This window comes from Pseudomonas frederiksbergensis, from assembly GCF_900105495.1.
GTDB lineage: Bacteria > Pseudomonadota > Gammaproteobacteria > Pseudomonadales > Pseudomonadaceae > Aquipseudomonas > Aquipseudomonas frederiksbergensis.
The window spans coordinates 4371714-4424398 of record NZ_FNTF01000002.1 but is presented as its reverse complement, the minus strand read 5'-3'; the positions used below and the strand labels follow the sequence as shown (position 1 = coordinate 4424398).

Here is a 52685-nt window from a genome sequence, read left to right as displayed (position 1 = left end):
CCACCTTGCCGGGCCAGGTGGCTATCGGCGTGTCGCCGCAAATCGTGCTTGAGGGTGCGCCCGTGGCGATGCATCCAGCCGACCATTTGCACGATCAGCAAACTGGCCACCAACGCGAGTGCGGCCTGGAACCACTCGCTGGCTGAACCGCTCATTGCCTCACCGGCAAACAGAATCAACACTGCCAGCAGGCTCGAGAACAGCAATCCCAGCACGACGCCTGCCCACAAGTACTTCGCCAGTCGATCAGCCTGAGGCTGCTGGCTGACCCAGGCCTGGAGAATGCCGATCACCAGCAGCGCCTCGACGCTTTCGCGCCAGACAATGAACATAGATTGATTCATGAAATCTCCGTGTTGGAACGGGTTATTTCGCGAGGATGCCGCCCTCGGGCAATTGCGGATTGAACTCGTCGAAAAAGGGGTAGTGGCCGGGCCTCAGCGGGTGAATGACCACGAAAGTTGTCACGCCCGGCGACAGTACTTTTTCAACCCGCAAGGGCGTGCTCTCGAATTCGGCTGGGCCTTGGCCGATATTTTTCAGAACGATTTTGAAACGCTGACCGGCCGGAACCTCCAGCAAGGCAGGGGAGAAGTGGCCATCGCGCAGGCTCAGTTCATAGCTCGGTAATTCGGCATAGGCTGTGAACGGTGCAACTGCTCCGGCAAGCATCAGCCAGGCAATCAGCAAGCGCTTCATTCAATAGCCGCCTTTTTTACCGATACCGGCGTAGATGAACTCGTAATGCAATTCGCAGCGTTCAAACCAGGGGGCTACGCCGGTTTCCTTATCGGTATGGCGGCCAAGGGAACCATGACCGCCGGGTGGCAGGACGGTGAAGGTCAGTTGATATTTGCCGGGGCCGAGCAGCTTTACATTGTCGCCATAGTGCGGGCCGTCATTGGCGACCATGGCGTGGAAATCGCCTTTGAGTTCGTTCTCGCTGCCCTGTTTTTTCAGGTTGAACGAGACATTCAGATAAGGCACGAAACTGCCTTCCTGAAAGCCCTGTCGATTGTCCGCCGTGGCGCGAATGTCGGCTTCCAGGTGCACATCGGAATCCGCGGTGGCCCGCATCATTCCGGCAGGCGCCATCTCGATCGGCTGCAAATACACCGCCCCGACTTCCAGCCCCGGACACAGCTGCGGTTCCCCTATCGGGTATTCCTTGGCCTGAGCCAGCGGTGTTAGCAACAGCAGGGCGAGTGACAGCGAAAAGGTCGTACGCATGATGTCTTCCTGGGCACTGACGAGTGGGAGCCCGAGTGTAGGAAGCTTTCCTGCGAATAATAATGATTGTTATCAAGTTTGCAGTGATTAAGCCTGGGACGACGGGGAGCGCTTTCGAAATCGCTCGGCACGGTCGACGCAATCGTTCATCTGCGCAGCCGCGTGAATCGTCAGAGGATGCTGGGTGAAGCCGGGCCGGGGTGAAATGTAAGCGGCCATTTCGCGGGCGACGGCCAATTGTTGGTCCGAACCTTGTGTCAGTAACGCGATGACCAGGTTTTCCAGGGCAATCACCCGGACACGAAGGTGGACCAGTTCTGCATTGGTCAATTCGGGGGGAGAGGCAAATGCTTCTGCATCGAGTGATTTTTCCGTGACTTCATCATCCCAGGTCGACAATTGGACAGGGCTTTGGTCTTCGGCAGGAGTTTTTTTACCAGGCATAAGTAGCTTCTCCAGGTGTTTTTTTTGGCCGCCCAAGGGGGGAAAGCGGCTGATTCCCCAGCAGAGCAAAGCTTAGCCATACCTTGATCCGTATCAAGGTCGTTTTTGCGCGAGCGATATAGGTTGGGGGCACATCCTACAGGCAAGCCGGGGATCGACATGGCCAAGAATTTTCCCATCAGCCCCAAGCACCCCGAGCGCATTTGCTGGGGCTGCGACAGGTACTGTCCAGCAAACTCCCTGGCGTGCGGCAATGGCTCCGACAGGACAATGCATCCAGCCGAAATGATCGGAGACGATTGGTATCTGCATGGCGACTGGGGCATTGAACCGTTGATCGCGGTAGAAGACGTGACAGACGAACCCGGCCGGAAGGGTTGAGCACCCCTTTAAACATCGAAACCACCTGACGGAATTTTTTTTGAAATCAAGGGGTTGCCAGCCTCGGGAAATCAGTACATAATTCACGCCATCGAAAGCACTGACCGCTGAAAAAGCTCAATGTTTTCAAGGAGTTAGATCATGAATCTTACTCCAAGTTTGTACGCGTTTGATGTTGTGCTACATGACATCAGATGTTTGAGGCCGAGTAGCAAAATGGTTATGCAGTGGATTGCAAATCCACCTACGCCGGTTCGATTCCGACCTCGGCCTCCACTCTTAAAAGCCCCGTAGATCAATGATCTACGGGGTTTTTTATTGCCTGCTAAAAAGTCGGTGTTCCGCAATTTTTAATAAGTGTTCCGCAACAGTCTTGCTTTTATCATTGTTGATCAGGGGGAACGCCGCAGTGATCCCCCTTGTTTTTTGTTCCGGTCAGTCGGAGATGGTGAAGTTAACCTTCAATTTTCGATAGAGTTTTTCTGCGACATCGAAAGTGCCGGGAAGAAGCGTTGTACCCATATCATCGGATCTGATGGGGCATGGGTAGCGGCCTGCCCATGTTGCGGCTTCACTAAGATGTTGAAGAATATGGCGTCGCTTTTCGCTCAAGCCTAAGTCAATCAGGCCTGCGAGTTTGACTAGGTCGTGAGTCTTTACTTCTTTCGGAAACTTAGCTTCCGGCTGCCAACTGGATAAATGAGGTGCTCCGTGCTTGTTGAGAAACCAATGAGCTTTAAAAAGATTTTCAAGTGATAATCCGTAAAGCATTGAGCAAACATTCTCTAGGGCATTTTTTTCGGTGCGGTTGATGATTTTTTCAGATTGCTTTCTTGTTATTCGGGCGGTAGCGATTAGAGCCCTGCTGTGCTCAAACCATTCGACTGGATTGCTTATGAGTTGAGCATATCTGGCTTCATTCCAATCCCGTATGTCCTCCTCTGAATATTCGGGAAAGGGAATATCAAATCCTTCCGGAGGAGATTCGTGTGCTGTGGAGCTCATGCCGCGTCCTTTGCTTCATTCTGTAAAACAATTATCTTATGGTGGTGGGCCAGCATTTGGCTATCATTTTGTCGGTTTAACGATTTCTCCTACTCGACGGTAAACCTTCTTGGTCATTTCTTCTGTTGAGTGTCCAAGCAGGCGGCTTGCATCTTTTATGTCCTCGATTTCGCTACCGGCCTTTGGTCGGATGTCCCTGAACTGAAACTTCCGGATTGTGACGGCCAGCTCTGTATCTCCCCCGGTTGCTGCTTGCGTTGCAGCCTTGTCTCGGGCTTCGTCCCAGCGGTTGCGCAACATGTTGTAGCTCATGCGCAGGCCTGCTTGGTTTGTGATCAAAATTGAGGTCCTGGTGCCGGCTTGGACGCGGCGATCGAGCAGGCCGTTTATGAAGATGCAAAGGTCGGTCTCTTTGTCGCCGTCGTAGAGACGTATTCTCAGGCGTTTTTCCGTCTTGCCCTGGCCAACCATTAGGAGCCCATTGTTGAGGTCCGTGGCTGAAGCTTTGAGCACGTCGGCCGGACGTTGACCTGTCAAATATGCTAGATCCATCGCGTCCTTCAGTTCCTGCGGAGCTTGACCATAGACCGCGTTCCAAACGATATCGCCTGCGTAGTAGTCCCGAGGCGTTTCCTTGTTGCGGCGCAGGCCGAAGCAAGGGTTGGCCTTCTCGGTCAGGCCCCACTCGCGGGCGAAAGTGAACATGGTTGAAAGCAGCGCTATCTCACGGTTGGCGCGTACCTTGGCCGTGCGTGCGTCACGATACTGGGCGATTACCTGTGGTGTGATCGCGTCGATTGGGGCTGATTCGAATGCATTTCGAAGCTGTTTAAGGCCTTTGAGGTAGTCGCTTTGTGTGCCTGGCTTGAGAGTCGGGATTACCTTTTTCTCGTAGTCGTCAAAGAGCCGGCTCATTACGCGGGCCGGTTGGGGGGTGGCTGTGCGGTCAAGTCGCGCCCATTCGATTTTGGCTTCGTCGAGATCGCCGCCCAAGGGGATCTCGACGCGGTTGCCCTCGGCGTCCCTGCCGTTGTAGTAGTAGCCCACCCAGATCTGGCCGTTTTTCCTTTTTCGGGTACGACGGATCATCCGTGGTGGCAGGTCTCGGTTTGCTGGTTTCTTCTGGCGCATTGTTAGCTCACGCGTGATAGATCAAGGGACCAGGTTTCAGCGACAGCATTGGTTGCTGACGGCCTTACCCCGGCAAGCTTTAAACGGGCGTATACGCGGCCCACAACGGGGCGTTGCGCGCCGGTGAGTACGTGTTCCCAAGCGTTTCGGGTCAGCCATTGGCGCTGGAAGGATGGCGTCTTGTACCCAGTAATGGCTGCCAATTCATCTTCCGATAAGGTCTCGCTCGATATTTGGAGGGTGTTTCCACTATTCATGCTTCCTCCGGAGGGAGGTAGTCCCGCGCCTGTTGATGCTGTTGCTGGGCAGTCGCATTTAGCTGTGCTCTTAGGCAGGCGTTTGTTTGTTCCAGCTGCTGCAGCTGTCCGGCATGCTTCCACCCTCTGCGCTTCCATGCTGCAAAGCCCGCCCGGTAGGCGTAATGCTCACGAGCGAACGAGTCGGATGTCTTTGCGGCTGGCGCGGTGATGTACGTGTCGCGTTGAACGCAATACTGCAGGCCTTCGGGTACTGGGAACTCTTTTTCGAACTCGGTGCGCTCGTTGATCTGCACCTCGTTGACGGCTATTTGTGACGGACTTTCGGAGTCGAAGTCAGCGCGCGTATACCCCACAACAGGCTGCGCGGGCGGGCGATTCTGAGCGATTAGCGTTGCATCAGGTATGGCTGCCTCGCGCAGCTTTTCGTGGGGTATAAGCACCTCGGCAGTGGCACAGAGAGGGGCAATAATGCCTGCTGCTGCGCAGCAGAGACTGTTTGTTTCTGGTGTGTCGACGCCATTGGCGTTGTAGAGCAAAGCGGTCGATGTTTGGGTGGTGTGCTGGTCCATTTTCATGCCGCTTTGCTCCGGTGTTCGATAGCGAGTTGGTCCATCAAGTGCTGGTGAAGCGTGAGCCGTGTGGCGATGGTGGTTTGAAATCTGGCTCATGCTGCCTCCTTGACCAGGTCCGCCAGAAGCAGGGCGTTCTTGGTGTCTTTGTTCAGTTTGCGCAGGGCGTCTTTGCCGATCAGTGCGACAAGTTGCCGGTCGAACTCATTTCGAAAGCGCGTCAGTTCCAGCAACTCGGTGGTGGCTTTGATGCATTGCTGTTGCAAGGCGCCGGCTGTCTGTGGTGTCAGGCGCAACATTTGGGGGGCGCAATTCATGCCGCTTCCTTCTGCGTTGCTGGCTCTAGCAGGGCTGCCATGGAGAGCGCTTGATCGCGCAGGGCGAGTGAATCGCGTTCTAGTTTTTTGCCGGTGCGGAACGCGCTGAATGTCTCGGCGGCGATCCTGAGCTTGTCAGCGATGGCCAGTAGAGTTAGGCGCTCCTGCTCCCCCAGTTTTGAGGCCTCCAGTGCGCGCTCGTAGCGGGCGTACAGTTGCAGGCGCTCGGCACGAACTTGGTGTAGTGAGTGCTCCAGGCCGCGGATGGCTTCTGAATTGTCGGATTGTTGGATGGCTTTGCCTTCGTCGATTCCCTCGATGCGGCCATCGATCAGGCCGCCTCGGTAGCCGGTCCAGTAGAGCAGGGCGGCGCCGACGATGAGGCCGATCAATGCGCAGATTTGAATTGCAGTCATGTGGTGTGCTCCTGGTGTTGTCGTAGGCTGGTGGTGGCAGCCGTTGGGTCAGGTGTTTCACCCGGTTGAATCGTCCTGCGGTCGCAGCATCTCTTCATCTGCCTTGTAGGCGCGGATGTCGATGAGCGAAGCGACATGCCGGATGTGCGCGTACTTCGGTGCCTTGCGGCTGGTGTCCAGCGTGGTGATGGGGAGCTGGATTCGACCGCTGTTGATCTCGGCCACAAACGATTGCTCGTTGAGGTTGCGGAAGTACTGTTCGCGCACTTTTTCCAGTGGGATCAGTACGTCGCCGAAGGTGCGGTAAAGCAGCTCCACGGTGGCTGACTCGGGTGCGGGTCGCAGTCGTAGCGGTGTCTGGCTGGTGTTATGCATTGGTTTGCTGAGCCTCCTTGCGTTGGTTTCTTGTCGGGTGGTTCCAGGCATTCAGGCAGTGTGTTTTGGTCAGCTCGCGCAGGTGTTCCGGCACTTCGAGAAGCGCGGCATTGCGCTCCTCGCGTGTGCGCATGGCGACGATCTGGCGAGCGTATTCTCTAGGCCACGTCACGGTTATTTACCGGGATGGCGGGTAGATCCAGCCCCAATTGATCGGCCAGCCAGCGGATGCCGGGTTGTTTGACACGGGTTGACTGGCTGTACTGCATGCCAGCGGTTTCGTGGTACCAGTTGCTGTCCTTGATCCGTAGGTAATCGCGATCGCGGGTCGGGTAGGCGGGAAGGTTCCGGTTATTGAGCAGACCTTTTGCCCGCATAAGTTCGATCAGCTTGGGTCGAGTCATACCGAGGTGCTTCGCGGCTTGGGCAAGTGTGCGTTCCACGTCATCCCCCTCAAGCAGCGTGCGCGGCGGGTGTTGCTGCCGCGACCAGGTGGTTGATGGACTCGGCCACTTTGTCGTAGATCTCGACATCGTTGCCGTATACGGTGAAGCATTTGGTGCGCGGCCTTTTTTCGCCAATGCTCATGATGGTGGTAACACCAGAGCGGGTTTTAGTGCGATGCAAGGCGACGTGTAGGGGCACCTCAAAACCCATGTCGAGGCTCACCGCACCACCGGTACGCACAAGGTCGAGCACCTGTTGCTTATGCTCGATATCGAAGTGGGCGTATTTGCGGCTGGCGTGTGGGATGTTCATCAGGTCGGCTGTGTTGTTGGCATCAAAAGGGCCGTTGACGATCTCTTCAATGAAGTCGGCCAGCTTGAGGTGCATCTTCTTTTCATTCAGCAAGGTCAGCGTGTGGCGCTCGCTGCCCGGCTCAACGACGAAAAGGGTGTCCGATGCGTTGCGTTCTACCTTCAGGCGAAACGCCACGGCTTCGCGCTTAGGGGCTGACCTGAGTACGTGGTTGAAGGTGCCGCTTAGGTTGACTTGGGCGTTGAGCAATTGCAGTGGGCGATTGTCGAGTTTGAATTTGCTCATGCTGCAAACCCTCCGCCGTTCGGATCGAACGGAGTGGGAGTGCTGCGAGCTTTTTGCTTGGGTTTCGTGGGGATGAATGCGCAGCCGGATTCGCGGGCCAGTCGGCGAATCTCGAAGATGCGGTTGGGGTCGGCAGTGGCCGGATGGACGTGCAGGGTGGCTGTGGTGTGCATGATGTCGCCTCGCTCTGTGGTGGAGAGCAAGGCAAATATCAACCAACAATTGATATGTGTCAACGTCGATTGGTTTTGAATCTGCGAAATGGTCCTAGGAAAAGCCTTAAAACGATGGCACTCTGCGATCGCCTCGCCTCGCCTCGCCTCCGATTTTGGATAATTACAATGCCTGAATTCTATCCCCATACTTTTTTTGAAGCCGCTGGAGGGATCCTCTGCCTAGCTGCTTTGATTTTTGGAGCACTTTCATTAATTGAAGGGGTCAGAGCTCATAGTTTGAGAGTTCTAGCAATTTTTATTGTTGCAGCATTGGCGTTATTTGGTAACCACATTAGTGTATATTTTGCGGCGGTTTTTATTATTGCGACTGCGGTTACGGAGTTGGAATTTTTACAAACTCTTGCAGCGATAATTAGAGGTAATAAGGAATATTTTAGTTACAAAACTAGCACTATGAGCGCAGAAGAAAAATTACGATTAGTCAAGGCTGAGTTGGATGAGCTAGGAGGAGGAAAGGCGAGCAAAGCTGCAAATGAAAATTTAGATGAAGTAGTTGAATTACCTATTCCTGAATCCGCAAATGCATCAGCCGCTGGAGATGAGGGTGCTAAAAAAGACATCGCCGAGATAAACATTATAGAAAATTCTGTAGATTCTTCTACAAAAATTAGTATTGATAATCAATCTAATGTTCACGCTCAAAAGCCATCTATCGTCTCTAAGAAAAGAAACGTTTCTAGGTACGCCGCCATAGCGGAAGACGGTAGGGTTTTAGGGGTGTTTCAGCCTGGTGTGAATAAACGTTCCATGTTTACAAATAATAAGCTCCTTGAAAGAGTAGTTAGATTCGAATCACTGGCGCTTGATTATATTCAGGAGCTTTATGGCTATCCTATCCAGCGCGATGTGGTTTTAAAAGCTGGGGATCAGATACTAGCGGTCGATGGAGTGATGAAGTTTCCTGAGAAATCGAAACAGCCAGACGAGATTTTCGAGGTGAAATACTTATCTGATGCTAAAAACTTTCATCGCCTGTTAGATGCAATGTATAAACTACCTTCAAAGTTGGCTACATATGCCAGCATTACAAAAAGAGTGCCGACATGTCAGTTGGTTATTGTTTTGGATGGAATGCAAACACTTACAGATAAGCAGCTTGATCAACTCAGTCACGCCGTGCATGTAACAGGTTTAACCGGCTATCATGTTCTTAATAATGAAGACTTGGAAAGCTTTTGATTATTCGGGTATGAAGGATCCGACTACTTTTCCGCAAATATGCGTTTCTTCCGTAATGTCAATAATTGGATATTGCGGATTGATAGGTCTTAAAAATTGACGGCCAGCGTCCTCAACCAAAATTTTAAATGTCGCTTCATTGGTGCGTGGAACTCTAGCGATAACTCGATCACCAGTTTTAGTCTCAGCCTCTGGGTCCACAAAAATAATGCAACCTGCAGGATAGCTTCGGCCAGGCCCTGGGTTCGTCATTGAATCACCATGGACTTTTAGTGCGTAACCTTGGTTGCTGATCGGTACAGGGCAAGAAAGCCATGAATCGGCGTCGTAGGCCTCAATGTTAGAGATCGCCTCGCACCAAGCACCGGCCTGCACCCAGGAAATCAACGGGATCTTGCCGAAACGTTGGTTGATCTCGCTTACGTTGCTTTGGTCCCCGACAACTAATCGTATCTCCTGGCGTCCGCCGCTTTGTTCCTTCGGCAGCACGCCATACTCCAGCCATTCACGACGCACCTTCAGCCATGAACAAAGCGCAGCCATGCTGTCCGCTTCGGCCATAGCCTCGCCATTTAGCCACTTGCTGATGGCCTGAGTGGTCTTTTGAATCCCCAAGCTTTTCAACTGACGATGGATGTCTACGCCACGACCCCGACTGCGGACACCGGCGTCGTTGAGGGCTTCGTGTAGGCGCTCGCTGAAAGCTGCGCGGAGTATATTTTTATCAACCATAAGTTGAGAGTGTCACAAAGGTTGCGCAATAGTCAGTTGATCTATAACATCAACCGCAAGTTGATAAGTGGAGGTTGCCATGTTGGACCCCGTAGATTTTCCGAATGCCATTGCGTTCGCTTTTGAAGCCGTAGGCGGAATTGGGGCCGCTGCCAAGGTTTGCGACCGGAGCTATCAGGCGCTGAACAAGTGGCGCCAGGCAGCTTGCCTACCGCGAACCGATTACACGGGTGAAACCAAATACGCTGTGCTTTTAGCAGCAGCGGCAAAACAGAAGGGCAACGTATTCGAGGCCACTTGGCTTCTGAATGCATCCGCACCTCAAAGAGCTGCAGCCTAGTTAGAAAAAAGGCGACCAATTGGCCGCCCAGTTCCTCCCGGCACGCACCACCACAGCGCTGTCGGGTCGCGATAAAGGTAGGCGGGCACACCACATGCTAACCACCTCTCTTTACCGCGCTATCCAAGGCACGGATGCCTTGGTGTTGCTGCCTTTTCCACCACAGATTGGGCAGCTGTTGCGCCAGAGGTGAACGACGGATCGTTCGCCTCGGCACGGTGCCGGTTCGATCCTGAAGATCTAGCCGGCGTTTGGGCCCTTTCAAGCCACGCGGCAAATGTAACACCACTGCATGTCGCGCGGCACTGGCAACCTGTAAGGATTAATGCCATGAGCCGAATCGCTCTGAGTTCTGTAGAACGGGCGCAGCGGGAAATCCTGCCGCTCGATTTAGCGCTTTACCATGCTGCCCGGGACTATCCCGGCGGCGCTGCTGCAATTGCCGCCACCACCGGCAGAAACGCCACCACGCTGCAGCACAAGCTGTCTCCAACCCACCCCAGCCACACGGTGAACATTCAGGAATTCGGCGAGATCCTGGAGTTGACCAAGGACCGCCGCATTCTGGACGCGGTGCATGCGCTGGTCGGGGATACGACTTGGCAGGAGTTGGCTGAGGCGTACACCAACAACATGCCTGAAACCTTGACTACCGGCATTGCTGAGTATTTTCGGCAGGTCGCGGACTTGGCTGAGACATGGGCCAAGAGCATTGGCGACGGCGTGGTGACGGACCACGAGCTGGCCGCGATTCGCCTGCAGGTGTTTCGAGGAATTCAAGGGCTGTTGGGGATGTTCAACCGCGCCACCTACGTTAATCAAACAACGCGGGGTGTCGACCGTGGCTGATATCGCTGACTTTGCCAACGACTTGGTGCAGGAGCGTCTTGATCAGGCACTCGCTGCACGAAACGCCGCCAAGCCTGCTTCGGCGGCGCATTCATTCCTGTTCTGTGAAGGTTGCGATGATCCCATCCCTGAAGCTCGTCGACTCGCACTTCCGGGTTGCACTCAGTGCGTGATCTGCCAGTCCATCGACGAATCGCGGGAGGCCCGCCATGCTCGATGAGGTATTGGGTCAATTTGCAGACTACGGCCTCGAGCCGGACCAGCCGTTAATTTTTGGCAAGCTTAGCCGGTGCAAGACCACGCAGGACAAGGGCAAAGAAAAGAACGGTTGGTACGTGGTTCACGAACATCGCACCGAGAAGGGCGAGACGCTGATCTTTGGGAGCTTCGGTGACTGGCGTTCGGGGGAAACGCAGAAGATTAAAGTGAAGTCGGGGCGGATGTCGCCTGAAGAGCGTGAGGTTATGCGCGCTCGTCAAGAGGACGCCAAGCGTCGCGCAGCCGATATAGCGGCCAATGCTGCACGTCGAGCGGCGAACCGTGCGGCAGGGCTGTTCAAGCGCATGCCGGAGAAGGGGCGTAGCGACTACCTGGATCGAAAACAGATCGTCGGTTTTGGTGTTCGTTACGCGCCGCGCACTGGCGCGTTTTTGGTGCCTATGTGCAACGTGCGGGACCAGATCGTTGGCCTGCAGGTGGTCTTTCCGGCTAAGCAGGAAGATACCGGTCGGGATAAGTCTTACTGGCCTTATGGGATGTCGAAGGAGGGGGCTTTTCACCTGATCGGGCCTCACCCTGAACCGGGGGAACCGGTGCTGGTATGTGAGGGTTACGCCACGGGCGCCAGCCTGCATATGGCGACTTCGCTGACGGTGGCCATCGCGTTCGATGCGGGCAATTTGCTAGTGGTGTGCAAGGCCATGCGTGAGCGCTTTCCGGGTTGCCCGCTGATCGTTTGTCGGGATGATGACTGGAAGACGAAACGCGCGAATGGTGATGCCTGGAACCCCGGTGAAGAGAAGGCGAACAACGCCGCCTTGATCGTCGGTGGCCAGGTGGTTGCGCCGATCTTCTCCGGTGAACGGGAAGACAAGTGGACAGACTTCAACGACCTGCACGTTGCCGAAGGTTTGGAAGCAGTACGCCGCCAGGTGTTGGCGGTGGTCAAGCCACCGGCTGCTGGTGGCTGGAAAGACCAATTGGCTCGCACCGAAAGCGGCGCCCTGATTGCCCACATGCAGAACGTCGAGCTGATACTTGGGAATGACGAGCGCTGGGCCGGGGTCATCACTTACAGCGCCTTCAGTTCGAAGATCGTCAAGTTGCGCTCTGCCCCTTACGGCGGTGGTATGGGCGACTGGGCCGACATCGATGACGTGCGGGTGATGAAGTGGCTCGCGCAGCAATACAACCTGCGGGTGAAGTCGACGCAGGTGATCGAAGCGGTGAGTGTTGTCGCTCATGATCATGCGTTTCATCCGGTGCGGGAGTACCTGCACAAGCTCGAATGGGACCGGGTACCTCGGCTGGAAAGTTGGCTCACCGATGTCATGGGCGTTCAGGCCAGCGACTACTCGGCGAAGGTCGGTAAGCGCTGGCTGCTGTCGGCGGTAGGGAGGGTAATGAGGCCCGGTTGCAAGGCTGACTCGGTGATGATTCTGGAAGGCGCGCAGGGCGCTGGTAAGTCGACGGCAATGAGCATCCTCGGCGGCGAGTGGTTCATGGATACGCCTTTTGCCCTGGGCGACAAGGACGGTTTTCAGGCGATCCGTGGCAAATGGATTGTCGAGCTGGGGGAGCTGGACAGCTTCAACAAAGCGGAGAGCACCAAGGCCAAGCAGTTCTTTTCCGCGTCGACTGATACCTACCGCGAGAGCTACGGCCGTCGAACTAACGACGTGCCACGCCAGTGTGTGTTTGTGGGGACGACCAACCAAGACGAGTATCTCAAGGACGCCACCGGTAACCGGCGTTATTGGCCGGTGGCTTGTACCAAGGTCGACCTGGAGCTGCTGCGTGAGATCCGTGACCAGCTCTGGGCAGAAGCGATGTTTTGCTATGAGGCGGGCGATATCTGGTGGGTGACGCCTGATGAGGCTCCGACCTTTGCTGAAGCGCAGGAAGAGCGCTTTGTGGTGGATGAGTGGGAAGGGCCAATTCTGACCTGGTTGGAGGAATCGCAGATCGGTGAAACCACGTCTGGCAGTGAGGTGCTGACTAATGCGCTGAAGCTCGACTTCGGCCATTGGGGTAAGCCCGAGCAGATGCGTGTCGGGGCGATCATGCACCGGCTTGGATGGCGACGGACACGGATGCCGGCGTTGGCGAAAAGTGGGCAGCGTCCTTGGGCTTACAAGAAGCCGGCAGGTTGGGGTGGCGCTTCGGCGTTGCAGAGGGAAACGTTTGAGGAGCCGTGCTTTGATTAAGCGAATCGACGAGATGCTCAAGCTTTGGGCCGAGGAGCTGCACTCGCCGATAACCACCTGTTTCGGTGGAGCGAGCGGCGGCAACATGATCGCGATGCTGATGGAGTGCAAAGGGGAGTTGATTCGGGGGACTCGCGGCAGTCGCGTGCTGCTGGATGAATCGGCGGATATTGAGCTGATCGTGAATAAGCATCTTGCACCCGAGCTTGCCTTGGTAGTGATGGAGCACTACTGCAACCACGAAAGCTTTCTGTCGCAGAAGATGCTGCACTGCGGTTGCAGTGCGCCGACGTATTACCGTCGTTTGCACGATGCCCATGTGAACATCGAAGGCATGTTGATGGGGAAGGCTGCGTGACCCGAGGCATGACTCCGGCTGTTGATGTCCCACTGGCCCGCCTTGCCCCACTGCGTTTTGACGTGGTGGGACAAGCGCGGGCCTTGTCGTTGTTGGGCTGTCCCACTGTCCCGCCTGTCGGGGCTTCCCGCCCATGTGAGCGGAGCGGGCACCAGCACGCGCCCTTGGCGCGCACGCGTGTTATTCAATTTCTTCCTTTACACGAGAAAGTAGATAAAACAGTAGGACAGTGGGGCGAGGCCCCGAATTCAGGCGCTCTCAGGCGTCCCACTTCGATCCTGAAAGGTGGGACAAATGGGACAACGCAACAGCAACAGATTGCCGAGGTGGTGTATTCGCCGACGTTCGCTAGGCGTTCACCCTGCGTTACCCACATATTCACCGGGTGGCATTAAAGTGGGGTTGCTGCCATGAGAATCCACCTGTAAAAAGTAGTCATCTTCGATAGGTGCGACCGCAGAGAGCGGCGAAAGGAACCGGCCATATAGCCGGTTTTTTTGTGCGCGTCATTCACGATTGCTGATTGCGTTGAGCTTCATCCATCTTTCGCCAGATCACCGCAAGTCCTAAGCCGGTTGCGGCGAAGACGACTATGGACCAGCAGTCCAGTAGTAAGTGCAGGACGCTGGATCGAGTCAGAGGATCATCGGTTATGGCGAAAGCTACGATTCCCAAGCCGCCCCGTATGACAAGTACGAGAGTGCCCGCGTAAGTCAGGATACGAGTGATTTTTTCGGTGCAGATAGCCCTCAATTTTTTCCACTTCATTTTGTCTTCGTCAGATGCCTGAACCCACAAGAGCATGAACGTGGCAACGCCGATTGGAAAAAGAATGAGCGCTGCTACAGCGACCAAGACATTCAGAGTATTCATGACAACCCTCGAGAATAAACCGTCAGCTTATTCGACATCCGGGATCACCGAAACAGAGCAGTAGTGGTGGTGAGCATCCATTTTCACAGTGAGCGAGCAAATGACAAGCGAACAACAAGCACTGGCAGAGATGCCAATCTGGTTAGTGATCGTACTGGCGTTGGTTGGTGGCGTGTCCGGTGAGATGTGGCGGGCAGACAAGGATGGGGCGCGGGGCTGGGTGTTGTTGCGAAGGCTTGCGCTTCGGTCCGGTGCCTGCATTGTCTGTGGCGTGTCGGCGATGATGCTTATGATCGCCGCCGGCATGTCGATATGGACGGCGGGCGCATTGGGTTGCTTGACGGCGATGGCCGGTGCTGATGTTGCCATAGGCCTCTACGAACGCTGGGCCGCCAAGCGGCTGGGTGTCTGCGAAGCGCCACCCTCCGGCGGTGAACAGGGGTGATGCACCGGGCCGGGGCACCGAAAACCGCCGGGGACCCTGGGTTTATCCGAGGGGTACGGGGTCGGAAACCCGCGGGAAAGTGTTAGCGGGTAATTTTTCCACGTTGGTTGACAGAGGTTGACGGCGGTTGACACCCCTTGGTTGACAGGAGGTTTACATGACCATTTTGAGTCGAACAGAGTATGCGAGCAGCAAGGGCTGGTCCCGGCAATACGTTGGCAAATTAGTCCAGCGTGGCCGCCTGGTCCTGACCCTCGACGGCAAAGTGGACGTTGAAGCAAGCGAGCAATACCTGGCGATGACCAGCGATCCATCGCGCAGTAATTCCCTTGGCAAAGTTCCGCGGGTCCTCGGCCATCAAGAGTCAGAGCCTGCATTCCCGCATGCATCCCCGACCGCGCTTTCCACGGCTGCGCCGGACTACCAAAAAGCCAGAACCCGGCTTGCGCTGGCCCAAGCTGAAAAGGCTGAGACCGAAGTTCTCCAAGCGAGCGGTGAATTGGTGGAGCGAACAGTAGTGGATGAGGCTGCATTCGCCTCCGGGCGGATGGTGCGCGATCTGCTCTTGGCACTGCCGCCTCAACTCGCTCCCGAACTGTCAGCAATGAATGACCCTTGGGATATTGAAAAATATCTGATGAAAGAGCTTCGTAGCGCGCTTGAGGATGCCGAGCGCATTTCCAATGAAGACTTTATTCACGCTGTAACGACTACGAGTTAGACCTATGCCTGCTGAATATGCCAACGGTGCACAGGTGTACCGCGAGGCGTATTACCGTGGGCTGCGTCCCGAGCCAGCGCTTTGGGTTGATGAATGGGCCGACGAGTACATGCGTATCCCGCGTGACACGGGCGCTGCCGAGCCTGGTAAATACCGGACATCGCGAACACCTTATGCGCGCGAACCTATGCGGTGTTTATCACCGTCACATCGTTGTAAACGCGTGGTCACCATGGTGGCCTCGCAGTTGATGAAAACACAGATTGCCTTGAACTGGATTGGCGGCCTGATCCACATGGCACCGTCCAACATCCTGACACTGTTGCCGAGCCTTGGCCTCGCAAAGCGGGTGTCGTCGCGCATCGGCAAAACGATCAAAGCCACACCTGTGCTGCGAGAACGTGTAGCGTCCAGCCGATCGCGTGACTCGCGCAACACCATGGACACCAAGGAGTTTGAAGGTGGTTCGCTGTATGTCACGACCGCTGGCTCGGCAGCCAACCTGTCTGAGCTGTCAGCGCGTTACGTGTACGGCGACGAGATCGACCGCTGGGAAGTGGACATCGGCGAAGAGGGGGACCCCATCGAACTGGCGGAAACCCGGGGTAGTACCTTTGGCCGCAACGCTAAGTTTTACTTCTCCAGTTCGCCAACGATCAAGGGTGCCTCTCGGATCTCAGACCTGTTCGAAGGCAGCGACCAGCGTTACTACTACGTACCGTGCCCGAGCTGTGGTCACATGCAGACCTTGGAATGGGAGCGCCTGCACTACTCGAAAGATTACAGCGTCGTGCATTACCAGTGCGCGGGCTCTGATTGCGATGTGCTGATCGAGGAGTATCACAAGGGCGAAATGCTCGCCAACGGTGAATGGCGCGCCCATGCCGAGGGCGATGGTGAAACAGTAGGTTTCCACCTCAACGCACTGTATTCACCCCTCGGCTGGATGGACTGGAAGACCCTGGCTAAGCAATTCGAGAAGGCAAAAAAGGCCCAGGCCAAAGGTGACCTTGAACCAATGCAGGTGTTTTACAACACCCGTCTCGCCAAGGTATGGGATAGCGCGCAGGAGCAAACCAAGGCGGCCGTCCTCATTGCGCGTGCGCGGCTGGAGACCTACGGGCTCGGCTCGATGTCTTCGGGCGTGCTGATGCTGACTGCCTCAGTCGACGTCCAGGCCAACCGCCTGGAGTTGATGGTCATGGGGTTCGGCATCGGTATGGAGCGGTGGATCATCGACCACCAAATCATCTGGGGCGACCCAGCCAATGAAAGCACTTGGTCGGTGCTGGATGACAAGCTCAAGGTTCGCTATCGGCACCCTTGCGGTGTGGGATTGGCGATCCTCGCCACGGCGGTCGATTCCGGTGGTCACCACACCGACGAGGTTTATCAGTTCTGCCGCCTGCGTCGCTGGCGCAACGTGTTTGCAGTCAAGGGAGCGAGCAAGCCTGGTAGGAATGTCATTGCGCAGCGGCCATCCATGATGGATGTGACCTGGAAAGGTCAGACGGAGCGCAACGGCGTTGAACTGTGGTTCGTCGGTACCGACACCGCGAAGGATTGGATCTACAACCGCTATGCGTTCGAGTCAGGCCCCGGCGCGCTGCACTTTGCCAACGATCTGCCAGACGAGTTTTTCGAGCAATGCGTCGTCGAACGTAAGGTGACCCGCTACATCAAGGGCCACAAACGTATCGAATGGGTCAAGGGCAAGGCCGAGCGCAATGAAGCCCTCGACCTGATGGTGTACTGCCTGGCGATGGCCCATTACCTGGGTCTTAACCGCTACCACGAACACGACTGGGAGCGGGTTCGTCAGGCCATGGCGCAGTCGGGTCTGTTCGACGACGCCTTGGACATCAAACCGGTTCAAGGCGAACGCGTCACCGCTTCAACACCACCAACTGCTGCTCAACCGGCACCGCAATCCACTGTTGTGGTCGTCCAACCGCGACCGGCAGCACCACCCCCTCAACGCCGCAGCTCCACCAGCGGTTACCTGAAGAGACGCTGATATGTCCTTTACCCAAAAGCACCTCGACGCGGTTGAGGCGGCCATCGCTCGCGGTGAAAAAGTTGTGCGCTACACCGACCGCACCGTGGAATACCGAACCGTCGACGAACTGCTCAAGGCGCGCGAGGAAATTCGCACCTCGTTGATCAGTACAGCCGGGCCACGCTCTCGGGTGGTTCGGTTGTACCACGGAGGCAAAGGACTCTAATGGCCCGCTATCCGACGCTCACCCGTAACGGATTCGTGTTGCCGTCGAACATCAAGGCCAGTTACGAAGGCGCCGGGGAGGGCCGACGATCCACTGGCTGGGATGCTCCCGACAACGGAATCAACAGCATCAATACCCCGGCGCTGCGCAACTTGCGATCACGCTCCCGGGCAGCGGTTCGCAACGACCCGTATGCCTACAATGTAATCGACAAACGCGTCAGTAACCTGATTGGCACCGGTATTACGCCAAGGCCAAAATCCGACGACGAAGCCCTGCGCAAATTGCTGCAGGAACTTTGGGACGACTGGGTCGATGAGTCGGATGCCGATGAGCGCACCGACTTCAACGGCCAGCAAGCATTGGTCGCGCGCACGGTGGAAACCTCGGGCGAATGTTTTATCCGGCTGCGCCCGCGTGGCCTGGATGAAGGTCTCGCGGTGCCGTTGCAGTTGCAGATCCTGGCCCCCGAGTTTGTCCCTCACGACAAGTTCGAAACCACTCGCGACGGCAACTTCATCCGCGCCGGGATCGAGTTCACCCCGGGTGGCAAGCGCGTGGCGTACTGGATGTACCTCTCGCACCCGCGTGATGCTTCTTCGCTGAATGCCGGTTACAACCAACTGGTGCGCGTGCCGGCCGCTCAGGTGTTGCATATTTTCGAACCGGTCGAGCCAGGCCAGTTGCGTGGCGTGCCGCGTTTATCGCCAGTGTTGAAGCGCCTGCGCAGCCTCGACAACTACGACGATGCGGTGTTGTTTCGCCAGGAAGTCGCCAACCTGTTCGCCGGGTTTATCAGTCGTCCGGCGCCGGATAGCGTCCAGACGCCTAGAGACCCGGTCACCGGCCAACCGTTGAACCTGGACCGCGACGGCTTCACGCCGATGGTGGCGTTGGAGCCCGGCACCATGCAAGAGCTGGGGCCAGGTGAAGAGGTCGAGTTCTCCAAACCGCCAGATGCGGGCAACAACTATCCCGACTTCATGCGACAGCAACTGATGGCAGCTGCTGCCGGTACCGGCACACCGTACGAGATCCTCACCGGCGACATGCGCGAGGTCAACGACCGGGCGCTGCGGGTGGTGCTCAACGAGTTTCGGCGTCGATTGGAGCAACTGCAGTTCGGCGTCTACGTGCATCAGCTTTGCCGACCGGTCCGTGCGGCCTGGATGGACATGGCAGTGTTGTCGGGTGTTCTGGTGCTGGACGACTACACCCAACGGCGCCGTGAGTACTTGCGCACGCGTTGGGTCCCGCAAGGTTGGGCCTACATCCAGCCTGTGCAGGACGTGCAGGCCCGGCGGATGGAGGTGCAGGCCGGCTTCGCTTCACGTAGCGAGATGGTCCTGCGTACCGGTTACGACGCGGAAACGGTCGACGCGGAAAACGCCGCCGATCTGGTCCGGGCCACCACCCTCGGCCTCAATTACACCACCCTCGACGCTTTCGTCCCGATCGACGACAAGGAGCAACCATGAGCAAGAAAACGCGACCGCGCATTTACAACCGGGCGGGCAAGCGCGTGCCGGTGCAAGATAAAACCTGGTACGCGGTACACGCGAGCGGTGAAGCCACCGAGCGGGTGATCGAGGTCTTTGTTTACGGCGAGATCGGTGGCTGGGGTATCACCGCCAATCAGTTCGTGCAGGATCTGCGCGCCATGGACGATGGCGTCTCGCCGGTGATCGCCGCCTTCAACAGCATCGGCGGCGACCTGTTCGACGGCCTGGCCATGCACAACGCGTTGTCGCGTCTGGGTGAGCGTTGCACCGGCCGGGTGGATGCGCTGGCCGCCAGTGCTGCCAGCGTGGCGGTGTGCGGGGCACACCGGGTTGTGATCGCCTCCAACGCCATGCTGATGATTCACAACCCGTGGACATACGCGGCAGGGGATGCCGAAGACTTTCGCAAGGTGGCTGATGTCCTGGACCAAACCATGGAGGCGATCATCGCAGCATACAAGGCCAAAGCACCGGACATTGATGAGGTCGAATTGCGGCGCCTGGTTGCCAATGAAACCTGGCTCACCGCCAATGAGGCGGTGGCCTTGGGGCTGGCTGACGAAGTGGGTGACGGTGTCACGGTTAAGGCATGTGTCGGCCAAGGTGCCGTGCTGCAGCGTTATCAGCACGCACCGGCCGAGCTACTGGCCCAGCTCGACGAACCGCCAGAGTCTGATCCGGACTTGGAACCGGATGATCCGCCGTTGACGCCTCTCGTGGTCGACTCGGCGAAGTTGGCCCTGATGATCACCCAGCGTTGTGCCGAGTTGGGCATCAACAATTTGATTGAGCCACTGCTCAGCTCAACCAAACTCGAAAGCGAAGCCACCGTCCAGGCCGGTCTGACTCGGGCCAAAGCGGTGAACGATCTTTGCGTGGCTGCGCGGTTGCCCGAGTTCAGTGTCGAGTTCGTTGCCGCTGGCCTGGACGTCGCAGCGGTACGTGCGCGTCTGTTCGACAAGATCGTCGGCAGTGGCAAGGGTTTCGAAATCGACAACAGCTTGCCGCTGGACGATGACCCGGCCCTGAAGGTGCAGGCCAAAAAAATCGATCAACCTTCCATTTGGTCCGCCCGCCAAGCCGCGCAGACCGGTAAATCCCAACCTGCTTCAGGAGTAAGACGATGACTATTCAACGAGAGCCGATGCATGCGGGCGAATTTCTCCTGTCTGAAGCGGCCGGCACCATTTCCCGCGAAGCGATCAATGTCGCCGCTGGCCCTGCACTCGAGCCTGGACAGATCCTCGGTCTGGTCAGCCTGACCGGTGAGTTTGCTCCGTATAACCCAACGGCCGAAGACGGTAGCGAAAACGCGATCGCCATCCTTTACGGCCCGCTCGGCGAATCGGATGTGGTGCGGCGTGGTCGTGCCGTGGTGCGCCTGGCGGAAGTCAGCGAAGCCCACCTCACGGGCCTGGACCTCGCTGCCGAAAGGGCGCTAGCCACTCACTTCCTGATCGTCCGCTAAGGCGATCCCTGTTTTTCCAGCCCGCCGAGTGCGGGTTTTTCATTTTCTGGAGATTGCTTCATGGCTGATATTGAAATCTTTAACGATGACGCGTTTTCGGTCTCTTCGCTGACCGCCGCCATCAACGAACAGGAATACCTGCCGGGCCGCATCAGTAGCCTGGGTCTGTTCCAGGAAGAGGGCATCACCACCCTGACCGTGCAAATCGAAAAGGATGGCGACATCCTGGCTTTGGTGCCAGCCGGTGAGCGCGGTACATCTGGCCTGGTGGTCAGTGGCACGAAGCGCAACCTGATCCCGTTCAATACCGTGCACTTGCCGCAACGCTTTGCGATCAAGGCCGATGAGATTCAGGGTATCCGCGCCTTCGGAACGCGCTCCGAGTTGCAGGCGGTCCAGGACGTGGTGAATAAGCGCCTGGCGAAAGCGCGTCGACAGCTGGATGCCACTCACGAATTTCAACGCATGGGCGCGTTGAACGGGCAGATTCTCGATGCCGACGGGTCGACGGTGCTGTTGGACATTTACAAAACCTTCGGCGTGACCCGCAAGAAAATGTCCATGGGACTCGCCAATGCTGAGACCGAGCTGCGCGTAAAGTGCGGTGAAGCGTTGGACCTGCAGGAAGATGCGCTGGGTAGCATCACCAGCAGTGGCTCGCGCGCCCTGTGTGGCAAAAATTTCTGGAACAAGCTGATCGTTCACAAGTCGGTGAAAGAGACCTTCCTCAACAGTCAGCAAGCCGCCGCCTTGCGTGGCGATGCCCGCGAAAGCTTCGAATTCGGCGGCATTGTCTGGGAGCGTTATCGCGGCAAAATCGCCGGCGTGACCTTCATCCATGACGACAAAGCGCTGCTGATTCCCGAAGGCGTACCGGATCTGTACATCTCGGTCTTTGCCCCGGCCGACTACATGGAAACGGTCAACACCGAGGGCGTTCCGTACTACAGCAAGATCGAGCCGATGCCGTTCAACAAAGGCATGGCCGGTGAAGCGCAGTCCAACCCGCTGCACCTCTGCACCCGGCCTCTGGCGCAGATCCTGCTGGAGCTCTGATCATGGGCTTTCGCGACCTGATCGCCGACATTGACGCGGTGGTGTTCGAGACACTGGGCGACACCGCGCGCATCGAGGGCAGGGCAGAGCCGGTGCTGGGAATGTTCTCCGCACCCTGGCTGCAACCGAAGATCGGCAAACTCAACACCGGCCTGCGCGAGCCACGGTTTGAGATTCGCGTCAGCGATTCGCAGGGGCTGGAGCAGGGCATGTTGGTCAGCGTCGATCTGCCAGCGCTGGACGGCGGTGGCGACTACGACCTGCTGCAGCTGGAGCCGAGCGGTGACGGTCTGGTCGCCTTGATCCTGAGGATGCGCGCATGAGTAACGGCAGCTTCTACAAAACCTCAGCCGACGGCGGGATGATCTCCATCCAGGCGTCGACCGCGGATCTGCAAGCCTTCGAAGACTTCGGCAAGTTGGTCCCCAAAGCCGCGGCTGCGGCTCAGCGTCGAGCCATCAATAAAACGTTGGGCTGGCTGCGCACGCACATTGCCCGGGCCGTCAGTCGCCAGGAGCGGATAGCCGTGGCGGCAGTGCGGCAGCGCCTGCGGGCCTACCCGGTCGCCGGTGGCGCAACGAGCGGCAAGTTGTGGTTCGGCCTCAATGCCATCGAGTCCAGCCGGATCGGCCGGGCTCGCCAATCCCGTAGCGGTGTGTCGGTGGCGGGGCGGCGCTACCAGGGGGCCTTTCTCAAGCAGGTTTACGGCAACAAACCGGACATCTGGATTCGCACGGCAAGCAAGCATTTCAACGCGGACGACTATCCCGATAGCACGGTGTCGGGTGGCGGGGGTGCGAGTTCGGGCTGGGTCGCGGAAAACGGCAATCGCTTTCCGCTGGCCAAGGCCAAGGTATCGCTGGAGCAAGCCCGCCCGCACTTCGACGCCTGGGTCAAACGGGCCAACACGCGCTTGCTGGAAATCCTGCAGCAGGAATTCAACTTTGAGCTGCAGAAGTATCTGAAGGGGACGGCCAATGTCTGATGAGCCTTTTAATCTCGACCAGCTCTACCGTGCGATCGAGCAGCATCTGATGGTCGGCCTGCCCGGCATCAAAGCGGCGACCGCCTGGCCGAGTATCAAGGATCGAATTGCGTTGCCGGTCGTGTTCATTGAGATGGCCGAAATGGAGCCAGGCCGCGACATCGGCACCGGCGAAACCACCCTGATTTGCCGTTTCGAAGCACGGATCATCGTTGATCCGATACGTCCCCAACATTGCCAGCAAGCTGTGCAATTGGCGGCGCAGTTAGCCGTGTTGCTGCGCTCGCAAACGTGGGGGCTCGCCGTCGAGCCAGCCGAGTTCGTTCAGGCCCTGCAGGACTGGACCAAACCAGAGCTCGATGGGTACACCGTCTGGCTGGTGGAATGGACCCACCAGATTTACCTGGGCATTGAGGAATGGCCTTGGCCCGATGAACCGCCAGGCTCTCTGCTGTTGGACATTACCCCCGGCGATGGTCCGATGAGACCAGAGGACCTATGAGTTACGCCAGTGCGGAACACGACCGCATGATTGCCGCCATGCTGATGCCGTGCGTGGTGGTCGGTGTGGATCTGGCGTCGGCCACGGTTCGGGTGTCCAACGGTGCATGGACCAGCGCCTGGGTGCGCTGGCACAGCCTCGCTGCCGGCAAGGCGCGGCACTGGCGGGTGCCGAGCCTGAACGAGCAGGGGGTGTTGTTCAACCCCAGTGGCCAGGCGGGGATGGGCACCTTTATTCCGGGGCTGTATGGCAACGCCGGTGCCCAGCCGGACAACCGCGACCATGTGGAAGTCTGGCGCTTCGATGATGGTGGTTCGCTGGTCTACGACTGGCAGGCCAATAGCTACAGCATCACGTTGCCGACTGGAACGGTCACCATCAAGGTCGGCAGCACCGAAGTGGTCGTAACGGATGACGCCGTCAGAGCGAAGGTGGGTGGCACCGAGGCGCAGCTCCTGCCCGAAGCGGCGACGGTCAAATCAGCGGCAATCAAGTTGGTCGGCGCAGTGGTGGTCGACGGGCCGTTGCACGTGACGCAAACCATCACCAGCGCCGCCAATATCCTTGCCACCGGATCCAGCGACAACCATCACACGCATTAATCAGTCGTTTATTCAGCCCGCCGAGTGCGGGCTTTTCATACCTGGAGAAACACATGGCCAAGCCCACTGAGTTGTCCGCCGACGAACAATCGCCGGCAGTCGATCTGCTGCTGACCTTTCGCGACAAGGTCTTTACCTCGCGCACGCTGATCATCCCCAAAAGCAAACGCACTCTGGCGGTAGCCAAGGGGCGTGTCGCGGTATCGGCGTCCGATGAGCAAGCGGTCAGCTACCTGAAAATTAACCCTGAGTTCGAACCCCTGAAGGAGTGAGGTCGATGATCGGAATGGATCGCCACACCGGCCAACCCATTTCCGGTATCGAGCATCTGCGCCAATCCATGGCTGACGTTCTCAGCACGTCGCTGGGCAGTCGCCGGCAGCGGCCGGACTACGGCAGCAAGTTGCGCGCCTATGTCGACATGCCGGTTAACGAAGGTTGGAAAAGCTCGGTGCAAGCCGAGGCGGTGCGCGCCCTGGCGCGTTGGGAGCCGCGCCTGAAGTTGCAGAGCGTCCGCGTGTTGGCGGTGCTGGGCGGCAAGATCGATCTGAGCATTGCCGGCGACTACCTCGGCGACCGCTTTCTGGTGGAGGTGAGCGTATGAATAGCATCGTGGATCTGTCGGCGCTGCCGGCGCCGGATGTGCTGGAGCCGTTGGACTTTGAGGCGACCTATGAGGAAGGGCTGGCCACCTTTCGCGGGCACATGGGCGACAACTGGAGCGCGCCGCTGGAGAGTGATCCGGTGGTGAAGTTGCTGGAGGTCGGGGCGTATAACAAAGTCGGCAACCGTGCCCGGGTTAACGATGCCGCCAAGGCGCTGTTGTTGGCGCACGCGATTGGTCCGGATCTGGATCACCTGGGGGCGAACGTCAATCTGCCGCGCCTGGTGATCCAGGCCGAGGATCTGCTGGCGGTGCCGCCCGTGGCGAAGGTCATAGAGCAGGACGATTCTTACCGCGAGCGCATTCAGTTGGCCTTTGAGGGGCTGACCACGGCCGGGCCGCGTAACAGCTACATCCTGCATGCGCGCAACGCCTCGGGCCTGGTGGCCGATGCCACGGCGGAAAGCCCATCCCCGGCGCGCGTTACGGTAACGGTGCTGAGTTCGGAAGGCGAGGGCGAGGCGGGGCCGGAACTGTTGGCCACGGTGGCGGCGGGGCTCAATGATGAGGACGTGCGCCCGGTGGCGGATTTTGTCACCGTGCAAAGTGCCGAGATTATCCCCTATCAAATCAACGCCATCCTGCACATGAAAAGCGCCGGGCCTGAAGGTGACGCCAGTCTGGCCGAGGCTAAGACGCGTCTGGCGGCGTGGGTCAATCCACGCAAGCGCCTGGGGGTGGAGGTAGCCCGTTCGGCGGTGGATGCGCAGTTGCACGTGGCCGGCGTGTCGCGGGTCGAGCTAATCGACTGGGTGGATCTGGCCCCGAGCAAGGCACAGGCGGCGTATTGCACCGAGTGGAGCGTGGTGCTGGCGGGGGCGACATGAAAAGCCTACTGCCGAGCAATAGCACGCCACTGGAGCGCGCCCTGGAGGCCGCGTTCTACGACAAAACCATTGTGCCGCTGCGCACCTTGTACAACGCCGATACCTGTCCGGTGCATTTGCTGCCCCACTTGGCGTGGGCGTGGTCGGTCGACCGCTGGGATTACCGATGGTCCGAAGCGACCAAGCGCGCGGCGATCAAGGCGTCGTATTACATCCATGCCCACAAAGGCACGATCGGCGCCCTGCGCCGGGTGGTCGAGCCTCTGGGCTACTTGATCGAAATCGTCGAGTGGTTCAAGACGGTGCCCGAGGGCGTGCCGGGCACCTTTGCCCTGAAGGTCGGGGTGCTGGACACCGGCATCACCGAGGAAATGTATCAGGAGCTGGAACGCCTGATCGACGATGCCAAGCCCGTCAGCCGGAAGTTGACCGGGCTCGCGATCAGCCTGGAAACCCAAGGCCATTTGAACATCGCGGCCTGTCTCTACGAAGGCGACGAAATCGACGTTTACCCGCCGGTGATGCGTGACATTGAGGTCACGGGCAGCTTTGCCGTGCTCGGCCGTGAACACTCCATAGACACCCTGGACGTTTATTATGATTGATACGAATTCGCAGTTTTTCGCGATCCTCACGACCGTGGGAATGGCCAAGCAGGCCAACGCCGATGCGCTCGGCACGCCCTGGAAAATCACTGACATGGGCGTGGGTGATGCTAATCCGAACGGGGTGGCTGATCCGCCTAACCCCCTGCCGTCGCCGACCCAGACCCTGCTCATTAACGAGTGGCGTCGCCGGCCGTTGAATCAGCTCAAGGTTGACCCGCAAGACCCGGCCATCATCATCGCCGAGCAGATTATCCCGGCCGATGAAGGCGGCAAGTGGATTCGTGAAATCGGACTATATGACTCGGATGGCGATCTGGTGGCGGTGGCCAATTGTGCACCAAGCTACAAGCCGCTGATGTCGCAAGGCTCGGGCCGCACGCAAGTGGTGCGGATGAATTTCATCGTCAACAATTCCGGCAACGTCACGCTAAAGATCGATCCGGCGGTGGTCCTGGCCACGCGTGATTATGTCGATCAGAAGGTGCTGGCCGAGCTGACCAAGCAGGATTTCAAACATTCGGCGTTGGTTGCAACCACTGGCCCGGTGGTGTTGAACGGTCTGCAAACGATTGACGATGTACCGCTGACAGCGGACGCGCGGGTACTGGTCAAGCACCAAGCCTTGCCAAAAGACAACGGCCTCTACAGCGTTTCTGCGGCGGGGGTATGGACGCGCAGTGTGGACGCCGATAGCAGCCTGGAAGTAACCCCCGGCCTGTTCGTTCACGTCGAGCGCGGTACCACCAACGGTGACAGCATTTGGCAACTGGTGAGCGATGCGCCGATTGCCCTGGGCGTGTCGGATCTGCTGTTTGAAATGGTTGCCGGGCGTAGCGGCGTGAATGCCGGAACCTATCGTAGCGTGACCGTGGATAAGTACGGTCGAGTAATCGCCGGCACTAATCCAGCCACGCTTTCCGCTTACGGGATCTCTGTTGCTTCGCAAGCTGATGCTGAGGCGCAAACTGCCCAGGACAACTCCAGGCCTATGACCGCCTTGCGGGTTTTTCAGGCGATATCCGCTCGGCTCGTTCAGGCAACTGAGGCAGCTTTTGGCTGGGCTAAAGTTGCCACACAGGCGCAAACCAACTCGGGGGTAGATGACACCACGATCGTGACGCCAAAGAAGTTTTCGGCGGGTATTGCGGCGCTGGTAATTCAGGCGACCGAAGCGGTTAAGGGGGTCGCCAAAGTGGCGACCCTGGCACAAGTTCGAGCGGGCTCTGGTGACGATGTTTTTGTGACGCCGTACAAGATGCGACTGGGATTTCTGTCCAGCTTCAACGCACAGGGGTACATCGTGTTCCCTTCATGGATGGGCGGTTTGATCATTCAATGGACAAGCGGCGCACAGATGGCGCCAGGATCAGCAGGCGCGGTGTATTGGCCGATGGCCTTTCCGACTGCCTGCCTGTGGGCAATCTCCGCTCCGTTAGGCACCTCGGGCAATGCCAACGCCGGTAACCTGGTGGCCGGCAACATCTCAGTTTCAGCGGTTGAGTTATTCAACTGGGGGCCGATTGCCACTCCCTCGCGCATCATCGCCATTGGAGCCTGATCAGTGAAACGTTTCTATAGTCAGACGACACAAACGACCTACCTTGAGGGTCTGCATAAAACCATGCCGAACGATGCCAAGGAAATTGCTGAAGAGCGCTACCTGGAGGTTCTCGCGAACCCTGCTCCGAACAAAGTTCGTGGCCACGACGCTGAGGGACTACCTATCTTGATTGATCTGCCACCGGAAAGCTTGGCAGCGCTGGAAAGGGGCTGGCGAGACGGCGAAGTTCTGCGCGTGCAATGGCTGCGTGACCGGCACCGAGACGAACAGGATCTCAGCCGAGCGCCAACCCTTACGTCCGAGCAATTCGTGTCGCTACTAAGTTATATGCAATCGCTGCGCGACTGGCCGGAGAATTTGGATTTTCCTGTCGAGCAATCCCGCCCGGTCCCGCCTGACTGGATCGCCGAGCAGATTAAATAAACGCCCCGCACTGACGGGGCGTTTTCTTTCCCGTTACGCGCAACTTTCACACCCCTCACAGCCTCGCTCACGCGGGGCTTTGTCGTTTCTGGAGATTGATCCCTATGAGCGGTTTTTTTCACGGCGTCACCACGACGCTGATCGACACCGGCGCGCGCACCATTTCGCTGCCGTCGTCGTCGATCATTGGTCTGTGCGACACCTTCACCCCCGGCCCTCTGGTCACGGCCAAGGCCGGCGATCTGGTGCTGATCACAACCGAGCGCGAGGCCATTGCCGCGTTCGGCGCCGATTCGGCGATCACCCGGGCCTGCCAGGCGATCTATGTCCGTGCCAAAGCGGTGATCGTCGCCATCGGCGTGCCCAAGATGGAAGACGAGGCGCTGCAAACCTCGGCGATCATCGGCGGCGTTCTCGCCAATGGCCAGCGTACCGGCCTGCAAGCGCTGCTGGACGGCAAGAGCAAACACAACGCCCAACCCAAACTGTTGATCGCCCCGGGGCATTCCGCCACGCAAGCGGTGGCCACCGCCATGGATGCCTTGGCCGGCAAGTTGCGCGCGATCGCCATTGTCGACGGGCCGAACACCACCGACGAGGACGCGCTGGCCTACGCCGAAAACTTCGGCAGCAAGCGTGTGTATCTGGTCGATCCTGGGGTTCAGTACTGGGATACGGGCAAAAGCGAGACGGTCGACGCGCCAGGCTCGGCCTGGGTCGCGGGCCTGTTCGCCTGGACCGATGCCAATTACGGCTATTGGGCATCGCCGTCGAACAAAGAGTTTGTCGGCATCACCGGCACCAGTCGCCCGATCGAGTATCTGGACGGCGACGACACCTGCCGGGCCAACCTGCTGAACAACGCCAATATCACCACGATCATTCGCGATGGTGGCTATCGCCTGTGGGGCAACCGCACTTGCTCCGCTGATGCGAAGTGGGCGTTTGTCACCCGTGTGCGTACGTGCGACATCCTCATGGATGCGATTCAGGCCGGGCACAAGTGGGCGGTAGACCGCTCGATCACCAAGACCTACGTGCAGGACGTCACCGAAGGCCTGCAGGCGTTCATGCGCGATCAGAAAAACGCCGGCGCGATTATCAATTTCGAAGTCTACGCGGACAAAGAAATGAACACGGCCAGCCAAATCGAGCAGGGCAAAATTTACTGGCGTATCCGTTTCACCGACGTGCCGCCGGCGGAAAACCCGAATTTCCTTATCGAAGTCACCAACGAGTGGCTGACCGAAGTTCTCGAAACAGCCTAAGGGGGCCGTTCAATGATTCCTCAAGTACTGACCAACTGCGTCGCGTTTGTCGACGGCGTGAGCCTGTCCGGCGAAGTGCCAAGCCTGACCCTACCAAAGCTGACGCAAAAGACTCTCGACTATCAGGGCGGCGGCATGTCGGCGCCGATTGAGTTCGCTGTGGGCATGGAAAAGCTGGAGTCCGCGTTTACCACCAACGGCGTGCGCCGCGAGACGCTGAAATATTTGGGTCTGTCCGATCAGACCGCCTGCAATCTGGTGTTTCGCGGCGCGTACAAGGGCCTCAAGGGTGCGGTCACGCCGGTGGTCGTGACCATGCGCGGCGGCGTGAAAGAGGTCGATATGGGCGACTGGAAACCGGGCGATCAGGCCGAAATCAAACACGCCGTGAAGCTGACCTACTACAAGCTCGAAATCGACGGGCGTGTGATGTACGAGATCGATCCGCTCAACATGATTCAGGTGATCGACGGTGTTGATCAACTCGCTGCCGAACGCTCGGCCGTTGGCCTTTAAGGATAAAAGCACATGACTCTGGATACTCAAACGTTGCCGGCCTGGCTCTCCGTCACCGAGGAAGGCGTTACCGTAACGCTGCGTTATAAGGCCAGCTTCAACGGCGTGCTGGTCGACAGGTTGACCATGCGCGCGCCCAGTGTGAAGGAATTCAACGCCGCGAAAATGATCGGCGCCGGCGACATGGAAAAGATGGAGTTGCACCTGTTTTGCTCCTTGCTTTCGGTCGCCGAGGCGGACCTGTTGGCCCTGAAACTCAAGGACTACAACCGCTTGCAGGCCGGCTATTTTCGCCTGGTCGAAGAAGACGACGTGTAACGCAACCACGCTCAAGATCGCGGCGAAACGCTTGGCTAAAGAGACGGGGTTCTCGGCGGCCGAGATTGAGGCCATGACTTTTGATCGGATGGTGTGGTGGCTCACGGATTGAGCCGCCTTCGATCGACTCGACGACGCATAGGGCACGCACATGGCGAACAAACTCGCGCTCGGCCTGGTCATTGGTGGGGCGGTCAGTTCCTCGGTGGGCAACGCCTTTAAGGATGTCACCGGGCGGATCAAGAAACTGGAAGCCGAAGGCAAAAAAGCCCGGATTCTGGAAAAGACCATTGGCGACACCATCCGCCTACGTGATGAGTGGCGCAAGGCGCATCTGGCGGGTGAGCAGGGGGCCGGCGCACTGCTGAAACGGCTTGAATCCAATATCAGCAGCCTGAAGAAACAAGGCATAGAAGTCCGCAATCTGACCAAGGCTTACGCCAGCATGGGCGCGGTGGCGGCCAAGGCCGAGCTGAAAGCCAAGGGACACATGCAGCTCGATGAGGGCAAGCAGAACCTGAAAAGCAGCGTCGGCCAGGCAGCGGCGGCCACGTTGGCCATGGCCGTTCCGACCAAGGTCAGCGCGGACTATGGGGCGATCATTCGCGACATTTCGATCAAGGCCGGTATTGCCAATAAGCCGGAAGAGGCGCAGCTGTCCAAGACGATTATCGGGACGTCGCGCGATACCGGCATGGCGCGCAATCAGGTGGCCGAAGTGGTCAATGCCCTGGTCGGTGCCGGCATGGAGCTGGACAAGGCCCTGCAATATGCGCCGACGGCGGCCAAGTTTGCCGTGGGCCAGGGTTCGGACGGTACCGAAACGGCGCGCATGATCAATGCCCTGGGGCAGAACGCCAAGATCACCGACCCGGCGCAGATGCAAAAGGCCCTGGAGGCGATCGCCTACCAAGGCCAGGCCGGCAGCTTTGAGGCGGCCGACATGGCGCGCTGGTTCCCCGAATTGCTCGCGGGCATGGGCAAGCTGGGCATCACTGGCATGGACTCGGTGTCGCAATTGGGCGCCATGCTTCAGGTGCAGATGAAGACCGCTGGCGGTTCCGATGAGGCGGCGAACAACCTCAAAAACTGGATGGAGAAAATCGGCTCGGGCGACACCGTCAAGGCCTATGCAGACGCCGGTATTGATTATCAGGCGTCGATGAACACCGGCCTGCAGAATGGCAAGTCCACCCTGGAATCCAGCTTTGAATTGGCGCAGAAGTACATTGCCGCGACCGATCCGAAGAAGGCCGCCGCCATGGCGGAAGCCACGGCCAGGATCAGCAAGGAAGCCGATCCAGAAAAAGCCAAAGCCATGATTGCGTCCCTGGAACAGGCTCTGCGCACCGGCGACTTGTTCGCCGACATGCAGGTCAAGGGCGCGCTGACGGCGTACATGCAGAACAAGGATCTGTACGCCAAGTTGAAAAACGAGTCGGCCAATGCCAGCGGGATCTTGGATAAGAACCTGGAAGAGCGGCGCCAATCCTCGGCGCAGAAGTGGGCAGAAATGGCCCAGGGCATGGATGACGCCATGCGCGCGATCGGCGACGCCTTTCGGCCAGTGACGGATGCCGTGGCCGGTGGTTTGACGTCGGTCGCCCAGGGCCTGAGCAAGCTGTCGGATGAGTCGCCGCGCCTGGTGACGGGGATCGGTGCGGCCGTGGCGGCGGTGATCGCCGCGCAGACGGCGTTTAGCAGTTTCAAGATTGCCAAGGGTCTGCTGAATATCGGTCGCGGTTCGTTGATGGGCAATCCCAACATTCCGCAAAAGGTGATCGTCACCAACATGCCGGCCGGCGGCGCCGGCGGCCTGGATGGCGGCGTCGATGCCGACGGCGGCAAGGGCAAGAGTGGCGGCAAAGGCGGGCGGTCCGGTGGCGGCGGTGGTCGCGGTGCGAGTGTCGGCCTGGGGGTGAAGGGGCCGGCGATCTTTGCGGCGGTTGATTCTATGTTTAAGGCGGTGGACACCTACCAGAACGCCGAAACCCAAGACGAAAAGGCCGAGGGCTACGGCGGTGCGGCGGGCGGTTTGGCCGGGGCGATCGCCGGCGCTTCGGCGGGCGCGTTCATCGGTTCGGTGGTGCCGGTGATCGGCACGGTGGTGGGTGGGGCGATCGGTGCCGCTCTGGGCGGCATGGGGGGCGATCTTTTGGGTGGGGTACTCGGCAAGACGATGTTTGGTGCCGACGAATCACTCAAACGCCTGCCTGACGCGGGGCCGCTGATGATGGCCAACGCCGGCAAGGATATTCCGCCGGTGCTGGGCAACATTGCGCAGTCGTTCGCCAAGCCTGGCGCCAGTGGTGTTTCGCTGCTGGCCAGTCCCGGCCGGGCGGCGCCGGCGGTCGAGGCGCAGCCCGGTGATGCGGCACGCGCCATGATGTTGCCGCCGGCCAGCGCCGACGCGGCGGCCGCCAAGTTGGCCCCGCTATCGCCGGCCAAGGCCGAGTCCGGAGGGTAAAGGTCGATTCCAAGGTGGATATCCAGGCGCCGATGAGCATTACGGTCAACGGCGACGTGAAAGACCCTGCCCAGCTCTATGCGCAGTTGCGGCCGTTTTTCGAGCAGCATCAGCGCGACATCGCCCAGCAACTGGAAAGCCGCAAGTTGTACGACTCGCCGAACATTTAACGCGGAGGGCTTATGCCTGCATTGGACCAATTACGGTCGGGGCTCAAATACCTGGCCTCGGCGGGGGAAACCGGACGGCGCAGCCTGGACGGCATGCTAGGGCCGATGAATGGCGCGATCAGCGAAATCACCGGCGCGGCGTCCGAGCTGGAGGATCTGCCCTTTGTCGGCCCTGTGGTCGGCGCCAAGCTTCAGCGGGTCATGCGCGGGGTGAATGCCGCGCAAGCCAAGGTCGGCGCGGTGGTGGCCACCTACAACAAAGCCAGCCGGGCGCTGTCGGGGATGGATGAGCGCTTGGGCACCCTCAAGGAACAGGCAGGTAAGGCGGCGACGGCGATCAACAAAATCGCCGGCAAGGCCAGTCCGGCGCTCGCCAACATCGTGCCCACGGGCGCCTTCGCCACGGATCAGACGCCGGCGCCGGAGGCGGTTAAGCCGTTTCCGCACCTGCTGATCATCCAGCCGCAAGACCCCAAGGCACCGCCGTATTTCTTCAACCTCGACACGGCCGCCTTTGACGAACTGCGCCGCTCGACTGAATTCCGTTGGGCCTCGCAAGAGCGCCTATCACGGCGCCCGGCCCAGCAAGCGGTGGGCATGGGCGACGAGAAAATCACCCTCAAGGGCGCGATCATCCCGGGCTTAAAGGGTGGTTTGAAACAGCTCGACACGCTGCGCACGCTCGGCGCCCAGCTTCAGCCGCTGACCCTGACCACCGGTTACGGCGACGTGCTGGGCACCTGGTGCCTCAAAAGCCTTGAGGAAGAGCAAAGCGCGCTGATGCAGGGCGGTATCCCACGTAAACAAAGGTTCACTTTGGAGTTTGTGCGCTATGGCGACGACATGCAGAACGTCTGACGGGGATCTGCTGGACACCATTTGCAATAATTTTTATGGCCATCTGGTCGGCACTGTAGAGGCGGTGCTGGGCGCCAATCAGGGCCTGGCCGATGAGGCCCAGCCATACCGCGCAGGGTTGCTGATTGTGCTGCCGGCCCTGCCCAAGCCCGTCGAAGAGCAGGTAACGCTCTGGGATTGATGGTCTAAGATGGGATCGCTTAATTCGTTAAGCTCCTTACTTTCTGGCCCGCCTTGCGCGGGCTTTTTTTTGGAAAAAATCCATGACGCCTGTATTTCGCATCGTGGCCGATGGTGCCGATATCACCAGCCTGATCAATGATCGGCTGATTCAGCTTCGTACCACCGACAAGACCGGCATGGAGTCAGACGAGTTCGAATTGCGCATAGACGACCGCGACGGCCTGGTGATGCTGCCGAGCCGTGGCGCGGGGATCGAGGTCTATCTGGGCTACGCCGAGACGTCCCTTGCCCGCATGGGCCGTTACGTGGTGGACGAAATCACCGTGTCAGGTCCGCCCGACACCATCGTGATTCAGGGCAAGGCCAGCGACATGCGCGGCAGCGGCAAGACCATTCGCAGCGGCAGTTGGGAAAACGTGCCGCTGTCTAAGATCGTCGCCGATATCGCCGCGCGTAACGGCTGGCAGCCGGTGTGCCCGGTGGCCACCAAGGTCGAGCGCGCCGATCAAATAAGCGAGTCCGACTTTAATTTCATCACGCGTCTGGCCAAGCAATACGACTGCACGGCCAAGGTCGCCGACGGCAAGCTGTTGGTGATGCCGCGCCAGGGGGGCGAGAGTGCAAGCGGCAAAGCATTTGGGGTGATCACCCTGACTCGTAGCGATGTCAGCCGCTGGCAATTCCGCCTTGGCGATCGCAACGCGCACAAGTCGGTGGCCGCCACGCATCAGGACAAAAAGACCGGCCAGCTCGCCGTGGTGTCCCTGGACAACGACGACGTGCCGGACGGCCTGCCAACGGTGCATACTGATCGACACATTCACCCGAACAAGACTGCCGCCGAGGCAGCCGCCAAAGCACGCCTAGCCGCGTTCAACCGATCGACCGCCGGCGTGCGGTTTGAAATGCCCGGGCGCACCGACATTTTTGCCGAGCGCTCAATCAATGCCCAGGGCTTCAAGGTCGGGCTCGATGGCGAGTACCTGGCCGACTCGGTGGAGCAGGTTTACACCCAGGCGGGCTGGTCGACCACGGTCGAGTGCAACGGCGGAAAAAGGGGCAAGGCCAAAGCCAAAGGCAAGAAAAAGAAAGCCGACAAACCGGTCAAGGTGGTCAGCCTCGCGTAACCCATCACATTCCCCATCGCCGCCCCGTGCGGCTTTTTTATGTCTGGAGTTTGTATGCCCTTAACCGAGCAACAGCTGCAACGCATCATGCCCAACGCCCGCCGCCAAGCGGGCGTTTTTGTATCCGCACTGAATGCCGCGATGGCGAATCGGCAGATCAACACACCTAAACGCCAAGCGGCGTTCATCGCCCAATTGGGTCATGAGTCAGGTCAGCTGCAGTACGTGCGGGAGCTGGGCGGTGATCAATACCTGAGCAAGTACGACACCGGTAACTTGGCCGCAAAACTGGGCAACACCCCGGCGGCAGATGGAGATGGCCAGCGCTATCGCGGTCGCGGTCTGATCCAGGTCACTGGCCACGACAATTATCTGCGCTGCAGCTTGGCGTTGTTCGGCGACGAGCGATTGCTGCGCACCCCTGAGCTGCTGGAGCTGCCGCAGTGGGCCGCCGAGTCGGCGGCATGGTTCTGGTCTGTGAATGGGCTGAACGCGCTGGCCGATCAAAACGAGTTCAACACGATCACCCGCAGGATCAATGGTGGTCTCAATGGCCTGCAGGACCGGTTCGAACTATGGGAGCGGGCGAGGGCGGTGCTATGCGTATCGGCGAACTGATCCCGGCGCCGTATCGGCTGTTGGCAAAAAGCGTGCTGATGGTCGTCTTGGTCGGTGGTTCTGCGGCCATTACCTGGCAAGTCCAGGACTGGCGATATGGCAACCAGCTCGCCGAACAGGGCCGCCTGCACACCGAAACTCTCAATCAGATAACCCTTGCTTCGGTCGCGCAGCAGCGTGCCGAACGAGACAAACGCTTCGCGCTCGAGCAGCGCCTGGCAAACAGTGATCAGACCCATTACCGAGTCTTGAGCGATGTCCAACGTGATCAAGGTCGCCTGCGCGACCGCCTTGCCACTGCTGATCTGCGCCTGTCAGTCCTACTCGACCCAGCCGCTTCCGCCAGTGGCCTCGCAGTGCCAGCCACCACCGCCACCGGCGGCGTGGTTCATGGCCCCGCAAGAGCCCAACTTGACCCAGCGCATGCTCAAAGAATTATCGGCATCACCGATGCCGGCGACCAAGGATTGATCGCCCTGGCGGCCTGTCAGGCCTATGCCAAAGAAGTCTCAACACCGAAGTGAAAAAGAGCGACCGGGAGGGATGCGTCAACATCCCGCCTGGTCGCCGTCCCTGCAGACTGTCCCTGCAAGTCCAGCCAAGGCTCTTACTCCGTGCACGAAGCGCGGCGAGCCTAGCACCTGTTTATCCATACAGTAAAGGTCTTGCTCTCTATGTCCACACCCATCATCCCTTGGATGGGCGGCAAACGCCGCCTGGCCGACCGTCTCATTCCGCTTTTTCCGCCACACGAATGCTACGTTGAAGTCTTTGCCGGCGGTGCCGCGCTCTACTTCATGAAGCCCCAGCCATCGCCTGTCGAGGTCCTGAACGACATCAACGGCGACCTGGTCACGCTTTACCGCGTCGTGCAGAACCACCTCGAAGAGTTCGTTCGCCAGTTCAAATGGGCGCTCAGTTCTCGGCAAGTGTTCGAATGGCAGAAAATGACCCGCCCCGAAACCCTCACCGACATCCAGCGCGCCGCCAGATTCTTCTACCTGCAGCACCATGCCTTCGCCGGCAAGGTCTCTGGTCAGACGTTTGGCACGGCGACCACTGCCCCTGCCATCAACCTGCTGCGTATCGAGGAAAACCTCTCGGCCGCCTGGCAGCGTTTGTCGGGTACCTACGTCGAAAATCTCCCCTGGCTCGAATGCGCGGAACGTTACGACCGTGCGCACACATTCCACTACATGGACCCACCTTACTGGCAGACCGCTGGCTATGGCGTCGACTTTCCGTTCGAAAACTACGAACGGATGGCCGACTTCATGCGTCGTTGCAAAGGTAAGGTCATGGTCAGCATCAACGACCACCCGGACATTCGACGCGTGTTCGAGGGAATTCACTTTGAGACGCTGGATATTCGCTACTCAAATACTAATCAGCGGCAGGGTAGGGCCGAGTTGAGCGGTGAACTGGTGATCATGAATTGGGAACCGGCAGCGTTGGGAGGGCTGTTTTAGCTCACTTCTGAGATTGGGGAGAACTGCTTTCGGCCATTTCTGCCTTTCACGAAGGGCTGAAACCGGCCAAAAGCGGCCTGCAGGACAGCGACTGCTTGGCAGCTAAGCCTGAAGCTTGGAAGCTTCCTGAGTTTTCTATTTTGAGTAGGCGATTTTCAAGCCCGCAGAACCAAGGTTTCCTTTTTGGGTGGCCTATCCTACGGGTTTCTCAGGTATTCTTACCATTAATTGGTCAAATGGAATGGGGAAACACATGAAGGTCATCAGTCTTATCAATATGAAGGGAGGAGTCGGCAAGACTACGCTCGCTGTGAATATTGCAGACTGTCTTACGCGGCAGCATGGAGCTTCGGTACTGATTTTAGACGTGGACCCCCAATTCAATGCGACTCAGTGTCTTATGACTCCCGAAGACTACGTCGCCCATCGGGCGGCAAATAAAGACACAATGTTGGACCTGTTCGACAGGAAGAGAGTGAAGGCATCGACAGTTCGGGGGGCTACTGAAGTCCAGCCCAAAACACTTCAAGAGATCGAAGTTGTTGAAGTACGGGATAATCTTTTCCTGCTTCCCGGCAGCCTCGATCTATATAGACTTGAAATGGCCCCCGGAGAGGGGCGCGAAAACCGCTTAAAAGCGTATTTAAACGCAATCGAAGGAGTGGTCGAGTACGATTACATCATAATTGATACTCCACCTACCCCCTCGGTCTGGATGACGAGTGCGCTGATAGCGAGCGACTACTATCTGATCCCTGTTCGGCCTGATCCACTTTCCCTTACCGGCCTTGACCTGTTGAAGAGCATCGTTGAAGATCGCAAAGAGAACTATGGTCTTAGTGTTCGGTGTGCAGGTGTTGCGCTCACTATGATCCGACAAGGTACCAATGTGTTGAGTGATGCGATGTCGTATCTGTCGGGCGACAAATACTGGAGAGACAAAATTTTTACATCTCAAATCCCGACGCGCGTGAGGTATGCGGAGCAGCAATTGAACAGCATATTTATGCTGGATTCTGACGCTCAGGGTATGAAAAGCTCGATTATTAATGTCACGAATGAACTAGTGGTGAGGACTAAATAATGACCACTAAAAAAACAGAACAAGCTGAAGCTGATACTGCACTCAAAACGCTGGACCTGCTTCAGGAGTTAATTTGGGCTATCCGCTCGCGCGAATCAACTGAACTTTCCGAAGGCGTTTCCTATCTTCGAAACCTTGCTTATCATGAGAAGACTGCGCGTAGAAAGCCAGAGAGGAAAGCCTCGCAGCGTGATAAGCAGAGCGATTTGAAAGCGCTTGTAGGCTCTATGTCACTCGTTCTAGCAGACATTGAATTATTTCCTGCGAACGAGGATATCGCGAAATTCGCCCTCGAAGCCCTGCAAATTAAAATAGCTAGGTGGGAAAAGCGATCTCGCTACGAAATGATAGGAATGCTTATCATGGAGTCAATAAATGCCAGCCCTGAGCGCCTACGGGACGTTGGAAACTTGCTCAATAAGATCAGCGATGAGTCTGACTCTATGGAGATAATCAAGCAGAGCTCTAGGCAAACGGGTTTTTCTTGGAATGAAGCCATTCGCTCTCTTTGGACGTCTGTTGAATGAACGCAGTTGCACATCAGGATTTTTCAGAGTTTCTCGATTTTGCCAGAACGCTCTCTTTAAGAAGTGTTTCGGATGATTCAGCGAAGGCCACTGAGATCCGTCGGGCACACACCCAATTTTTGGCCTTACTGACGACGGCGGGCGAGCTTTTGTCCGAATCGGGCTCGGTGAAGAAAGAGTTCTCCGACTCTTTTAAGGAACCAGGGGTGATGTATCTGAGTGAAGTAGTTTCTGATTGTTCGGAGTTCATCATGTGCGTTTTGGTGGGGCTATATCGTTCAGCAGGTGGGACCCTTCGATCAGCAATTGAATCATATTTAAAGGCTTTTTCGGCAAACGAACAGCCTTTGATCCTTCAAAGGACCTCCGTTCCTGATGTCTTCAACGATGCAGCGGGCGTGAGCTTTTTTTCGTCGGAACTTGGGCGGAATGTAATCGCTGATCTGAAGGCTGTGTATAGTAACTTGAACGCATATGTTCACACGGTTTCAGAAGATCACATGTTCGGAGCCTTAGCAGTTGGCAGCTTTCCCCGATGGTCGAATAACAGTTTAGAGCTTATAAGTATTTTCATACGAGTCGTTAGACTGTTTTTGTATGGCATTGTCGGAAGTCGCAGGGACCTATATGACAGATTCGACCACCGTAACAAGTTGATAACTAATCGCGCCATGACTAAGGCCCAGCGACGGTCAGCACTAGGCGTAGATAGCTAATTAAAAACAAGCGGAAATCCACGGCGACATAGGTAGCGGCCAAACGGCATTCAGATGGGGTAGCTCACAATTGACCGGCTACCATCTAATAGAATCATCTGATCCCCCTCCAGCCCAGCATTGGGAAAGGCAGCGTAAGGCAGATGTCCTGAATCGAGTTTCACGTAAAGTGTTTTGTCAGTGGGCTTCATAGGCGTTGCACCAGAGGGATAAATTCCCTGTTCTTTTTCTGTGATCAAAAATGCCAGCGGAAAAAACGACAAGAGACTTAGAGTCGCAATGTGTCCGTGATTCTTGCAAGTAAACATTTTTATGCTCATGTGCCTACGGTGCGGATAGAACCAGACATAGAAATCATGGGTGTCATCGGTGGCGGTATCGTCCCCCGTGACAAACTTTTGTAACGGGGCATAGTAGGGAACAGGCACGGGCTCTTGCAGGCATTCCCTTACAGTGGTTGCTGAGAGTACGTGTCCAATCATTGCGCGGCAAAATCTCATCCCATCAAACGGCATATGCACGTGATTGACTGGGCTGTCTGCTCTCAAAAAATAGTGTTTGATCTTCTCTGATATGCCTTTGTAGACCCTCGCAACCTCTTGGTCATTAGTACCGAGATGTGAGCTATTGCAATTCTTACAGATGGTTCTGAACTTACTACCGTTAGAAGACTTCACACCAATGACAGGATCAGAATTGATACCCAGAACCTCAGTCAGGTGAGCCTGCTCAATTTTGGTGATCGTGATACTGCCCTGGGGCGGAACATGATCCCAACTGAGAGGGCCGAATGTTCCGCAGATCAGGCAGTAGCCCTCCCTGAGCTGAGTGTGATGACGGCGCTCTGTGAGTCCTTTCGTGTAGTTTCCCATTACTGCATCCTTTGCGTGAGGTAGACGCATCAATCTTAGCAGGCTGGCCCTGAACCGCCCTTGGTTGAGTAGACGTATTGAGCGACTGCTGTTGGCCGATTCTGTTGAAAAAGTCGGCCATGGTTTCCTCAGCAGAAAAGTATGCGTTCGAGATTGAAATCTTTACTTTCAACAGTGGCTCCCGGACTCAGATTTCACGTAGCAGCGTGCAAAAAAGGCGTTTTCACCAGTCAATGTCCAAGCCGTTGGGCCGGACCGACTTTTTAAACAGAATCGGCCGATTACGGTCACTCCGGTGTTCTCACCGACCTCGGTCGCTCCGCGTTTCTCTGCCCAAAGCGTAAGCTCCATGATGGCAGCCTCCAGGGCGAGTTGGTTTTCATTGATCTTTAATAGCAAGGTAGGGAGCAGGTCAGACTGTGGCATCGTGAATCCTCAGTGAAGGGATCAGCGTAGCAGCCGAATGAAGATAGAATGACTTACTCCGGCCTTTCCCAAGCAAGAGTCGATAGTTGTACTCGTCAAATGAAAAGCCGGTAGTGCCTGTGACAGGCTTGCGTGAAAGCTTGATTAAAATTGCTACGAGGTGGAGAGATAAAGCCGTGTGAGCTAGCAGCGGTAGTGATCAAGAGGTTTAGGGCAAAATTAGGGCAGATTCAGGGCCGCCATGGACCGCAGGACGCTATGAGCAAACGATTAAAACGCCTAAATTTCTGGCCTTAAGTGGCCTACACGGGTGGTAGAAGGGGGTCGAATCCCTGAGAACCCCCTTACGGATTTCGTTGGCAGAAAGCGGGTCCTTCTGGGCCCGCACCTCAGTCCTGGTCTTAGCGGGTGTAAATATTTCGCACGATCAGGGGGAGGGCGAGTGCGGGCGTTTAGATTGCTTCGAATGTGTTAAAGCTCGCCCGCCATTCCTGCCAGCCGAGCATCACAAACGCCTTGAGCGCAATTTGGTTTTCGAAAGGCATCAGACGAGTGTCGTCCAGCGCGCTCAGATAAGCTTCCAAATCGCCGAGGGCGTCAGAGAATGGACCCGGTGCGCTGGCTTTAAGTACATCGTTGAGTTTTTCGCGTAATCCGTTCCCAACTTCTACCGGTAATACTGCCAAAATGGTGCGGACCTGGTCTGCTGTGGGGACCGGTTCGCCGTACTCATTGAAAGCCATCGGAAGTAACGGTTGAGTCATACGACATTCCTTTTCGAGTGAGATGCTAGCCTGCCAGGAAGCAGTGGTGAAGAGTAAGTCGCCCAGTTTAGTGGGCTACTCGATCAGATGGAAATCATCACGTGTCTTGGGGTCTGTAGTCCCGCCTCGGCAGTTATTGCCGCGCATGGGCTTCAGTCCTGGAAGAAAGACCAGAGCTTCCGCTTCGAAGGCGTACGACAAGGCTTGCATCGTGACAGGTCGCAATGTACGCCGGCCTGCTTCAAGCTCCCTGATGGCCTTGGTTGAAACCCCGGACCGGAATGCGAGTGCCTCTACTGACCAGCTCAGCATGGCGCGGGCAGCGGCGCAGTGGGCAGCCGAGAAGGACAGCGGTAAGTCATCGAATAAAGAGCTAGGTCCCCATTCGACTCCTGCCTCCTTTAACGCTCTGATCTGCTCGAGGTTGATAATTTTCCCCGTCATCGCACAATCTCCAGAATACTGTTTGTATGTACAGTAAATCATGCAAGCGGGAACGATTCTAGAGTCTCACGCGGAAACTGAAGGAGTTGTGGTGATATGGAAATGGCCGGGGGCGCAGATGAAGATGCGGTGATCGACTGGCAGGACGCGAGGATTGTTCAGGAAGCGGAGTGTCTAGGCGTAGTGTCTGTTCAGTTCATACGGAGCCTGCGAAAACCAGAAACAGACACTTTAACAGACACCAAGTTGACGCGGGAAAGGCTGGAGGCCTTGAAAATAGTGGAGCGGGTGAAGGGAATCGAACCCTCGTTATCAGCTTGGGAAGCTGTGGCCTGGGAGTTTCGACAACTAGGACGTCTTTGGTTTAGCTTGACAATATTTTTTAGATCTTTAAGCTTTCAGCTAAGCCGGACTGGTCTCGTTCGGCGCTGCTGGCCTTGCGCGAATTCTTAGGATACGAGACCAAACTGCTTCAGTCGCAATACCTATTCTTTTGATACGAAACTTGACCCTAGTCAGGTGCACCACGGCTCGCCAGCTGCTGTACGAACTCTGTGCCCCTGTATGAGGTGTTTTATGATTCGTATTCCCGTTACATCGGCCGACTTTGATAGCGGTCGCATCAAAAGCTCTATTTCCAAGCTTAGTAAGCACCATCCCGATCAGTCTGTTAAGCCAAAGCGTTCTTTCGCGCAGCAAACTTTTGCTCAAATCCTCGGATATGGCGGATACGAAGAGTTGCGCTCGCAGGCCAAACATAATGGACCCGCTTATTCCGGCCAATCGCTAGCAATAGAGCAATTCATTGCGCCAATTTCACTGCGTATATCGCGCTACTGGGGTGTGTCGTTCGATAAAGCGGAGCATGTTGCGGCCGCACTGGGACTTATCCATCTTGACGCATTCCGCGCCACAGCTCGCACAATTCAGCAGCCGTTAATGCGAGAAAATCGTGTGAGTCCGCCTGGGCATTTGCCAAGCCTCGGCATATCACCCGGACCAATTTTGGACGCTATTCGCCGGGCTACAGTGATGCCATTGGCGCAGCTTGAAGCGTTTCAGGATGCAATGAAATCAATGGTACACATTGCTGCGATTCAAGACGCAATGAAACCTTCGGCCCAGATGGCTGCGTTTCAAGACGCGATAAAACCAACAGCGCAGATGGCAGCCCAGATGGCTGCGTTTCAAGACGCGATAAAACCAACAGCGCAGATGGCAGCCCAGATGGCTGCGATTCAAGACGCCATAAAACCATCAGCGCAGATGACGGCCCAGATAGCTGCGATTCAAGACGCCATAAAACCATCAGCGCAGATGACGGCCCAGATAGCTGCGTTTCAAGACGCAATAAAACCAACAGCGCAGATGGCGGCCCAGATAGCTGCGATTCAAGACGCCATAAAACCATCAGCGCAGATGACGGCCCAGATAGCTGCGATTCAAGGCGCCATAAAACCATCAGCGCAGATGACGGCCCAGATAGCTGCGTTTCAAGACGCAATAAAACCAACAGCGCAGATGGCGGCCCAGATGGCTGCGATTCAAGACGCGATAAAACCATCAGCGCAGATGTCGGCCCAGATAGCTGCGATACAGGATGCAATGAAACCAATGGCGAATATTGCAGCGATTCTAGATGCACTGAAGTCAACACCACATTAATTCCTATGCCTGGGGGGACGTGTCTTAGCTGGTTGATCGGTCCTCCCTGGAAATGACAGACCGTTTGGGCCATGCGGGCTTACGGCTAACGTCAGATCCTGGCAGCGGGAACAGATTGTACACAATGACTTTAGGGCAAATTTAGGGCAAGTCTGTGGCCGCAATAGACCGCTGACGACAAAGGATCGAGCGGAAAAGCCCATTTTTGTCGGTCTTAAGCGGCCTGTGGCGACGACAGAAGGGGTTCGAATCCCTATCCTGTTTCCCCGTGTTAAGCATTACCTGAGGGGTTACTGGCAACGATTTGCAGCCAGGGCAACGTCGGTATCATCCTCGGGAAGCGCATTGCATTACTTGTCGAACTTGAAACGTGCTCGATGCCGAGCTAGGTACCGCAGAGTACCCTCCGGAACATCAGCGAGCTTCTGATACTGCGCCAGACCGAACACTTGTTGAGCATGATTGCCGAGCTGATCGCTGATCAGCAATTTTCCTTGTTCGCAGAATGAGATCAGTCCACAGTCGAATAAGCGATCGATATGAGTAGCGAGCAGCAGGCCGTTATCTGTATCAAGGCGCTCATCATTGTCCGACACGGTCCAAGGTACGATGTGGGAGGCAACGAGAAGGTCAGGGTTCTGGAGGCCAGTCAGGGCGCAGCGGCGATTCCAACGTCTCATGAGATTTGTGCGGAAGGAACCCTGGCCGACCCGAGCGAGAATAATTGCTTCGCGGGTGGTCTTGCTGATCTTCCGCTTTGAACCCTCATCAACAATGCGGTCCGCAAAGGCACCGATTAAACCCGCTTTCTCCAGCAGGTAGAGTCCTGCGTCCGGACCGATGTGAGACATGTAAATCTCATTGATCGTCCCGTGCTGGGTAAACACAGTAGGCTCGCAGTGCTCATTGAATCGACTCAAAAACTCTTTAGCAATTTCGTCGCGATATATCGGGCGCGCAGTAGAGTGAAGCGTCACATCGACGCGGCGTCCTTCTTTATTCCACTGATGAAAACCACGGCTGAGCGGCCGTTCGGCGTTATATGCGTCGGCCTTCGCTTCTGCGACACGGGTAATCTGCTTGTCTTTCACGCAGAAAATGATGTCCCCGTCGAGCACCTCGTCGACCACATCCCAGTGCCGATTGGTGCGGGTTCTCAACTTGCCATCCTTCCCCTCAATAGTTGAGTAGAGGGGGGCCCAAAGGAAACCGCCCTTATTGACTTCGTTGAAGGTGGCGCCAAGGTTCACCCAGAAAAATTTCATCGCTCTTCCTTGTTTTTAGGCTTAGGCGTGAACCATATCGCCATCATCGAAACATCGGAAGCACGATTTGGGCAAGATTGCCTGCCGGCGTGGACCAATCCATCCAGGAAATCTAGACGCGGAATGGTGAGCAACGTTAAACACCCACCGATACCGTTGTGGCAGATGGTTAGTGAAGCTGTTCAGCAAATGAAACGGGAATGCAATCGCCACTGATCAACAGTTGAAACGGGTTTCCGATGACGGGCTGCCTGCTTCTCAGCCAAGGCTTGGATCTATGGCTGCTGAGTCAGAACATCTGGGGGGGGCTTGAACCAATCGACTAAGAGAGCAGGTAGCCACAACTGCAAAACGAAGGGCGGCTCTGTACGACAAAACTAAATACAGAATCGTCCAAAATATCGTAGATGCCTTTAGACGTCCGCCCGCTGTTGGTCGGTAAAGGTCACTCCGGCGCCATCATCATTGCGAGCGTAATCTTGATGAATTCTTCATTGCGGTCGAGCGCGAACAACGCACCGCGAACATTATCGGCGACATCGGCTGAACCGCGCTGCTCGACCCAATTTGTCAATTCCATGATGGCGGCTTCCAGAGCGAGCTGGTTTTCGTTGAGTTTGAACAGTAGGGAAGGGAGCAGGTCAGAATCTGGAATCGCGAATCCTCCGAAGCATTCAGCGTAGCAAACCTATGGGGCATGGGTGAACTGCTGCCCCCTTCTTAAGCAAGGTTCAACTTCCCAAACAGAGAACCGGTAGTGCCCATGACTGGCCTGTCTTTCAGACTGCTGAAAACTTGCTACAAAGAACAACTATAAAATGGGATGGGCTAGGCAGGTCGGGCTTATGGCGGTTGGCTGCATCCAATCCATCATCGGGTCGCGGAAGAACCTGATGCAGTGCCGATGGGTGGAGGGAACTCGGCACTGCTTTAGATATATCTTTATACCTCAGATGGTAGTCGGACCCGGCGATACTCAAGTGGAAGATTCAATTTTTCCGTTAAGTATTTGAGATATCGCTCGTCTTCAGGGCTCAGTCTCGTTCGTCCAACCGCAACCAGCCTGACCGCCTTTTCTGACGGCTCATCCCAGTAATATGCGTACTCGAGAAGCTGGCCAATTGCCAAGCGAAGGACTCTACGGGTACAAAAATCTGACTTGACCTCGAAGAGGATTTTTTCCTTTTCAGTTGTTACGGTTACATCTATAAAATTTTCTTCAAAGACGATATTCGACTCTGGGAATTCAATCTTCAGCTCCTCATGCAGAGCTGCCTGCATCATCCCGTGCTCTGGGGAGCACTCCCGTCCCGATCCTCCGCTGGTAAAATAACTGTCTTGAGTGGGGGGAAGAATTTGACCTGTCCTCGCCGGGCGGCGCGTTCCCACCGTTTCTGGCAGTGAGGCCTCGTGATTCAGCTCAATCAGCTGATAGCGGTTGTATTGCTGCACTGGGTCTCCAGCTTCAGCAAAAGTATTGGGCGGATACCACTCCACATCTTCTGGGCGGAAACGAACATTCAACACGTAAGGGGCCCATTCACCGTTCCCCAGGCCACTTTTATCACCATTTACAGCGTCGATTTCTTGCAACATGCGGTCGTACCAGCCAAGCCGCTTGTAGTGATCCAACGCGGCAACGCCTTGAGCGTCATCCAGGAACTCGATATGGCGAATGCGGGCCACATACCGGCGCCCTTGAGGGGTGAGGGTATAGAGCACAACATCACCGGCACGTTCACCACGGGCTAGCCGTGACTCCCAGCCTTTGTTGACTCCTTGGAGAAAGCCATATTGCCAGCCGCCAATTTGCCATTCGAATCGGAAAAGCCACTCCTCATGACCATAACCATGCTGTGAGTAAAAGGTGTCGGGTGCTTCGGCTGCGCTCTTGGTGGGGTACTGCCAATTGGAGGCGTTTCCACAGATCCGGGTGAGATAGCTCATTACTGTCCTTGTCGTTGAGTTGAGTTCAGTTGAGGCCAATTGCCATCATTTAGAATGGCAAAAACAATACCTCAATCCAAGCGTTATTCGAGAGCTGCTGAATTTCACAAGCAGAAGGGGAGTGGTTGAAAGGGCGAGACCAAAGCGAAAAAATGTTCCGCAACCCCAAAGCTGGCCCTTGAAGCACGTGGTCCAGAGGCCGTTGAAAATCAGTAGCTTGCGGAACGTATTAAATGCTAAGCTGTTGATCTACTTAGCTTTGTAGCGTGGATTGCAAATCCACCTACGCCGGTTCGATTCCGACCTCGGCCTCCACTTTAAACAAGCTCCGTAGATCTATGATTTACGGAGCTTTTTTATTTGCACTGTCCGGCAAGATTTAATCTTGAAAGGGCAGTCGCGAACCTGCTTCACCGGAGCGGGAGTTTCTCCAGCACCCATCTGCGCACGCTTCCTCCCTCCGTAAAATATTTTCAAAGTCCCCCCAAATCAACGCTTGGGAGCTAATTGTGAGCCGCAGCTCTCAATAGACCCATCTCCCGCAAGCTCTGCACCACCTTGCCAAACTCTCGTCAAGAATTACTCGAATAGCGATTTGCACAACCGAACGCCGCTTTCAAATGCGAATGCAAATACGTATTAAAAGCGTATTGTTTTGTATACCATGCGCGTCGATTTGTTGGCATGTATGTCATCCCATTTGGCTATTTTCTCAAGGTTTCTTCGATGCGTCGTACTCTGGTTTCTATCTGTGTGCTTCAGGCGTTTTCCGTTTCTTCCTGGGCTGAGGAAGCGACAATCGATAAAGCCAGCCTGGAGCTGCAAGCGACCGACATCGTTGGCACTGCTGATTTTGAAACGGCCTTGGGGCCGGTGGATGGGTATCGTGCGACGCGTTCGGCCAGTGCGACGCGTACCGACACGTCGATCCACGAAACACCACAATCCATAACTGTGGTGCCCAAGGATGTGGTAGAGGACATCAGTGCCACCCGGCTGCAGGACGCGCTCGACTATGCCGGCGGCGTCGGGCGGGCCAACAACTTTGGTGGCCAGGGTTTGACTACTTTCACGGTGCGTGGATTTACCACCGGCGAGTTCTACCGCAACGGCTTTCCGATCAACCGTGGTTATCCGAACATGCCGGATGCGAACTCCATCGAGCGGCTTGAAGTGTTGCGAGGGCCGGCGACCATGCTCTATGGCCGAGGCGACCCAGGTGGCACATTCAACGTCATTTCCAAACAACCCCTGGCCGTGCCCGTTGTGACCTTGGGTAGCCAACTCGATGACCAGGGAATGAAGCGTGGCACGCTGGACGCCTCCGGCCCGCTGGATGATGAAGGCCGCCTGGCCTATCGCCTGAATGTGGTCGGTGAGGGCGGCGATACCTTTCGTGATCATGTTGAAACCGAGCGCTACGGCGTAACGCCGGTACTGAGCTGGCAGGTCACTGATGAGACCAAGGTGATCTTCGAAGGTGATTTCATGCGCAACAACCACCCGCTTGACCGCGGCGCGACGCGCTATCCGAATCAGATTGGCACCGCGTCTCGCGATACCTTCTTCGGCGAAAAAGACGTTGGCAAGTTGCACAACGACAACAACATGGCGCAGCTGCGTTTCGAGCACCTGCTAAGCGATAACTGGACGTTGGGTGGTGGTTTCCAATGGCTCGATGGCACTCTTGAAGGCAATGCCGTTGAGGCCAATGGTGTCGCGGCCGACGGTCGCACCTTGGGCCGCAACTTTAACTACCGCAAGCTGGAATGGACGGATAAAGACACTCAGCTCAACCTCACCGGGCATTTCACGGCGGGCGGTTTCGATCACACCTTGCTGACCGGTGTCGAATTCGAAGACTACGACTACAAGTCGATCATTCAGCGCTCCAGCGGCGCGGTGAGTGCGTATCCGATTGATATCTTCAATCCGGTGTATGGCCAGCCTCGACCAGCCTTGACCCGAACCCCGACCAACGATCAAGAAAACCTCAAGACCTACGCCGCTTTCCTCCAGGATCAAGTGGCATTGACCGAGCGCTTGAAACTCCTGGCCGGTGCCCGCTTCGAGCGCTTCGAACATGACTACGAAACCTTTGTACCGGGCGGTAAAAGCTGGGAAGCCAGCGACAATGCCGTGACCCCGCGCATAGGGCTGACCTACGATCTCACCGACACCGTGGCGATCTATGCCAATACGGCTCGCTCGTTCAAGCCCAACACGGGTGCCAGTCGTCAAGGCGGTGGTTTCGAACCGGAAAAAGGCAAATCCTATGAGTTGGGTTTCAAGTGGGAAGCGCTGGACAGTCAATTGAGTGTCGACGCGGCGATCTACCAGATTGAAAAGCGCAACGTACTCACCACCGATCCTGTGGACTCTACCTTCAGTGTGGCGGCAGGCGAGGTGCGCAGCCGTGGTTTCGACCTGAACGTTGCCGGCAACCTGACTCCGCAATGGCGGGTGATTGGCGGTTACGCCTATGTCGATGCGGAAGTGACCAAGGACAACGTCATCAAGTCCGGCACCCGACTGATGAACATTCCGCAGAACAGCTTCAGCCTGCTCAACGTCTACGAGTTCCAGGATGGCGTATTTAAGGGCTTGGGTCTGGGCACAGGTCTGAAGTACGTAGATGAGCGCGAAGGGCAGACAGCCAACACAGCATTTTCAATGGGCAGCTACACCGTCGTCGACCTACTCAGCTATTACAAGGTCAACGAAAGGATCAGGATCAACCTGGATGTGAAGAACTTAACTGACGAAGACTATGAGGAAGGGGCGTTCGGCAATGTCTATGCCTATCCAGGGGCCCCAAGAACGGTACAGGTCGGCATTTCATACACGTTGTAATCCAGTTGATGTCCAATCCTTGAATATCGGAAGGCTCAGTATGGCTCCGCGACCATTGAGTCCTGGCTGACAAAGTGATTTTGGTTTGAGTACAAAAGGGCCGTTGAAGGGCCCTTTTTATTTGCAGATATCGACCTCAGTAACCAAATCCTCAACAGATGATTCCGACTATCTGCTACATCTCCATTATGCATTTCGCAAACCTTCAAAAGGGCCAGGACGATGAATTCAAGTTGGGCAGGGCAGGTGGCGCTTGTGAGCGGTGCGGGCAGTCAGATCGGAATCGGTATGGCAATTGCCCATCGTCTTGGGGCTCAAGGGGCCAAGCTGATTGTCACGGCAAGCAGCGCACGCATCAATGAGCGGGTCGCGGAGTTACGTGCCGCCGGCTTCGAAGCAGTGGGTCGACCGGTAGACTTAACTCAGGAAACTCAGGTTAGTGAGTTCGTCGCTTGGGCTGAGGCCGTCTGGGGCCGCATCGACATTCTTGTAAATAATGCCGGTATGGCGATGCAAGGGAGTCCTGAACCGTTCGCCGAGTTCACGAATACGAGCCTCGAAACCTGGAATCTTTCCATCGCTAGAAATCTGACAACTGCGTTCCTGTTAACTCAAGGGGTGTTGCCTGGGATGCGGGCTAGAGGATATGGCCGCATAGTGAACATCAGCTCAACTACAGGTACCCGAGCCAGTAATCCAGGAGAGGCTGCTTATAGTGCAGCAAAGGCCGGAATGGTAGGGATGAACATGAGCCTTGCCCTTGAGGTTGCTCAATTTGGTATCACGGTGAATTCGGTAGCCCCTGGTTGGATAGCTACAGGGTCGAGCACTCCTGATGAAGTAAAAGCAGCACGCTCTACACCCCTTGGAAGGGCGGGTCGGCCAGAGGAAGTGGCCGCTGCCGTTGTATTCTTGGCTTCACCTGAAGCGAGTTACATCACAGGTGAGTTGCTCGTGGTGGATGGAGGCAATTGCTTGGTTGAGAACAAAGCTTATTAAGACTTTTTTAATCCCTTCTGCGACCGTTGACTCCTGCGCTGGACGATATTGTCTCAACTCAAAAAAGCAGGAAGATTGAGGTCATTTCTCCCATTGCTCCAGCAGTATTGAGACGAATTTTTCTGCTGCTGGAGAGAGTGAGGCGCCTCTTCGATAAACCAGTCCCAACGATCGGTTCACAATAGGCTCTATCAAAGGAACGCTCACCAATGTTGGATGATCCACAGCAGGCATTGCGAGGCTCGGCATTGCCGAAACGCCTAAGCCAGCTTCCACCAGGCCCAGCGATGTAGATAGGTGTTGCACCTCATAGAACCATTGCGGACGCCAGCTCAAGCCGGACAAAGCGTGGTCAAGCAGCATGCGGTTACCGCTTAGGCGACCGACCCCGATAAGGCGGTAGTTGCTAAGTTCAGACCAGGTTACCTCGCTACGCTCGGCCAGTTCATGATCGCGTCGACAAGCCAAAACAAAAGGCTCGTTGACCAACGGCACGAACTCTATGTCTGGGTGTTGGCCGCTCATCATGTTGATGCCAAAGTCGGCTTCGCCACGCAGTACAGCCTCCAGTCCTTCGTTCGCACTGAGATCAAGCAAGCGAATGCGAATTTGTGGATAGCGCTCGTTGTAGAGGCGGATTACTGAAGGGAGGAAGTAAAAGGCTGCGGTGGGGATACAGGCAAGGGTTACACGGCCGCTCTGCCGCTCCGCCAGCTCTCGGATGTTAAGTATCGAGTCGTCGAAGTCATCCAGTAAGCGTCGCGCCTTGGGCAGGAAGTCTCGCCCAACGCTGGTGAGGCTTACCCTTCTTGTCGTGCGATCCAGAAGCGCTGTCCCCAATCCCTCTTCAAGCTTTTTCATTCTCCGACTCAATGCGGGTTGAGAAAGATGCAATGCATCGGCAGCTTCATGGAAGCTTCCAAGTTCTGCGATCTTCACGAAAGATCGGATGTCATTGAGCTCATAATTCACTTTTTCGTCTCACAATCCGAGAGTTGTTAAGCCCAGTCAGCCTAAATCCATCATTCGTGAAACGCAATAATCAGGCTGATATTTGCATTGGAAACAATTTTTAAAGCCTGCGACTCTTGCTCACAAGACATCAATTACCCCGATTGATCAACAAGAGTCAGTATTCATGCAACGAATTCCCTGTGTGCTAATGCGCGGTGGTACTTCCAAAGGCCCAGTGTTCCTCGCCTGGGATTTACCTGTTGCGATCGAAGACCGTGACGAACTGCTGCTCAACGTTATGGGTTCTGGCCATGAGCTGGAAATTGACGGTATCGGTGGCGGTAGTCCGCAAACCAGCAAGGTGGCGATCGTTAGCCCGTCGCTGCATCCTGAGGCGGATGTCGACTATCTGTTCGTCCAAGTCATGGTTTCCCAGCGTCGAGTCGACACCGCGCCTAATTGCGGCAACATGCTTTGCGCCGTTGGCCCGTTCGCCATTGAGCAGGGGCTGGTAAAAGCTTCCAAAGACCTGACCCGTGTGCGTATTCGTAACCTCAACACGGGGACTTTTGTGAACGCCGAGGTACAGACGCCTGGTGGGAAGGTCAGCTATGAAGGTGACACCGCCATCGATGGCGTGCCGGGTACCGCCGCTCCTGTGCAACTGACCTTCCTGGATGCTGCGGGCAGCAAGACCGGCAAACTTTTCCCTACTGGGCAAACGCAGGATTTGATCGACGGTATTCCAGTAACCTGCATCGACATGGCGATGCCGATGATGATCGTCGAAGCCGGCCAACTGGGTAAGCGCGGCGATGAAAGTCCTGCTGAACTGGATGCCGACAAAGAGTTCCTGCGTCGCCTGGAGTCCTTGCGACTGCAAGCCGGCTTGGTAATGGGCCTGGGTGACGTCAGCGACAAAGTGATTCCCAAGCCAGTACTCGTGTCACCGGCCAAGGCTGGCGGCACAATCCAGGTGCGCTATTTCATGCCACACAACTGCCATCGGGCCTTGGCGATCACCGGTTCCATCGGCCTAGCCACCGCTTGTGTCACTGAAGACAGTGTGGTCGCGCAATTGCTCGGCGGGATTAGCGAGCCGCGCATGAAGCAAGTACGCATTGAACATCCAAGTGGCGGGATAGATGTCGTACTGTCCTACACCGGCGCTCAGGGTGAGACAATTCGTGCCTCAGTGGTGCGTACATCGCGCAGGCTGTTCTCCGGTTTTGTCTACGCCACGGCTTCCCAACGACTTGCCGGATAATCTCCCCTGGTCATTGCCGTTCTTGCATCAGCACAATTCTAAAAATGGGTGATGCCATGAAAGTTGTAAAATCGCTCTACTTCCAGATTCTCCTCGCCGTGCTGTTGGGTGTGCTGGTCGGGCATTTTTGGTCGCAACAGGCCATTGCCTTGAA

At 56.6% G+C, this 52685-nt stretch carries 69 protein-coding genes and 1 tRNA gene (2 of these 70 cut by a window edge); 45 read left to right on the top strand and 25 right to left on the bottom strand.

Features of this window, described 5'->3' with window-relative positions:
* The 4 genes from BLW70_RS20710 to BLW70_RS20695 all read right to left on the bottom strand — a co-directional run.
* Window positions 1-344: the beginning of an FTR1 family iron permease gene (locus BLW70_RS20710; protein ID WP_074877114.1), read on the bottom strand. The gene continues 511 nt to the left of window position 1, outside the view; the window shows 344 of its 855 coding nt (coding positions 1-344); the start codon lies at window positions 342-344; the stop codon falls past the left edge of the window.
* A gap of 22 nt (window positions 345-366) precedes the next feature.
* Window positions 367-699, bottom strand: coding sequence for a cupredoxin domain-containing protein (locus tag BLW70_RS20705; RefSeq protein ID WP_074877113.1), 333 nt, complete (start codon window positions 697-699; stop codon window positions 367-369).
* Window positions 700-1230: an iron transporter gene (locus BLW70_RS20700; RefSeq protein ID WP_074877111.1), complete on the bottom strand. Its 531-nt coding sequence runs from the start codon at window positions 1228-1230 to the stop codon at window positions 700-702.
* A gap of 87 nt (window positions 1231-1317) precedes the next feature.
* Window positions 1318-1674, bottom strand: coding sequence for a hypothetical protein (locus tag BLW70_RS20695; RefSeq protein ID WP_074877110.1), 357 nt, complete (start codon window positions 1672-1674; stop codon window positions 1318-1320).
* 159 nt (window positions 1675-1833) lie between these two features.
* On the opposite strand from BLW70_RS20695, the gene BLW70_RS20690 reads away from it, so the two are divergent.
* Complete coding sequence (locus tag BLW70_RS20690) at window positions 1834-2055, top strand: DUF3079 domain-containing protein (protein WP_074877108.1); 222 nt, start codon at window positions 1834-1836, stop codon at window positions 2053-2055.
* A gap of 202 nt (window positions 2056-2257) precedes the next feature.
* A tRNA-Cys gene (locus BLW70_RS20685) sits at window positions 2258-2331 on the top strand.
* Between the two features lie 159 nt (window positions 2332-2490).
* Here the strand turns inward: BLW70_RS20685 and BLW70_RS20680 are convergent.
* The 11 genes from BLW70_RS20680 to BLW70_RS30845 all read right to left on the bottom strand — a co-directional run bounded on the left by BLW70_RS20680 (window position 2491) and on the right by BLW70_RS30845 (window position 7345).
* Window positions 2491-3060 carry a hypothetical protein gene (locus tag BLW70_RS20680; protein ID WP_083383381.1) on the bottom strand — a complete coding sequence of 190 codons (570 nt, stop codon included), beginning with the start codon at window positions 3058-3060 and terminating at the stop codon, window positions 2491-2493.
* Between the two features lie 63 nt (window positions 3061-3123).
* A complete protein-coding gene (locus tag BLW70_RS20675) occupies window positions 3124-4191 on the bottom strand; it encodes a tyrosine-type recombinase/integrase (protein ID WP_074877106.1) in 1068 nt (355 codons plus the stop codon).
* Between the two features lie 2 nt (window positions 4192-4193).
* Window positions 4194-4448 carry a DUF4224 domain-containing protein gene (locus tag BLW70_RS20670; protein WP_074877104.1) on the bottom strand — a complete coding sequence of 85 codons (255 nt, stop codon included), beginning with the start codon at window positions 4446-4448 and terminating at the stop codon, window positions 4194-4196.
* Complete coding sequence (locus BLW70_RS31160; RefSeq protein ID WP_235865011.1) at window positions 4445-5119, bottom strand: hypothetical protein; 675 nt, start codon at window positions 5117-5119, stop codon at window positions 4445-4447. The genes BLW70_RS20670 and BLW70_RS31160 overlap by 4 nt, the downstream gene beginning before the upstream one ends.
* Window positions 5116-5337 (bottom strand): hypothetical protein, encoded by a 222-nt coding sequence (locus tag BLW70_RS20660; RefSeq protein ID WP_074877102.1) that lies wholly within the window; start codon window positions 5335-5337, stop codon window positions 5116-5118. The genes BLW70_RS31160 and BLW70_RS20660 overlap by 4 nt, the downstream gene beginning before the upstream one ends.
* Complete coding sequence (locus BLW70_RS20655) at window positions 5334-5753, bottom strand: hypothetical protein (RefSeq protein WP_074877100.1); 420 nt, start codon at window positions 5751-5753, stop codon at window positions 5334-5336. The genes BLW70_RS20660 and BLW70_RS20655 overlap by 4 nt, the downstream gene beginning before the upstream one ends.
* Window positions 5754-5810: 57 nt before the next feature.
* Complete coding sequence (locus tag BLW70_RS20650) at window positions 5811-6128, bottom strand: pyocin activator PrtN family protein (protein ID WP_074877098.1); 318 nt, start codon at window positions 6126-6128, stop codon at window positions 5811-5813.
* Window positions 6121-6261 (bottom strand): hypothetical protein, encoded by a 141-nt coding sequence (locus BLW70_RS30850; RefSeq protein ID WP_162842862.1) that lies wholly within the window; start codon window positions 6259-6261, stop codon window positions 6121-6123. The genes BLW70_RS20650 and BLW70_RS30850 overlap by 8 nt, the downstream gene beginning before the upstream one ends.
* A 25-nt stretch (window positions 6262-6286) precedes the next feature.
* On the bottom strand, window positions 6287-6571 hold the full coding sequence (locus tag BLW70_RS20645; RefSeq protein WP_074877096.1) for a phage antirepressor KilAC domain-containing protein: 285 nt from the start codon (window positions 6569-6571) through the stop codon (window positions 6287-6289).
* Between the two features lie 10 nt (window positions 6572-6581).
* Entirely contained in the window at window positions 6582-7172 is a 591-nt protein-coding gene (locus BLW70_RS20640) for a hypothetical protein (protein ID WP_074877094.1), read from the bottom strand.
* A complete protein-coding gene (locus tag BLW70_RS30845; protein WP_162842861.1) occupies window positions 7169-7345 on the bottom strand; it encodes a hypothetical protein in 177 nt (58 codons plus the stop codon). Before BLW70_RS30845 ends, BLW70_RS20640 begins: the two co-directional genes overlap by 4 nt.
* A gap of 168 nt (window positions 7346-7513) precedes the next feature.
* On the opposite strand from BLW70_RS30845, the gene BLW70_RS20635 reads away from it, so the two are divergent.
* Window positions 7514-8587 carry a hypothetical protein gene (locus tag BLW70_RS20635; protein WP_074877092.1) on the top strand — a complete coding sequence of 358 codons (1074 nt, stop codon included), beginning with the start codon at window positions 7514-7516 and terminating at the stop codon, window positions 8585-8587.
* Here the strand turns inward: BLW70_RS20635 and BLW70_RS20630 are convergent, their stop codons facing one another.
* On the bottom strand, window positions 8588-9319 hold the full coding sequence (locus BLW70_RS20630) for a LexA family protein (protein WP_074877090.1): 732 nt from the start codon (window positions 9317-9319) through the stop codon (window positions 8588-8590). It lies immediately after the preceding gene.
* Window positions 9320-9398: 79 nt separating this feature from the next.
* Here BLW70_RS20630 and BLW70_RS20625 point away from each other — a divergent pair, with 79 nt between their 5' ends.
* The 5 genes from BLW70_RS20625 (at window position 9399) to BLW70_RS20605 (ending at window position 13292) form a co-directional block, all read left to right on the top strand.
* Entirely contained in the window at window positions 9399-9659 is a 261-nt protein-coding gene (locus tag BLW70_RS20625; protein ID WP_074877088.1) for a hypothetical protein, read from the top strand.
* Window positions 9660-9989: 330 nt separating this feature from the next.
* Window positions 9990-10508, top strand: coding sequence for a phage regulatory CII family protein (locus BLW70_RS20620; protein ID WP_074877086.1), 519 nt, complete (start codon window positions 9990-9992; stop codon window positions 10506-10508).
* Entirely contained in the window at window positions 10501-10728 is a 228-nt protein-coding gene (locus BLW70_RS20615; RefSeq protein WP_074877084.1) for a TraR/DksA family transcriptional regulator, read from the top strand. The genes BLW70_RS20620 and BLW70_RS20615 overlap by 8 nt, the downstream gene beginning before the upstream one ends.
* Window positions 10718-12934: a VapE domain-containing protein gene (locus BLW70_RS20610; protein WP_074877082.1), complete on the top strand. Its 2217-nt coding sequence runs from the start codon at window positions 10718-10720 to the stop codon at window positions 12932-12934. The genes BLW70_RS20615 and BLW70_RS20610 overlap by 11 nt, the downstream gene beginning before the upstream one ends.
* Window positions 12927-13292, top strand: a complete 366-nt coding sequence (locus BLW70_RS20605; protein ID WP_074877080.1) for a PA0613 family protein — start codon at window positions 12927-12929, stop codon at window positions 13290-13292. Before BLW70_RS20610 ends, BLW70_RS20605 begins: the two co-directional genes overlap by 8 nt.
* 510 nt (window positions 13293-13802) lie before the next feature.
* Here the strand turns inward: BLW70_RS20605 and BLW70_RS20600 are convergent.
* Window positions 13803-14165, bottom strand: coding sequence for a hypothetical protein (locus BLW70_RS20600; RefSeq protein WP_074877078.1), 363 nt, complete (start codon window positions 14163-14165; stop codon window positions 13803-13805).
* Between the two features lie 100 nt (window positions 14166-14265).
* Here BLW70_RS20600 and BLW70_RS20595 point away from each other — a divergent pair, with 100 nt between their 5' ends.
* The 32 genes from BLW70_RS20595 to BLW70_RS20445 all read left to right on the top strand — a co-directional run bounded on the left by BLW70_RS20595 (window position 14266) and on the right by BLW70_RS20445 (window position 39075).
* Entirely contained in the window at window positions 14266-14610 is a 345-nt protein-coding gene (locus BLW70_RS20595) for a phage holin family protein (protein WP_074877076.1), read from the top strand.
* Between the two features lie 157 nt (window positions 14611-14767).
* Complete coding sequence (locus BLW70_RS20590) at window positions 14768-15331, top strand: hypothetical protein (protein ID WP_074877074.1); 564 nt, start codon at window positions 14768-14770, stop codon at window positions 15329-15331.
* 4 nt (window positions 15332-15335) lie between these two features.
* A complete protein-coding gene (locus BLW70_RS20585; RefSeq protein WP_074877072.1) occupies window positions 15336-17348 on the top strand; it encodes a phage terminase large subunit family protein in 2013 nt (670 codons plus the stop codon).
* Window position 17349: 1 nt separating this feature from the next.
* Window positions 17350-17556, top strand: a complete 207-nt coding sequence (locus BLW70_RS20580; protein WP_074877070.1) for a phage head-tail joining protein — start codon at window positions 17350-17352, stop codon at window positions 17554-17556.
* Window positions 17556-19034, top strand: a complete 1479-nt coding sequence (locus tag BLW70_RS20575) for a phage portal protein (protein WP_074877068.1) — start codon at window positions 17556-17558, stop codon at window positions 19032-19034. The genes BLW70_RS20580 and BLW70_RS20575 overlap by 1 nt, the downstream gene beginning before the upstream one ends.
* Window positions 19031-20185 (top strand): head maturation protease, ClpP-related, encoded by a 1155-nt coding sequence (locus BLW70_RS20570; protein WP_074877066.1) that lies wholly within the window; start codon window positions 19031-19033, stop codon window positions 20183-20185. The genes BLW70_RS20575 and BLW70_RS20570 overlap by 4 nt, the downstream gene beginning before the upstream one ends.
* Window positions 20182-20526 (top strand): head decoration protein, encoded by a 345-nt coding sequence (locus tag BLW70_RS20565; RefSeq protein ID WP_074877063.1) that lies wholly within the window; start codon window positions 20182-20184, stop codon window positions 20524-20526. The genes BLW70_RS20570 and BLW70_RS20565 overlap by 4 nt, the downstream gene beginning before the upstream one ends.
* Window positions 20527-20586: 60 nt before the next feature.
* On the top strand, window positions 20587-21582 hold the full coding sequence (locus BLW70_RS20560; RefSeq protein WP_074877060.1) for a major capsid protein: 996 nt from the start codon (window positions 20587-20589) through the stop codon (window positions 21580-21582).
* A gap of 2 nt (window positions 21583-21584) precedes the next feature.
* Complete coding sequence (locus BLW70_RS20555; RefSeq protein WP_074877058.1) at window positions 21585-21905, top strand: head-tail joining protein; 321 nt, start codon at window positions 21585-21587, stop codon at window positions 21903-21905.
* Window positions 21902-22567: a hypothetical protein gene (locus tag BLW70_RS20550; RefSeq protein ID WP_074877056.1), complete on the top strand. Its 666-nt coding sequence runs from the start codon at window positions 21902-21904 to the stop codon at window positions 22565-22567. The genes BLW70_RS20555 and BLW70_RS20550 overlap by 4 nt, the downstream gene beginning before the upstream one ends.
* Window positions 22560-23069, top strand: a complete 510-nt coding sequence (locus BLW70_RS20545) for a hypothetical protein (protein WP_074877054.1) — start codon at window positions 22560-22562, stop codon at window positions 23067-23069. The genes BLW70_RS20550 and BLW70_RS20545 overlap by 8 nt, the downstream gene beginning before the upstream one ends.
* Window positions 23066-23671, top strand: a complete 606-nt coding sequence (locus BLW70_RS20540; RefSeq protein ID WP_074877051.1) for a phage baseplate assembly protein V — start codon at window positions 23066-23068, stop codon at window positions 23669-23671. The genes BLW70_RS20545 and BLW70_RS20540 overlap by 4 nt, the downstream gene beginning before the upstream one ends.
* A 53-nt stretch (window positions 23672-23724) precedes the next feature.
* Window positions 23725-23943 (top strand): hypothetical protein, encoded by a 219-nt coding sequence (locus BLW70_RS20535; protein ID WP_074877048.1) that lies wholly within the window; start codon window positions 23725-23727, stop codon window positions 23941-23943.
* Between the two features lie 5 nt (window positions 23944-23948).
* Window positions 23949-24275, top strand: a complete 327-nt coding sequence (locus BLW70_RS20530; RefSeq protein ID WP_074877045.1) for a GPW/gp25 family protein — start codon at window positions 23949-23951, stop codon at window positions 24273-24275.
* Window positions 24272-25162, top strand: a complete 891-nt coding sequence (locus BLW70_RS20525; RefSeq protein WP_074877043.1) for a baseplate assembly protein — start codon at window positions 24272-24274, stop codon at window positions 25160-25162. Before BLW70_RS20530 ends, BLW70_RS20525 begins: the two co-directional genes overlap by 4 nt.
* A complete protein-coding gene (locus BLW70_RS20520; RefSeq protein WP_074877040.1) occupies window positions 25159-25767 on the top strand; it encodes a phage tail protein I in 609 nt (202 codons plus the stop codon). The genes BLW70_RS20525 and BLW70_RS20520 overlap by 4 nt, the downstream gene beginning before the upstream one ends.
* Window positions 25760-27328, top strand: a complete 1569-nt coding sequence (locus tag BLW70_RS20515) for a phage tail protein (RefSeq protein WP_074877036.1) — start codon at window positions 25760-25762, stop codon at window positions 27326-27328. Before BLW70_RS20520 ends, BLW70_RS20515 begins: the two co-directional genes overlap by 8 nt.
* Before the next feature lie 3 nt (window positions 27329-27331).
* Window positions 27332-27754: a phage tail assembly chaperone gene (locus tag BLW70_RS20510; protein ID WP_074877032.1), complete on the top strand. Its 423-nt coding sequence runs from the start codon at window positions 27332-27334 to the stop codon at window positions 27752-27754.
* A gap of 104 nt (window positions 27755-27858) precedes the next feature.
* Window positions 27859-29022, top strand: a complete 1164-nt coding sequence (locus BLW70_RS20505) for a phage tail sheath subtilisin-like domain-containing protein (protein WP_074877031.1) — start codon at window positions 27859-27861, stop codon at window positions 29020-29022.
* A 12-nt stretch (window positions 29023-29034) separates the two neighbouring features.
* Complete coding sequence (locus BLW70_RS20500) at window positions 29035-29538, top strand: phage major tail tube protein (RefSeq protein WP_074877029.1); 504 nt, start codon at window positions 29035-29037, stop codon at window positions 29536-29538.
* 12 nt (window positions 29539-29550) lie between these two features.
* Window positions 29551-29856: a phage tail assembly protein gene (locus BLW70_RS20495; RefSeq protein WP_074877027.1), complete on the top strand. Its 306-nt coding sequence runs from the start codon at window positions 29551-29553 to the stop codon at window positions 29854-29856.
* Between the two features lie 151 nt (window positions 29857-30007).
* Window positions 30008-32323, top strand: coding sequence for a phage tail tape measure protein (locus BLW70_RS20490; protein ID WP_413037951.1), 2316 nt, complete (start codon window positions 30008-30010; stop codon window positions 32321-32323).
* A 14-nt stretch (window positions 32324-32337) separates the two neighbouring features.
* Window positions 32338-32493, top strand: coding sequence for a hypothetical protein (locus tag BLW70_RS31530; protein WP_413037950.1), 156 nt, complete (start codon window positions 32338-32340; stop codon window positions 32491-32493).
* Window positions 32494-32505: 12 nt separating this feature from the next.
* A complete protein-coding gene (locus BLW70_RS20485; RefSeq protein WP_074877026.1) occupies window positions 32506-33351 on the top strand; it encodes a phage tail protein in 846 nt (281 codons plus the stop codon).
* On the top strand, window positions 33326-33532 hold the full coding sequence (locus tag BLW70_RS20480; RefSeq protein WP_074877024.1) for a tail protein X: 207 nt from the start codon (window positions 33326-33328) through the stop codon (window positions 33530-33532). Before BLW70_RS20485 ends, BLW70_RS20480 begins: the two co-directional genes overlap by 26 nt.
* Window positions 33533-33614: 82 nt before the next feature.
* On the top strand, window positions 33615-34661 hold the full coding sequence (locus tag BLW70_RS20475; protein ID WP_074877022.1) for a phage late control D family protein: 1047 nt from the start codon (window positions 33615-33617) through the stop codon (window positions 34659-34661).
* A gap of 54 nt (window positions 34662-34715) precedes the next feature.
* Window positions 34716-35279, top strand: a complete 564-nt coding sequence (locus BLW70_RS20470; RefSeq protein WP_074877021.1) for a glycoside hydrolase family 19 protein — start codon at window positions 34716-34718, stop codon at window positions 35277-35279.
* Window positions 35261-35803: a lysis system spanin subunit gene (locus tag BLW70_RS20465; protein ID WP_074877019.1), complete on the top strand. Its 543-nt coding sequence runs from the start codon at window positions 35261-35263 to the stop codon at window positions 35801-35803. The genes BLW70_RS20470 and BLW70_RS20465 overlap by 19 nt, the downstream gene beginning before the upstream one ends.
* A gap of 150 nt (window positions 35804-35953) precedes the next feature.
* Window positions 35954-36748 (top strand): DNA adenine methylase, encoded by a 795-nt coding sequence (locus BLW70_RS20460; protein ID WP_074877017.1) that lies wholly within the window; start codon window positions 35954-35956, stop codon window positions 36746-36748.
* A 253-nt stretch (window positions 36749-37001) separates the two neighbouring features.
* Window positions 37002-37832, top strand: a complete 831-nt coding sequence (locus tag BLW70_RS20455) for a ParA family protein (protein WP_074877015.1) — start codon at window positions 37002-37004, stop codon at window positions 37830-37832.
* Complete coding sequence (locus BLW70_RS20450; RefSeq protein WP_074877013.1) at window positions 37832-38359, top strand: hypothetical protein; 528 nt, start codon at window positions 37832-37834, stop codon at window positions 38357-38359. Before BLW70_RS20455 ends, BLW70_RS20450 begins: the two co-directional genes overlap by 1 nt.
* Window positions 38356-39075, top strand: coding sequence for a hypothetical protein (locus BLW70_RS20445; RefSeq protein ID WP_074877011.1), 720 nt, complete (start codon window positions 38356-38358; stop codon window positions 39073-39075). Before BLW70_RS20450 ends, BLW70_RS20445 begins: the two co-directional genes overlap by 4 nt.
* 50 nt (window positions 39076-39125) lie before the next feature.
* On the opposite strand, the gene BLW70_RS20440 is transcribed toward BLW70_RS20445, so the two are convergent.
* The 4 genes from BLW70_RS20440 to BLW70_RS20425 form a co-directional block, all read right to left on the bottom strand.
* On the bottom strand, window positions 39126-39947 hold the full coding sequence (locus tag BLW70_RS20440) for a metal-binding protein (protein WP_074877006.1): 822 nt from the start codon (window positions 39945-39947) through the stop codon (window positions 39126-39128).
* A 168-nt stretch (window positions 39948-40115) separates the two neighbouring features.
* On the bottom strand, window positions 40116-40373 hold the full coding sequence (locus BLW70_RS31525) for a hypothetical protein (RefSeq protein ID WP_413037949.1): 258 nt from the start codon (window positions 40371-40373) through the stop codon (window positions 40116-40118).
* Between the two features lie 452 nt (window positions 40374-40825).
* On the bottom strand, window positions 40826-41137 hold the full coding sequence (locus tag BLW70_RS20430) for a hypothetical protein (protein WP_074877005.1): 312 nt from the start codon (window positions 41135-41137) through the stop codon (window positions 40826-40828).
* Between the two features lie 75 nt (window positions 41138-41212).
* Complete coding sequence (locus BLW70_RS20425; RefSeq protein ID WP_139273404.1) at window positions 41213-41581, bottom strand: helix-turn-helix domain-containing protein; 369 nt, start codon at window positions 41579-41581, stop codon at window positions 41213-41215.
* 576 nt (window positions 41582-42157) lie between these two features.
* Here BLW70_RS20425 and BLW70_RS20415 point away from each other — a divergent pair.
* The gene (locus BLW70_RS20415) at window positions 42158-43246 is read left to right on the top strand and encodes a hypothetical protein (protein WP_074877001.1); all 1089 of its coding nucleotides are present in this window, start codon (window positions 42158-42160) and stop codon (window positions 43244-43246) included.
* 350 nt (window positions 43247-43596) lie between these two features.
* Here BLW70_RS20415 and BLW70_RS20410 read toward each other — a convergent pair whose 3' ends face one another.
* From BLW70_RS20410 to BLW70_RS20400, 3 genes are all read right to left on the bottom strand, one after another.
* Window positions 43597-44511, bottom strand: a complete 915-nt coding sequence (locus tag BLW70_RS20410) for an HNH endonuclease (protein WP_074876999.1) — start codon at window positions 44509-44511, stop codon at window positions 43597-43599.
* Between the two features lie 445 nt (window positions 44512-44956).
* On the bottom strand, window positions 44957-45166 hold the full coding sequence (locus BLW70_RS20405; RefSeq protein WP_074876997.1) for a hypothetical protein: 210 nt from the start codon (window positions 45164-45166) through the stop codon (window positions 44957-44959).
* A gap of 287 nt (window positions 45167-45453) precedes the next feature.
* Window positions 45454-46458, bottom strand: a complete 1005-nt coding sequence (locus BLW70_RS20400; protein WP_074876996.1) for a hypothetical protein — start codon at window positions 46456-46458, stop codon at window positions 45454-45456.
* Between the two features lie 726 nt (window positions 46459-47184).
* Here BLW70_RS20400 and BLW70_RS20395 point away from each other — a divergent pair.
* Together BLW70_RS20395 and BLW70_RS20390 are read left to right on the top strand one after the other, a co-directional pair.
* Window positions 47185-49311 carry a TonB-dependent siderophore receptor gene (locus tag BLW70_RS20395; protein WP_074876989.1) on the top strand — a complete coding sequence of 709 codons (2127 nt, stop codon included), beginning with the start codon at window positions 47185-47187 and terminating at the stop codon, window positions 49309-49311.
* Between the two features lie 222 nt (window positions 49312-49533).
* Complete coding sequence (locus tag BLW70_RS20390) at window positions 49534-50310, top strand: SDR family NAD(P)-dependent oxidoreductase (RefSeq protein ID WP_074876987.1); 777 nt, start codon at window positions 49534-49536, stop codon at window positions 50308-50310.
* A gap of 81 nt (window positions 50311-50391) precedes the next feature.
* Here the strand turns inward: BLW70_RS20390 and BLW70_RS20385 are convergent, their stop codons facing one another.
* On the bottom strand, window positions 50392-51282 hold the full coding sequence (locus tag BLW70_RS20385) for a LysR family transcriptional regulator (protein ID WP_074876985.1): 891 nt from the start codon (window positions 51280-51282) through the stop codon (window positions 50392-50394).
* A 166-nt stretch (window positions 51283-51448) separates the two neighbouring features.
* Between BLW70_RS20385 and BLW70_RS20380 the strand changes: the two genes are divergently transcribed.
* Window positions 51449-52531 (top strand): 4-oxalomesaconate tautomerase, encoded by a 1083-nt coding sequence (locus tag BLW70_RS20380; protein ID WP_074876984.1) that lies wholly within the window; start codon window positions 51449-51451, stop codon window positions 52529-52531.
* Between the two features lie 44 nt (window positions 52532-52575).
* Window positions 52576-52685 carry the 5' end (the start) of a C4-dicarboxylate transporter DctA gene (dctA, locus tag BLW70_RS20375; protein WP_074876982.1) on the top strand. The gene runs 1216 nt beyond the window's last position, so only the first 110 of its 1326 coding nucleotides appear in the window; the start codon lies at window positions 52576-52578; its stop codon lies beyond the right edge, outside the window.

What these genes read in the sequence shown, in the direction of transcription:
- BLW70_RS20680 (WP_083383381.1), bottom strand. Translation starts at nt 3,060, where the DNA reads ATGAGCTCCACAGCACACGAATCTCCTCCGGAAGGATTTGATATTCCC.
- BLW70_RS20520 (WP_074877040.1), top strand. Translation starts at nt 25,159, where the DNA reads ATGAAAAGCCTACTGCCGAGCAATAGCACGCCACTGGAGCGCGCCCTG.
- BLW70_RS20635 (WP_074877092.1), top strand. Translation starts at nt 7,514, where the DNA reads ATGCCTGAATTCTATCCCCATACTTTTTTTGAAGCCGCTGGAGGGATC.
- BLW70_RS20625 (WP_074877088.1), top strand. Translation starts at nt 9,399, where the DNA reads ATGTTGGACCCCGTAGATTTTCCGAATGCCATTGCGTTCGCTTTTGAA.
- BLW70_RS20560 (WP_074877060.1), top strand. Translation starts at nt 20,587, where the DNA reads ATGGCTGATATTGAAATCTTTAACGATGACGCGTTTTCGGTCTCTTCG.
- BLW70_RS20430 (WP_074877005.1), bottom strand. Translation starts at nt 41,137, where the DNA reads ATGACTCAACCGTTACTTCCGATGGCTTTCAATGAGTACGGCGAACCG.
- BLW70_RS20550 (WP_074877056.1), top strand. Translation starts at nt 21,902, where the DNA reads ATGAGTAACGGCAGCTTCTACAAAACCTCAGCCGACGGCGGGATGATC.
- BLW70_RS20380 (WP_074876984.1), top strand. Translation starts at nt 51,449, where the DNA reads ATGCAACGAATTCCCTGTGTGCTAATGCGCGGTGGTACTTCCAAAGGC.
- BLW70_RS20395 (WP_074876989.1), top strand. Translation starts at nt 47,185, where the DNA reads ATGCGTCGTACTCTGGTTTCTATCTGTGTGCTTCAGGCGTTTTCCGTT.
- BLW70_RS20545 (WP_074877054.1), top strand. Translation starts at nt 22,560, where the DNA reads ATGTCTGATGAGCCTTTTAATCTCGACCAGCTCTACCGTGCGATCGAG.
- BLW70_RS20540 (WP_074877051.1), top strand. Translation starts at nt 23,066, where the DNA reads ATGAGTTACGCCAGTGCGGAACACGACCGCATGATTGCCGCCATGCTG.
- BLW70_RS31525 (WP_413037949.1), bottom strand. Translation starts at nt 40,373, where the DNA reads ATGCCACAGTCTGACCTGCTCCCTACCTTGCTATTAAAGATCAATGAA.
- BLW70_RS20705 (WP_074877113.1), bottom strand. Translation starts at nt 699, where the DNA reads ATGAAGCGCTTGCTGATTGCCTGGCTGATGCTTGCCGGAGCAGTTGCA.
- BLW70_RS20565 (WP_074877063.1), top strand. Translation starts at nt 20,182, where the DNA reads ATGACTATTCAACGAGAGCCGATGCATGCGGGCGAATTTCTCCTGTCT.
- BLW70_RS20460 (WP_074877017.1), top strand. Translation starts at nt 35,954, where the DNA reads ATGTCCACACCCATCATCCCTTGGATGGGCGGCAAACGCCGCCTGGCC.
- BLW70_RS20470 (WP_074877021.1), top strand. Translation starts at nt 34,716, where the DNA reads ATGCCCTTAACCGAGCAACAGCTGCAACGCATCATGCCCAACGCCCGC.
- BLW70_RS20480 (WP_074877024.1), top strand. Translation starts at nt 33,326, where the DNA reads ATGGCGACGACATGCAGAACGTCTGACGGGGATCTGCTGGACACCATT.
- BLW70_RS31160 (WP_235865011.1), bottom strand. Translation starts at nt 5,119, where the DNA reads ATGAGCCAGATTTCAAACCACCATCGCCACACGGCTCACGCTTCACCA.
- BLW70_RS20675 (WP_074877106.1), bottom strand. Translation starts at nt 4,191, where the DNA reads ATGCGCCAGAAGAAACCAGCAAACCGAGACCTGCCACCACGGATGATC.
- BLW70_RS20535 (WP_074877048.1), top strand. Translation starts at nt 23,725, where the DNA reads ATGGCCAAGCCCACTGAGTTGTCCGCCGACGAACAATCGCCGGCAGTC.
- BLW70_RS20700 (WP_074877111.1), bottom strand. Translation starts at nt 1,230, where the DNA reads ATGCGTACGACCTTTTCGCTGTCACTCGCCCTGCTGTTGCTAACACCG.
- BLW70_RS20455 (WP_074877015.1), top strand. Translation starts at nt 37,002, where the DNA reads ATGAAGGTCATCAGTCTTATCAATATGAAGGGAGGAGTCGGCAAGACT.
- BLW70_RS20490 (WP_413037951.1), top strand. Translation starts at nt 30,008, where the DNA reads ATGGCGAACAAACTCGCGCTCGGCCTGGTCATTGGTGGGGCGGTCAGT.
- BLW70_RS20410 (WP_074876999.1), bottom strand. Translation starts at nt 44,511, where the DNA reads ATGAAATTTTTCTGGGTGAACCTTGGCGCCACCTTCAACGAAGTCAAT.
- BLW70_RS20570 (WP_074877066.1), top strand. Translation starts at nt 19,031, where the DNA reads ATGAGCAAGAAAACGCGACCGCGCATTTACAACCGGGCGGGCAAGCGC.
- BLW70_RS20495 (WP_074877027.1), top strand. Translation starts at nt 29,551, where the DNA reads ATGACTCTGGATACTCAAACGTTGCCGGCCTGGCTCTCCGTCACCGAG.
- BLW70_RS20695 (WP_074877110.1), bottom strand. Translation starts at nt 1,674, where the DNA reads ATGCCTGGTAAAAAAACTCCTGCCGAAGACCAAAGCCCTGTCCAATTG.
- BLW70_RS20585 (WP_074877072.1), top strand. Translation starts at nt 15,336, where the DNA reads ATGCCTGCTGAATATGCCAACGGTGCACAGGTGTACCGCGAGGCGTAT.
- BLW70_RS20655 (WP_074877100.1), bottom strand. Translation starts at nt 5,753, where the DNA reads ATGACTGCAATTCAAATCTGCGCATTGATCGGCCTCATCGTCGGCGCC.
- BLW70_RS20465 (WP_074877019.1), top strand. Translation starts at nt 35,261, where the DNA reads ATGCGTATCGGCGAACTGATCCCGGCGCCGTATCGGCTGTTGGCAAAA.
- BLW70_RS20595 (WP_074877076.1), top strand. Translation starts at nt 14,266, where the DNA reads ATGACAAGCGAACAACAAGCACTGGCAGAGATGCCAATCTGGTTAGTG.
- BLW70_RS20670 (WP_074877104.1), bottom strand. Translation starts at nt 4,448, where the DNA reads ATGAATAGTGGAAACACCCTCCAAATATCGAGCGAGACCTTATCGGAA.
- BLW70_RS20580 (WP_074877070.1), top strand. Translation starts at nt 17,350, where the DNA reads ATGTCCTTTACCCAAAAGCACCTCGACGCGGTTGAGGCGGCCATCGCT.
- BLW70_RS20475 (WP_074877022.1), top strand. Translation starts at nt 33,615, where the DNA reads ATGACGCCTGTATTTCGCATCGTGGCCGATGGTGCCGATATCACCAGC.
- BLW70_RS20690 (WP_074877108.1), top strand. Translation starts at nt 1,834, where the DNA reads ATGGCCAAGAATTTTCCCATCAGCCCCAAGCACCCCGAGCGCATTTGC.
- BLW70_RS20590 (WP_074877074.1), top strand. Translation starts at nt 14,768, where the DNA reads ATGACCATTTTGAGTCGAACAGAGTATGCGAGCAGCAAGGGCTGGTCC.
- BLW70_RS20485 (WP_074877026.1), top strand. Translation starts at nt 32,506, where the DNA reads ATGCCTGCATTGGACCAATTACGGTCGGGGCTCAAATACCTGGCCTCG.
- BLW70_RS20530 (WP_074877045.1), top strand. Translation starts at nt 23,949, where the DNA reads ATGATCGGAATGGATCGCCACACCGGCCAACCCATTTCCGGTATCGAG.
- BLW70_RS20425 (WP_139273404.1), bottom strand. Translation starts at nt 41,581, where the DNA reads ATGACGGGGAAAATTATCAACCTCGAGCAGATCAGAGCGTTAAAGGAG.
- BLW70_RS20555 (WP_074877058.1), top strand. Translation starts at nt 21,585, where the DNA reads ATGGGCTTTCGCGACCTGATCGCCGACATTGACGCGGTGGTGTTCGAG.
- BLW70_RS20390 (WP_074876987.1), top strand. Translation starts at nt 49,534, where the DNA reads ATGAATTCAAGTTGGGCAGGGCAGGTGGCGCTTGTGAGCGGTGCGGGC.
- BLW70_RS20445 (WP_074877011.1), top strand. Translation starts at nt 38,356, where the DNA reads ATGAACGCAGTTGCACATCAGGATTTTTCAGAGTTTCTCGATTTTGCC.
- BLW70_RS20505 (WP_074877031.1), top strand. Translation starts at nt 27,859, where the DNA reads ATGAGCGGTTTTTTTCACGGCGTCACCACGACGCTGATCGACACCGGC.
- BLW70_RS20630 (WP_074877090.1), bottom strand. Translation starts at nt 9,319, where the DNA reads ATGGTTGATAAAAATATACTCCGCGCAGCTTTCAGCGAGCGCCTACAC.
- BLW70_RS20515 (WP_074877036.1), top strand. Translation starts at nt 25,760, where the DNA reads ATGATTGATACGAATTCGCAGTTTTTCGCGATCCTCACGACCGTGGGA.
- BLW70_RS20610 (WP_074877082.1), top strand. Translation starts at nt 10,718, where the DNA reads ATGCTCGATGAGGTATTGGGTCAATTTGCAGACTACGGCCTCGAGCCG.
- BLW70_RS20440 (WP_074877006.1), bottom strand. Translation starts at nt 39,947, where the DNA reads ATGGGAAACTACACGAAAGGACTCACAGAGCGCCGTCATCACACTCAG.
- BLW70_RS20660 (WP_074877102.1), bottom strand. Translation starts at nt 5,337, where the DNA reads ATGAATTGCGCCCCCCAAATGTTGCGCCTGACACCACAGACAGCCGGC.
- BLW70_RS20500 (WP_074877029.1), top strand. Translation starts at nt 29,035, where the DNA reads ATGATTCCTCAAGTACTGACCAACTGCGTCGCGTTTGTCGACGGCGTG.
- BLW70_RS20525 (WP_074877043.1), top strand. Translation starts at nt 24,272, where the DNA reads ATGAATAGCATCGTGGATCTGTCGGCGCTGCCGGCGCCGGATGTGCTG.
- BLW70_RS20415 (WP_074877001.1), top strand. Translation starts at nt 42,158, where the DNA reads ATGATTCGTATTCCCGTTACATCGGCCGACTTTGATAGCGGTCGCATC.
- BLW70_RS30845 (WP_162842861.1), bottom strand. Translation starts at nt 7,345, where the DNA reads ATGCACACCACAGCCACCCTGCACGTCCATCCGGCCACTGCCGACCCC.
- BLW70_RS20450 (WP_074877013.1), top strand. Translation starts at nt 37,832, where the DNA reads ATGACCACTAAAAAAACAGAACAAGCTGAAGCTGATACTGCACTCAAA.
- BLW70_RS30850 (WP_162842862.1), bottom strand. Translation starts at nt 6,261, where the DNA reads ATGCGCACACGCGAGGAGCGCAATGCCGCGCTTCTCGAAGTGCCGGAA.
- BLW70_RS20620 (WP_074877086.1), top strand. Translation starts at nt 9,990, where the DNA reads ATGAGCCGAATCGCTCTGAGTTCTGTAGAACGGGCGCAGCGGGAAATC.
- BLW70_RS20650 (WP_074877098.1), bottom strand. Translation starts at nt 6,128, where the DNA reads ATGCATAACACCAGCCAGACACCGCTACGACTGCGACCCGCACCCGAG.
- BLW70_RS20575 (WP_074877068.1), top strand. Translation starts at nt 17,556, where the DNA reads ATGGCCCGCTATCCGACGCTCACCCGTAACGGATTCGTGTTGCCGTCG.
- BLW70_RS20400 (WP_074876996.1), bottom strand. Translation starts at nt 46,458, where the DNA reads ATGAGCTATCTCACCCGGATCTGTGGAAACGCCTCCAATTGGCAGTAC.
- BLW70_RS20640 (WP_074877094.1), bottom strand. Translation starts at nt 7,172, where the DNA reads ATGAGCAAATTCAAACTCGACAATCGCCCACTGCAATTGCTCAACGCC.
- BLW70_RS20600 (WP_074877078.1), bottom strand. Translation starts at nt 14,165, where the DNA reads ATGAATACTCTGAATGTCTTGGTCGCTGTAGCAGCGCTCATTCTTTTT.